The sequence below is a fragment of the Niastella sp. OAS944 genome, from assembly GCA_024809215.1.
Classification (GTDB): Bacteria; Bacteroidota; Bacteroidia; order Chitinophagales; family Chitinophagaceae; genus Niastella.
Genome location: JANUBW010000001.1, coordinates 2,630,929 through 2,688,599, shown reverse-complemented (window position 1 = coordinate 2,688,599; position 57,671 = coordinate 2,630,929). Strand labels below are relative to the sequence as shown.

Sequence of the window (57,671 nt, the reverse complement as noted above, 5' to 3'; positions counted from 1 at the left end):
AGAACGCTTTTGCTTTTCTATTGAATTCTTTTTTGGTAACTGCTTTGGCCGATTGCAAAATTTCGCTCAGGCCTTTCTGTATGTTGCGGCTAACAATGATAGCTAATGTTAACCCGGTTACTTCAACACTAAGGGCAATAATAAACAATAATTTAAGTACCAGGTTTTCGAGCCAGCGCGATCCTTCGCCCAGGGTGTAAGAAAAATCATCTTCCAGTTTGGTGAGGCGTACATTCAGCGGATCGATGGCTGCAATAATAGTGTTTATTTTTTCGGGTGAAGGGTTGGGTGAGTTTATCTCTGCATGCAATTGCTCGGCAATAGGGTTGAATTCCCTAACCAGCGGATCGGCTTCTGACCATATTTTAATGGCTTTATTAATGTATGAAACCCAGTTGAACCGGGTGAACAGGGTTATCATGCCTCCCACATCATCGGGGTGGTTACGCCCTTCTATAAAACCCTGCCGGGCAATTTCCATATTGGGGTTTGGTTTGCCAAGCTCTACCAGGCTTTTATGATCGCCGGCAGACACTTTCATAAATACTTTGAACTCCTGGTAATCGGCTTCATTATGCGTACGGCTGTACCGTAGTAACTGGTACATGGCATCCTTTTGTGCTTTTGACCAAAGGCCTTCGCCGCTTACATATGCCCGTACTGATGAAAGCGTATTTATGGAGAATACAAGAGCACCTAATTCAATAGCAATAAGGGTAGCCATAAGACCTACCGTTAAATACAGTTTTTTGGCAATGGACACATCCTTAAACCACCTGAAAAGCCTGAAACCTTTCATTATAAAAACTTGTTTTTGTTACCCGAAGGGGGCTTACCTGTTTTTTGATTGGTTGAACGTTAGCCTGGGAATACTGTTTTGCTACTAAACGGAGCCGGTGGCAGCGAAGCTGGCTGCCAATATGCGGAAGATAAGTAAAATTTTTAAGGTAAGCTAGCTGGGGTATTATAAAATAAGCCCCTACGGAATGAATCATGCGATAACTCATTCGTAGGGGCCCGAAATACTTCCCCTGATATTTAAATACCGTACTTGGTTACGCCTGGTGTGGGAACCGGGTAGTAACCATCGGGGTTGGGTAATATAGGCGGTGGAGCATTGAAGTCGTAAGCCTGGGGTTGCAGGTTCAGTTGTAAGTTCAATGCTTTATCCCATTCTACTACCTGCCCTGTATATGTAGCCAAACGGCCCAGTATAGAGGTCATGGTGCTTTTGGCGCCCCATTCGGCATCGGCAAACTTGTATTCACCTTTGGCAATAGCCGCAAACAATTCATCATGCTCAGTTTGGTAAGGGTTGTTTTCTGTCTTATTATCAAACTGGTATAATACTTTGCCTTTATGGTTGGTGATGGTGCCGGCCCCACAGGCAATTTTTCCTTTGGTGCCAACAAGCAGTTCATCAACTTTACTCATGGTGCCTGGTATATGGCGGCACTGGCTATTGAGTACAGAGCCGTCGGCATAAGTAAATTCAACGTAATGGTGATCGAATATTTCGCCATTGTCTTTGCCTTTGCGTATCTGGCGGCCGCCCATGCCCTGGGCTTTAACAGGCACCCCTTCTTTAAACCAGTTTACCACATCGATATTATGAATATGCTGTTCACAAATATGATCGCCGCATAACCATACAAAGTAATACCAGTTGCGCATTTGGTATTCCATTTCTGTTTGACCATTCTGGCGTTGGCGTACCCATACGCCATCGTTATTCCACCAGGCCTGGGCCGAGGTAATATCACCAATAAGTTTTTTACGTTTGAATAACTCGCGGTAGGAATTCTGATAGTGGCGTTGCAGTCCAACCACCACATTTAGTTTCTTTTGTTTGGCAATTTCGGCAGCTTCCAGTACCCGGCGAACGCCCGAAGGGTCGGTGGCTACCGGTTTTTCCATAAATACATGTTTGTTTTGCTTTACCGCCTCTTCAAAATGTATGGGTCTAAAGCCCGGAGGTGTTGCCAGTATCACTACATCGGCCAGTGGAATGGCTTTTTGATAGGCGTCGAAGCCTTCAAATTTCCTTTCTTCAGGGACGTCTATGCGATCTGCCAGGTTTATACCACTGCCTTTTGATGTTTCGGGTGCTGTTAACCGTTTATAAGCTCTATCCAGGTTATCGCGAAAGGCATCGGCCATGGCCACCAGCTTTACATTCTGCTTGCTTAGCAGTGCCTGCATAGCGGCGCCGGTACCGCGGCCACCACAGCCGATGAGCGCTACTTTTATAGTATCGTCGGCGCCGGAAAAATAATTAGCTTTTGAGAGTAAGGGGGCGGCAAGTAATCCTCCGGCCAGCCAGGTTGTTTGTTTTACAAACCGCCGGCGCGAAGTGGCAAGGTTGTTAGATTGTTCAGTGCTCATTGTGCATCAGTTTTAGTATAACATAATCAGGAACCTTATAATATAACGAGGTAACGAATGGGTGTTACTCGTGACAATACTTTTTATAAAAGGCATCTGCTTCTTCGGCAGTAGGAGCCTGTAAGGGACGAACGATACGGAAACCAACGGCCATTCCATCGGTGAGCCACCATTTGCTTTTGGGCATTTGGGGATCGCGTTTGTTCCATGACGCATCGGAAGGCTGTCGGGTTGCACAACGCAGCGCATCGGCTTTATCTAAATAACCGCCGCCACGGACTGCGCGGGGATAAGTTTCCGTTGGTGTTATCATGGGGTTGAGGGCATTATCACCAATGGTGGTAAAATAATCATCGCGGTATTGATCGAGTGTCCATTCGCCAACGTTGCCGAGCATATCGTACAAACCCCAGGCATTAGGTTTCTTTTGACCGGTTTTTTGGTACTTCTTATTGCTGTTGTCTGCAAACCAGGCATACTCTTTCAATTGTTTAGCATCGTTGCCAAAAAAGTAGGCAGTGGTGCTGCCGGCCCGGCAGGCATATTCCCACTCCGCTTCGGTTGGCAGCCGGTAAAAAATGCCGGTTTTTTTATACAACCAGCGACAATACATCATTGCAGTATATTGCGACATGCTGTTTACCGGAAAGCCACCCTGTTTGCCCATGCCCCAGCTAAGATCGATGTATTGTGGGGTAGGGCGGGTAACCGCATCTACTTCCGATTCGCGTGGTGTATTTTCATCGTTGAAGAACAACAAAAATTCATCATAGGTAACTTCTTTAGCACCCATCCAAAATGCATTCACCTGCACTTTTTTAGCAGGGCCCTCGGCAGGTTTGTGACCCGCTTCAGATTCCGGGCTGCCCATGCTAAAGTTGCCGGCCTGTATGGGCACCATACTAAATGATACCGGGCTACCGGGAATGGTTTGGGCGTAGGGGGCAAATTCACTAACATTATTGGTTTGCGCCATAGCACAGGCGCTACCAAGCAACAATGACATTACAAATTGTATTGATTTCACAAGGCAATCTTTTTTAATGAAGGAAATGGAAATTATGAAATTAAACCATTCCATTTACTGCATGGGCAGGGATTAGTTTTGGCAAACGTTTGCATGGGAAGTTGAAAAGTACCTTTTCAACTTTCACATACATGTCGTTTAAAAGCCATTCATCCCTAAACAGCATCCCCCTGTTTATTTTTGGTTTTTCTACGAACCGCGTAACCTGCTAAAACTTATTATCCATAATTTTAAGCAACTAAATGCTCTATATGAAAAGACGTTCCTTTCTGCAACAAGCCACCCTGGCTGGTGCTTCGCTAATAACTGCTAATGGCGTTAGCGCTGCTGCTACACCGATATATAAACAACCTGCTCCTGTTGCAGATAAGCCTTTCAATTTAAATTATGCTTTTCATGATGGCATGTTCAGGAATCATGCAGGTAATGATATTATTGACCAGATAAAATTTGGGTACGACCATGGTTTTCGGTCCATTGAAGATAATGGAATGATGGCCCGCACACCTGAAATGCAAAAGAAAATAGGCGATACCCTGCAAAAGCTGGGTATGACTATGGGCGTGTTTGTCATTACCTCTGATCAATGGCATTGGAAAACCTCCCTCACCACCGGTAAACAGGAATGGATAGATAAAATGATCACCGACTGCAAAACAGCGGTTGAAGTTGCCAAACGCTGCGGTGCCAAATGGATGACGGTGGTGCCAGGTAACTACGAGCGGTCGCTTTCGTTCGATTATCAAACCGCCAATGTAGTTACCGCCTTGCGCAAAGCGGCCGCTATTTTAGAGCCGCATGGACTGGTAATGGTGCTTGAAATGCTAAGCGATAATCCCGACCTGTTCCTGCGCCACTCAGACCAGGCCTATATGGTTTGTAAGGCAGTGAACAGCCCGGCCTGCAAAATGTTGTTCGATATGTATCATATGCAGCGCAATGAAGGAGACATCATTAACAACCTCAATAAGTCGTGGGATGAAATTGGTTATTTGCAAATAGGTGATAACCCGGGGCGTAAAGAACCTGGTACAGGCGAAATGAACTACCGTAATATTTTCAAGCACATTCATAGTAAAGGATTTAAGGGCATATTGGGTATGGAACATGGTAATTCCCAAAAGGAAAAAGAGGGCGAACTGGCAGTAATAAAAGCCTATCGCGATGCAGACAGTTTTCTGTAAGGCTTCGTTAAATTCATTTATGGCAGAAGGGCGTGCGTTAAATTTGCAGTATGAAATTATTGGGTATGAAATTATCTGTTACTGCATGTTTATTGTCGCTCTTTCTGTTGCCTGCTTTCGTAAGCCAGGCGCAGGATGCCAGTGAACTGATAAAAAAAGTGAAAGATAAACTGGCTATTGTTTCCGACTACCAGGCCGAAGGTGTTATGAAAACCGATGTTTCGTTTATGAAAGTGCCTGAGTCAAAAGTGACCATATATTATAAAAAGCCCGATAAATTCAAGATCAAAAAGCAGGATGGTATTTCCATAGTACCCAAGGGCGGTGGCAATATTAACCTGGCAGCGTTATTTGAAGGAAATAATTATACAGCAGTATCGGCAGGAAAAGGAACAGTAAACGATGCTGCGGTGGCTATAGTTAAGCTATTGCCCCTCGATGAAAAAAGTGATGTAGTGGTTTCAACCCTGTATATCGATGAAAAAGATGCGCTGGTAAAAAAGGCCATTATTACAACCCGTGAAAATGGTACCTATGAAATGGAAATGCAGTATGGCAAGTATGCCAACAGAGGCCTGCCAGATGTAATTACTTTCTTATTTGCAACTAAAGATTATAAATTACCCAAAGGCCTTGCCTTTGATTACGATGCAGGCGGTCAACAATCCAAAACCACTACAGGGGCAGCCAATCAAAAAGGAAAGATACAGATCACCTACAATAGCTATAGTATCAATAAAGGACTGGCAAATGATCTCTTCAAGTAGTCTTCAATAATGTACTGCAACATGGATGTTTATAAATCTTATTGATTTATATCAAATAGTTTTTAGTTAAGAAAATTCATGCAGGTGATTATCAATCACTTGATGTTTAAGTACTTTCTTTATTATTTTTTAAGAGAAATAATATATTCAACACGTGCGTTATATATGCGCAAAATCAAATGTGAAAAGTACACCTGAAAACTGTCATGTCTTTGTGCTCCCGGCCAGGTAATGTACCAATCAATTTTACGAGACCTTTCTTTCTATAAACCACTATAACGTGGGTGATACCTTATTTGCTTGCCATAATTGCTTTGATGTGTGTAATCTTATTTTTTAAACCTTAGCTTATGCTTTTGCATGGATAGGCGCCAATTGCAATGGCTAACTTATTCGCGAACCTTTTCCTATACTTTTCACTTGAAATAGTTGCAATGACTGGCATCTTATTTCGTAAACCTTAGCTTATGTCATGATCAAGTTGCGTTAACAAGCCAACTTATTATTTAAACCTTAGCCTACTTGTCCTATCAAAATAAAACCCCTTCCAACTGCCGTTGGAAAGGGGTAATTTATTTATGCGTTGTTGTAATTATTCGTTGTTAGTATCCTCTTCTATTTTCTCATCTTCAACATTCGCAAGAATGGCCGGTGTAACTTTCTTCACCGGGTTGCGATGGCTTTCAACATAACCCTGGCGGCGATTGATGATATCGATACATTCGAATATGGCGGTGAGGAACGAAGTATGATCGGCTTTGTTTTTACCGGCAATATCAAAAGCGGTACCGTGATCGGGTGATGTGCGTACTACAGGTAAACCGGCGGTATAGTTCACGCCTTCGCCAATAGCCAGTGATTTAAATGGTATCAGTCCCTGATCGTGGTACATGGCCAGCACTGCATCGAATTTTTCGTAATGCTTGCGGGCAAAGAAACCATCGGCGCTATAGGGTCCCATGGCCAGCATAAAGTGACGTGCGTCTTTAATAGCGGGTTTAATGATCTCTTCTTCTTCGCGGCCAATTAAACCTTCATCGCCCGCGTGGGGGTTAAGTCCCAGTACAGCCACTTTAGGTTTATCGATGCCGAAATCCTTTATAAGCGAATTATTAATGATGCTCAGCTTCGACAGAATGTTATCGCGGGTAACATATTTAGCGGCTTCGCTTACGGGTACGTGCTCGCTCAGTAAGCCTACTCTGAAATTGCCGGCCACCATTAGCATAGCCACATCCTGTGCACCGAAAATATGTTTCAGGTAAGGGGTATGGCCTGTATAATTGAATTCGTTGCTATGGGTATTTTTTTTATGAATGGGTGCGGTAACCAGTCCGTGGATCTTGCCTTCCTTCAATGCCTGAACGGCCTGGGTCAATGATTTAATAGCGTACTTGCCACCAATATCGCTCAACTGGCCGGGTGTAATACCTACTTCTTCTTCCCAGCAGTTAAAAATGTTGATCTGTTTGAAGTTTACGCGGTTCAGTTCCTTAATGCTTTGATAGCTGAAATTGATATCGGGTACCGATTTGCGGTAAAAATTGATCACTTTATTGGAGGCGAAAATAACCGGGGTGCAAAGTTCCAGCAGGCGGTGATCGTTAAGGGTTTTAATCACCAATTCAGCTCCTATACCGTTCAAATCGCCTATCGAAATGCCTATTATGGGTTTTTGTTGTTGTGCGTTCATTGTGAGTTTACTATTGAAGCGGCTAATTTACGATATAATGTTCAAGGAAAGGCGTATGTGGCATGCTTCCCGCTACAAAAACAGCTTTCGGGCTGGCTGGCAGGGATATTTTTATAAATTGTGGCCTATTTGATTGTAATGCAGTGAGTTATGCGCGGGTTTGTCAATGGCGGGTATCAAGGGGCTTTCTTTTGCCTGCCGACTTTTAACAGGTAAACCCTATTCCCCTGTTGACAACAGGAGCAACTTGTATGTAGTGTAGGAATTACAAAGTTCGTTTATGTATTATCGTAAAGAAATAACTGCACGTAATTTCGCTGTTGAACAAAAAGGTATAAGCATAGTAAAAGTGTAGACTGATTAGGTGTTTATTCGTAACGTGCTTCAGGTAAAATAACTAAGTCATTAATGCTGAAAGGATTCAGTATAGATAAGTGTTTATTTTAGGGCATATTTTACCAATAAAATTTTAAACGGTGCGTTTATAGATTCCGAGATCCGTATTTTATGAAGAACACCCTATTGGCTGTGTTGCTCATAGTTGTTTGCTATGAATGTACGCAGGCACAAGTTAACCCACAACGCCCATCGGGCTACATTAAATACCAGGGAACACATCCAACAAAACCTGTTGGTAAGGGAGCTTCAACTAAAAATACTACTACTGATGGCGCAGTTACAATTGATAAACTCGCCAACGATATTCTTGTATCAAACATAATGGCCGATGGTACGGTAACAACCGATAAACTGGCCAATGATATTCTCAATACAATGCGTGCAGGTAATAAAGCCCTTAATGCAAATGCATCGGCTGGTGAAGATGAGCAGGCTGAGGTTCCATTATATACTACTGCAAAAAACAACCGGCAATTGTATGCGCGGTTTATACAACAGTCGATGCTGCAAAGGCAGCATACTTCAAATTATAAAAGAACAGGATGGTTACAATATAAGGTTGACTAAGGTTTAAGTTTCATGCGGATCAAAGAAGAGGTACGGTTGTCTTTCATTCCTGGAAGATATAAACCCTACCTCTTTATTTTTTACTTCGCCCCTGCAAATTCCCGAGGCATCGGATAATAGGAGCCTTGCACATTGGGAATACTTGTCAACCCGTTAACTCGTCAACTTATTAACGTACTTTTGCAACGTGTATACACTAAAGAAATCATTAGGACAGCATTTTCTGGTAGATGAAAATGTATGCCGCAAAATAGTGCAGGCCCTGCAACAGCATCCGTTTCAACGGTTACTGGAGGTAGGCCCCGGTGGTGGCGCTTTAACAAAATACTTACTTACACTGCCCGATATCGACCTTAAATGCGTTGAGTTGGATGAGGAGAAAGTAAACTGGTTACATAAAACCTACCCGGCCTTACAATCAAAGATCATTCACCAGGATTTTCTTACCATCGATCAGCCCTTTGCTGAACCATTTACGCTGGTTGGAAATTTCCCTTACAATATTTCTTCCCAAATATTATTTAAAGTACTGGAGTGGAAGGAGAGTGTACAGGTAGTGATAGGCATGTTCCAAAAAGAAGTGGCACAACGGGTGGTTGCCAGCGAGGGCAATAAGGTGTATGGCATATTGAGTGTGCTGGTTCAGGCATTTTACGATGTTGAGTATTTGTTTGAAGTACCTGAGAATGCGTTTAACCCACCGCCCAAAGTTAAAAGCGCTGTTATTAGATTAACGCCAAGGCAAACCCTTCCTGAAATGTTTAGTGAAAGGAGGTTTTTTGTATTGGTAAAAACGGCTTTCAATCAACGACGCAAGACCTTACGCAATGCTGTAAAAAGCTTATATACTCCCGAAGAATTAAAAGACCCCATATTCGATAAAAGGGCCGAGCAGTTGACCGTGAATGATTTTGCACGGCTTACGTTTACTATGAAATAGCGGGCTTACCCCTTTAACGTTGAACAATTAGTAAGATGAAGAAAGTTATTATTACAGCCAAAGTACACGAGTGGCTTACAGAACAATTACAAAAGAAAGGATTCACTATAGAATATGTACCCGCTGTTACTTACGAAGAGTTATTAAATACTATTCAGGAAGCAGAAGGGCTGATAGTTACTACCCGCATTAAGATCGACAAATCCATGCTCGACCGGGCAACGCAGTTGAAATGGATCGGCCGCCTGGGCAGTGGCATGGAGCTTATAGATGTAGCTTATGCCGAAAACAAGGGCATAAAATGCGCAAGCAGTCCTGAGGGTAATCGTAATGCGGTTGCCGAGCATTCATTGGGCATGTTGTTAAGCCTTATGAACAAAATGAACAGCAGCATGCAGGAAATACGGGAAGGCAAATGGATACGCGATGCCAACCGCGGTATTGAGCTAACGGGTAAAACCGTTGGTATTATAGGTTATGGAAATACCGGCGGGGCTTTTGCCCGTTTACTGGCGCCCTTCGATGTTACGGTTTTGGCATGTGATAAGTATAAATATGACTTTGCCAAAGCTTATGTGCGCGAAGCTAACGTGGAGCAAGTAGCCCGTTATGCCGATGTGATAAGTTTACATTTGCCATTAACTGATGAAACGTTCCATTACGCCAACGACGCCTTTTTTAATGCCCTTGAACGTAAGCCATTTTTTTTGAATGCGTCGCGTGGTAAGGTGCAGGACACAGGTGCTATTATAAGGGCCTTGCAAAACGGTAAAATTGCCGGCGCCGGGCTCGATGTGTTGGAGAACGAAAAGATAGATACCTGGTCTGAGGCTGAAAAAAAGGAGCTGGACTGGCTTTTGCATCAACCCAATGTGTTAATTACGCCCCATATTGCCGGGTATAGCCACGAAGCGTTTTATAAGATGGCCAGTGTAGTGTTGGAGAAGTTGGGAATATAGGGCTGGTAAGCCCGAAAGGCAGTTTTCGGCGCCAGGTATTACTGGTAAAAGAGTTGCCGTTCTAATGGGTTTTTAACCTGGGGAACCTTTTTTAACGGTTTACCGGTTAAAAAATAAACCCCGGGACCTTATTCATTCTGAAAAAAACTTTATTTTTGTTTTATACAGTAGTGCAACGCTTCAGCCCAGAGGCGTTGTTCTTTTTTTCTGTTTATAGCTGAACACCAAATTATATCTGGTTTAAAATAAGGAGGTTTTTATGAGTACTGTTTTATACGTTACAAAAGAAACGCTTGAGCAAATGAAAGAGGAGTTGTTGCGTATGCGTACGGTCGATCGTCCGGCTGCTGCCAGGGCAATTGCTGAAGCACGTGAAAAAGGTGACTTAAAAGAGAATGCAGAGTATGATGCAGCCAAGGAAGCCCAGGGTATATTGGAAGCTAAATTAAAGAAGCTGGAGAGCGATATTGCCAGCGTTCGTATATTGGATACCGAAAATGTTGATACAAGTAAGGTCTCTATCCTTACCAAAGTTACTATTACCAATCTTGCTAATAAGAAGAAGATTACCTACACGCTTGTTTCTGAAAAAGAAGCCGATCTGAAGTTGGGTAAGATCTCTATTACTTCACCAATTGGCCAGGGCCTGCTTGGCAAAGTTGTTGGCGACGTGGCAGAAGTTCAGGTGCCTGCCGGTTTGCTGAAGTTCAAGATTGAAGACATCACTGTTTAAGACAGGCGTTCGTTCTACCTATTTCCCAACTTTTCTGAATTATAAATTACCAGGCGTATGACTATTTTTTCAAAGATCATTGCCGGTGAAATTCCGTCATATAAAATTGCTGAGGACGATCAGTTCTTCGCATTTCTCGATATATTTCCTTTGGTTGAAGGGCATGTATTGGTGATACCGAAACTGGAGGTAGATAAGTTTTTTGATGTGCCCGATGAATACCTGAGCCGTATGCTGGTGTTTGCAAAACCTATAGCAAAGGCAATAGAGAAGTCGTTTCCCTGTAACCGGGTGGGTTTATCGGTTGTAGGGCTCGAAGTGCCGCATGCGCACTTACACCTGGTGCCTATTAATGGTATCGATGATCTGAATTTTACCCGTGGAAAGTTGAAACTGTCGCCCGAACAATTGAAAGCGGCGCAGGAGAAGATTGTGGGGGAGTTGACGAGTTAACGCGTTTACGAGTTGACTGGGAGTTGATAGGAGGCTGGTTGAAAGGTTGATATGGTTGATCAAGGTGATAAAGGAAAAGGCAGTTCTCAGTTTTTAGTTCTTAGTTCTGCTGTATTTATTTCACGTTTGCCGTTTCACGTTTTACGACTTCGTGAGGCCTGAAGTTTCGGAAGCTATTGCCGATTCACGATTGCCGATTGCCGAGATGCGCGAGCCTCGAAATTCGGCCACCCCTTTCACGTTTCACGTTTGCCGTTTTACGATAGCGTAGCCTTAAGTTTCGGAAATCATCACCGATTCACGATTGCCGTTTAATTTGAACCCTTCCAGGGTTCTTCGCAATAAAATCTTCCCAGCCTTTTAGCTTTTTGCCGGCGGTTTTAAGCAGCGCGTTATCCTGAAAATGATGACAAACCGCTACAGCCAGGGCATCAGAAGCATCCAGATATTTTATATCGGTATTATGCTGAATAGATAAAATACGTTGCAGCATTTGCCATACCTGCTCTTTATCTGCATTACCATTACCGGTTATGCTTTGTTTTACTTTTTTGGGCGAATATTCACATACTTCCAACCCGGCAGTCATGGCGGCTGCAATAGCCACGCCCTGAGCCCTGCCCAATTTAAGCATACTTTGTACGTTCTTACCAAAGAATGGGGCTTCAATGGCAAAGCTCACTGGTTTATATTGTTTAATAAGATCGCTAACCTTTTGATGAATGAGTTGCAGACGCTCGTAATTGTCTTTACGGGCATTTAGTTTCAGGGTGCTCATCTCAAGCAGTTTTATTTTTTGAGAGGAGACCACAATAAGACTATATCCCATGAACAGGGTTCCGGGATCTATACCAAGAATTATTTTAGAAGGTGTTTGCAAGGAGCGTGGGGATTGGATTACTTTGTGAACTTATTTTAGTGCTGATCAAGAACAAAAATATTAAAATTCTGCTCAACTATGTGATAGGCCCGCTGGTGTTTTGCCTGCTGGCCTGGTCAATTTACAGGCAGTTGATAAAGCAGAACAACTGGCAGGCTTCTTTACAGCATGCCTGGCAGGCCATACGTGGTGCCGAAGGCTGGAAACTGGGCCTTACTGTAGCATTGATGTTTGCTAATTGGGGATTAGAAAGCCGCAAATGGCAAATAGTTATAAAGCGTGTTCAGAAATTATCGTTTATTCAATCATGTAAAGCCGTGTTTACCGGAACTACACTGGCATTTTTTACTCCTAACCGTATAGGGGAGTACATGGGACGAATATTATATCTTGATGAAGGCACGCGGGTAAAAGCAATTTCTCTTACTATTGTGTGCAGTATGGGGCAGCTGCTGGTAACCTGGTGGGCAGGAATTGGCGGAATTTTATATTTACAGGCATTTGGGAATACAAAATTGCTTCATACGTTTGCAGGGCTTTGGTTAAATATGGTGTTATATTTCGCCATTGCCGGAGCAGTGGTTTTAACATTATTTTATTTTCGTTTGGCAGGCCTGGTAAGATGGATTGAAAGGATACCAAGACTACAAAAACCAGTTTCCTATATACGAGTTTTAGATAGTCTTAACGCAACTATCTTATTTCGAATATTGTCTTTATCAGTACTGCGTTATAGCGTGTTTATAGGACAATATTATTTGTTGTTCGATGTGTTTGATGTGCATGTAACGGCTGCGCAGGTTGCGGGAACTGTAAGTGTTATATTTCTTGTTTTATCGATAGTGCCAACTATAGCTGTGATCACTGAATTAGGGATGCGTTGGAAGATCGGCATTGAAGTGGTACAACTTTTTGATAGCAATATTACCGGTATACTGGCAACTTCCCTGGCCATCTGGATCATTAACCTGGTTATACCAGCATTGATAGGGAGCTTGCTCATTTTAGGCATAAAAGTGTTTAAGAATAAAAAATAATACACCGGCCCGGACGTCAACCTTATTAACTGGATTAATGAAGCGTTACATGAAAGTAAACCGACCACTCGTTTTTCTCCTGTTTGTGATCATAAGTTTTCCGTTGAGAGCTGGTGACGGCTTTTGCGAAATACGTAATTCAGCTTTTTCAAACGGTGAGCAAATAACCCTGAAGGTATTTTATACAGTAGTAGGGGCTTATTTTGGAGCTGGAGAAGCCACTTTTAATACTACGCTCGAAAAATTGGCCGGTAAACCGGTATACCATATTGTTGGGGATGGAAAAACTTATTCTTTTTACGACAACTTCTTTAAGGTTCGCGATAAGTATGAAACGTATGTAGATACGGCCACCCTGCAGCCATACCGGTTTATTCGTAATGTGTACGAGGGTGGGTATAAGAAGTATGAGAATGTAACGTTTAACAAAACCACTAATTCGGCGGTAACCAACCAGGGCGTATATAAAGTGCCCGAATGTGTGCAGGATGTGCTGAGCGCCGTTTATTACTCACGAAATATCGATTTCAATAAATATAAAGTAAACGACAGGATCTCCTTCTCCATGTTCCTTGATAATGAGGTGTATGAGATGTACATCCGCTATTTGGGTAAAGAAACCATCAAAACCAAATACGGCAAATTCAAAGCCATTAAATTTAAACCCCTGCTAATTAAAGGGACCATTTTTGAAGGCGGTGAAAAAATGACCGTATGGGTGAGCGACGATAAGAACCATGTTCCGGTGCGTATTGAAAGCCCTATTTCGGTAGGAAGTGTGAAAATAGATATGATCAGCTATCGCAATTTGCGCTATCCGCTTACCTCGCTGGTTAGCTTATAATGTGCGTTTTGAGAGAATAAATAAATTGATTTTCAATAGTTTAAATCCCGGCGGTTAACGTCGGGATTTTATTTTTAGGGCTGGGGTAGAAATTTAGAAGCCCTGATTTTTGAATCTCCTTAGAACGATTCCGGACGCTACCTGGGCCCGGTTCAATGCAGTATTTGTCATTCGCTTCCAGTTTCTATTGTCGGTTAATATTAAACCAACAAAAGGCAGGGAGTCTTGTAAATGCCTGAATTTGCGGTTTGTCAAAAAATGAATTAGTAACGCCTCACGCTGCGCTTTGCGTCAGCGCTATAGCTCTGGCGACACGCTTTCGTACACGAAAAACAAATGCAGCCCAATGGCGCCTCCCCAAATGTGAAAAATGCTCCATTTTCTGAAACGGGAGAAGCACTCGGTTGGAAATTCAAAAAACGTTGATTTTGCGTTTTTAGAGAGAAAACTGAATTCGTAGCTCCGCGGCGCTTGAAAAGCATCTTCTGCTGTCATAAACTCACCGAAGACAAGCAAAATTTGAAATTTATCATAATCTGCGAAATGCTGAATTTTCCTCAGCTGACCTCTATTTTTAATCGCCGTGCTAATTTGAGAAACGCGGGGTTAGAAATTTAAAAAGCGCTGAATATGCACTTTTGTGAGAGATCGAATTATATAGCGCATAACAGCATCTGCAACCTGCCTCAAATTCTTTCAACGATTCTTCAATGACCTTGGAAATTTGAAATGTCCAATTTTACGAAATACTGAATTTTCATAAATCGGCTGCTGCGCTAATTTGAATCACGAGGCCAGAAATTTAAAAATCCATGAATTTGGGTTTTCGCCAAAAATTGAAATAGTAATTTTCGCAAAATCGCTATTTGCGGTTTTTGTGATGCTCGCCATCGCCGGACGACGAATTTTAAAGCCGCCGCCAAATTCTACGTGACGATCAAAATTCTAAAAATGCCTGAATTTTTGCCGGAACCCCAAAATTGAAAAAAATGCAATTTTGAGCAACTAACGAAATTTAATCGCTGCGGCCGATCGCCATCGCCATCGGCGAATCAACCGGCTGGTCAAATTTTAAAAATCGACGAATTTCTGTTCGGAAGCAAAAAAACTAAAAATCGCTCAATTTGCATTCTTCATCACTTCACAGCTAATTTTTGAAACGAGATCAAAAATTAACACGAGCGTCGAAATCTTCAAAACCCTCAAATTAATAAAAATCGCAAAAAATTGATTTTCGTCGCTTGCCCGTCACTTCGTCAATTAAATTCATCGATTTAAATAAACGCGTGAGTAGAAATTTAAAAAATGGCAAAATCGGCGATTGAGAAAGTAGAAATCTGCGAGAAGCAAAAAATCAGATTTTCATCAAAAAATGCAAAATCTGCAAACGAATCGTGGAAAAACAATATGTCAAAATAACGTAATGTCGTTTTGAGCTATGAGATCTGCTGATTTTTAGAAACGACAAAAACGTCTAAAACGCAAAAAACGACAACTGGTGTTTTTACTATTTGACTGAAGAAATACTATATTATGGTCTCTTGTACACTAACGCTAACCGATATGGACAAGCTATTATTATAGGCTCAGTTTAGAGGAGCTTAATGAATGGAAGTCTGCCTGTATTTAAGTAAAATGACCATAAACGAAGTTGTCGTTTATACCGCTTTTTACCTTTTCAGTATTATTATTAATTGAACACCGTTGGATTAATATACGTTTTCAATCTTTACATCTTTATGTTTCAGGGTGTTGAACAAAGGTAAGGAATAATTATTTATAAATCAATAAAATATAGTCTGGGAGCGGGTTTCAGGAAATAAATATTTTTTAGATAAAAACAGTAGACGGTTGCTTTTAATTTAAGTTGATGAAGTTGCAGGTTTGATAACTATCGAAAATTTTATTTTTTATTTTTAGCAGCTGCATAAAAAATTAAAAAACTGAAAAACGTTTTAACGTTATAGTGATGTTTGCTTTTTCATTAAAATTTATTCACAGTGAAAAAGAAAATCAATAAAAATATTTTTTCCAATTTTGAGATCGTTGTTGAAAAATAAATATTGTGAACGAATAAAAAGAAAGAAAAAACTTTAAACAAACGCAATAAATAAGTGAGTTCAATTTTTTAGAAATAGACAGTTGTTGCTGCACAAAAAATGGTAGAAATCTGCCGTTAAATGATGTAAGATCTCAAAAAAGCCACCAGGCAGCCGGAAGGCAAACAATTTTGCTATCTTATTGTGTTTTAACTACATGAATCGGGGCCGTAAAATAAGCGCGCAGCTTGAAAATAGCCGCTTTAATCTCATTGAAACCTCTATGGGACCACATTTCGACCTCCGTGGCCGAGGACCCAAAGAGGACCCAATGAGGACCCAAAGAGGAGGTTTCGAGGTAGCAAAGAGGCCAAATCGTGAAAAAATGTCGAACGTCACCTGTTTTGGCCGGTTCATCTCGCCAAATGGAGGAGTTCGTCACACCAGCACATGCATTTCCGAGGTGAAATGCATGTTCGTCACACCAATTTGAGGAACTCATCACACCACTTTCCGAAGACCATCACATATTTGAATACCTATGTTGTTTGTTGCTGTACATTTGTGACGTAAGCATATGTGAAAGTTCTTTGACATTCGAAGTCTGGTTAGCGTTATTAACTTCTTTTGCTGTAATTTATTGACAGCAGTCAGTAGCGAAAGCGGCGCCAGATTGGAGTTTCACGGAGTATAAATAATGACACGAATACCGGAGAAATTGAATATTAAATTTGCCAGCTGTATAACCGAAAATAAGAAGCCTCAAGCTATTAAACTTGAGGCTTCTTTTAAAACTTGTATTTTATTTGGTTCTTGTATTTTGTGATTTGGATTTTTTTCTTACAATTCTTCTAACTTAAACACATCCTTGTGTCTTACACCTCTCTCCGTCATTTGCAGTGAACAACATTCATTAACAGGATCGTGTTCAAAAAACAAGATGTAATTGTTTTCTACTGCTTCGGTAAGGAATTGTTTCTTCTCTAACAGCGTAGTAAGCGGAAACATATCATAAGCCATTACATAGGGAATAGGCAGATGGGCCACTGCAGGCAGCAAATCGGCTGCATAAACAACCGTATGGCCTTTATAGCTTATCTGCGGTAACATCATAGCTTCTGTATGCCCGTAAGCAAAGCGAACCTTCATAGTATCGCTGAATTCAACACCATCGGTTGGTTCAACAAACTTTAACTGACCGCTTTCCTGTATAGGTAAAATGTTTTCTTTTAAGAACGATGCCTTCTCGCGATCGTTAGGTACGGTTGCAGCTTCCCAATGCCGTAAGTTGCTCCAGTAGGTTGCGTTTTTAAATGCCGGAATCAATTTACCATTTGAACGAATAATACTACCACCGCAGTGGTCAAAATGCAGGTGCGTAAGAAAAACATCCGTGATATCATCGGGCGTAAAGCCATATTTTGCCAGCGATTTGTTCAATGAATCGTCACCATTCAAATAGTAATGGCCCATAAATTTTTCATCCTGCTTATCGCCCATACCATTATCGATCAATATCAGTCGATTGGCTTCCTGAATAAGCATGCTGCGCATGGCCCAGTTACACAGGTTATTTTCATCGGCAGGGTTTAGCTTATTCCAGATTGATTTAGGTACTACACCAAACATAGCGCCGCCATCTAATTTGAAATAACCGGTATTTATAGAGTATAATTGCATTGTGTTTAGTTTGTTAGTTGTTCTGCAAAAACGTTACCATTTTTCTCTATGCTTTTAGGGCCTGTAGCTTTTGCGATTTGTTGTAAGCCCGCATGGTTAAACCCAGCCAAACAAAGCCCAGCATAAAGAATACGATCAATGCCAGTACCGAGTTACGCATACCGCCAAAATGAATGGTTTGTTCTTCAATATATGCAAAGGAGAACATGCCTATTACAAGTGCTATTTTTTCAGTAACATCATAAAAGCTAAAGAACGAAGCGGTATCTTTTGTTTCGGGCATCAGGTTACTATAGGTTGAGCGGCTCAACGATTGTATGCCACCCATTACCAAACCTACAATGCTACCCAATATATAAAATTGCACATCGGTATATGTATTGTATGCGCCTATGCAGGCGCCTATCCAAATTAATACAACCACCATCAGCGTTTTTATATTGCCAAACCGTTCAGATGCGCGTGATATAAGAATGGCGCCCGGAATAGCTACCAGCTGAATGATCATGATGGTGATAATAAGTTTGTCTGTTTTCAGGTGCAATTCCTTGGCTCCAAATTGTGTAGCAGCAAGAAACACAGTTTGTATACCTGCACTATACCAAAAGAACGATACCAGAAACAATTTAAGCACCCGCATATGTTTCAGCTGTGACCATACTTTCTTTAATTCAAGAAATCCATTACTGAATACGTTCTTGCGTTCGTGCCGTTCTTTAACGGTGCTAATAGGCAGGTTGCGGAAAGGAATTTGTGCAAAACCCAACCACCACAAACCTACCAGTACAAACGAAACCCGCGCGGGCATAAAGTCCTTTTCATAGGTAGTATGAAAGCCAAACGATTCTGGAAGAAATACAATAACAAAACATAAGATCTGCAGTATAACGCTGCCTATGTAGCCCCAGGTATAACCACGCGCACTTATACGGTCGCGCAGGCGATGTGGCACCAGGTCGGGCAGAAAGGAGTTATAAAATACCAGGCTGGCCCAGAACCCAATGCAGGAGATCACCATGCAAAAGATACCAATGTTGAGGCTGGTGTTTGATAGCGTGAACTTATCGCCGGGTAACGGACTGGGTGCAAAAAAGTACAGCAGGCTACAAAAAAGCGCGCCCATGGTACAAAAAAAGCGCATGAAGTTGCGCTTGTTGCCACGGTAATCGGCTATTGAAGTAAGTATGGGCGAAATAAAAGCCACTACAATAAATGCGGCGCCCAATGCATAATTATATAACGCCGTGTTTACGAATTTTCTGCCAAGGAATTCTACTTCGTTATCGGGCGTTTTTCCTTTGGTAATGGCCTCGTAATAAGCCGGGAATATGGTTGATGTAATAACCAGGTTGTATGCCGAGTTGGCCCAGTCGTACATACACCAGGAGTTGATTACTTTACGGGGGGCTATCTGCATGATAGAAAGCTTTGTAAGGTTAGGGGGAGTCGTAAAAACGTGAAACGTGAAACGGCAAACGTGAAATTGCTCGCGAATTATGAGGCTAATATTCGTAATCAGCCGCTCGAAATTTATACCGGGGCAAAAAGAAGTGAACCTCCAATTTCGGCAACCTTTTCACGTTTCACGTTTGCCGTTTCACGATCTATCCAATAATTTTAAAATAGAACAATATCAACAATGCCAATCCAACAACAATTCTATACCAGCCAAATAATTTAAACCCATATTTCTGCAAAAAGCCAATAAAGAATTTAATTGCCAGCAGCGCCACAACAAAGGCAATACCACAACCTAACAGCAAGGTGCTAAGGTTATCGGTGTTCAACACCTGCGGTTGTTCTTTATACATATCGTACAGGCTCTTAACAGTGGCGGCCAGCATAGTAGGCACAGCTAAAAAGAAAGAGAATTCAGCTGCCAGGCGGCGGCTTAATTTCTGCTGCATTCCTCCGATAATAGTAGCGGCGCTTCTGCTTAACCCAGGGAAAATAATTGACAGCACCTGGTAGCAACCAACAATAAATGCTTTTTTATTGGTGATCTCTTCTTCTTTATCAATAGCCGGTTTTTGAAACCATTTATCAACAAACAGCAGTACAACACCACCCAGTAACATAATAAGCGCAATGATCATTGGCTTTTCGAGCATAGCATCGATGTGCTTTTTGAATAATGCGCCAAAGGCCAGGGCCGGTATAATAGCTATGAAAAGCTTTATGTAAAAAGAGATCTTTTTAAAGTCGAAAAATTTGCGCCAGTACAATACGACAACCGATAAAATGGCGCCAAACTGTATCACTATCTCGAACAACCTGGCAAAATCGCCATTCTCGTGCATGATGGCTGAGGCAATGGCCATATGGCCGGTTGAAGAAATTGGTAAGAATTCTGTTAACCCTTCAATGATGGCAATGATGATGGCGTGAAGCGTGCTCATTTTGTTATGTGTTGTTATTCAATTGAAAAGATGATCGGTCGGCGGGTTTATAACAATACGTATATAAAAGAAAGAAGCGATACTTTCTAGGCATCGCTTTTAATAAGGTTATATTAATTAATTGTAAACGAGTTACACTTAGCTCACTTTCGGTTTTTTGAAAATGGCGTACACTTCAATACCCAGGCCCAACAGAATTAAAATGGGGGCAATGGTAATACGGCGTGTGCTGTACACCTCAGTATTCTTAAACACATTTGGATCGTTGCTTTTACCACCAGCCATTAAAATAATGCCAATAGCCATCACTATAATACCTGCAATCATCCACATGTAATTATCTTTTGTGAACAGGCTGGCGGCTGGAGCGGTTGTTTTTTTAGTTTCCTTCATTTGGGCCAAGTATTAGGTGCGCAATATAGGTAATCTGGTGAATTAATAAAGCTCGTCGAGTTTCATTTTCAGGTATTTTACCACGCTGCGGTAGGTACTGAAAAGGGTAATGCTGATTCCCAGTACGATCAGGAAACCAAACAAAATGAACACTTTGCCATTATCCCGCAGGTCGCGCAGGTAGGGCAGAAAATATTCTGAAAGCAACATTAATCCGTAAATAAGACTAATGGCCACCAATGCGGCAATGGCGCCATTCAATACCGCGCGCATATTCAGCGGTTTGGCAATAAACCCGCGGGTAGCGCCTACCATTTGCATGGTCTTTATTAAGAACCGGTTGCTGTACATGGCCAGGCGAATGGTATTATCAATAAGTATAATAGAAAGAACGCAGAAAAGGGCGGCCAGGGAGGCGAAAACGATTAGCCCAACCCGAACCGATGAGCCCATTTTTTCCACCACAAAGGCGGGGTATTTTACACTTTCAACCACCAGTTGCCGTTGTTCCATATCGGCCTTTATGGCTGCGATGGTATCTTTCTGTACAAATGCGTTTTTCAGGTTGAAATCAATGGAGGCGGGCAGGGGATTCTCATCGAGCAATTCAGTAAAATCGGTTTCCCCGTTTTTCATCCATTGCTGTTTGGCAGCTTCTTTGTCAATAAATTCAACGGTTTGCGTGTACGGACGGGATTTAATGTATTGCATCAGGCTGTCCACATCGGCCTGGGAGGCACTGCGGCGCAGGTATACCTGAATTTTTATGTCTTCTTTCAACTCATCGGTATATCGGCTGGCGTTTAATAACAGCCATCCGAAAACGCCTACAAAAAAAAGTACAATGGTAACCCCTAATATGGCCATGAAGTAGGAGGGTTTGGAACGCTTGGCCGATGCTTTTCCGAATTGCGCCATGTAATTTTAGTTTTTGACGAGATGATAATTGCCTCTAAAAGAGCGGCAAAAATAACGGTTTTATCCCGGTAAAATGGTTATTATCCGTATTTTTGACATCCTTCTTAACGATAGAATTGATATAAAAATTTCAGGTGTGAATGACTTTTTAACGTTTCCTCAACGTTTGATTGTCAGTTCAGTGTGAGTTATAGCAAATTAAATGCCGTCCTAAATTCGAATGCCGGTGAAAAGGGACCGCCGGGTAAGAAGGTGACAAAAAGTACCAAAAACACAATCGGAATTATAACTAAGAACTAACCAGAACCAAGCATAAGATATGGAATACAACTTCAGGGATATTGAAAAAAAATGGCAGGCACAGTGGAAAGCTTCAGGCGCCTACAATGTGAGCAATGATTCCCCGAAACCCAAGTTTTACGTACTTGACATGTTTCCCTACCCAAGTGGGGCCGGCCTGCATGTGGGCCATCCGCTGGGTTATATTGCCAGTGATATTTACAGTCGCTTTAAACGGTTAAAAGGGTTTAACGTGCTGCACCCCATGGGGTACGATGCGTTTGGACTGCCCGCCGAACAGTATGCCATCGACCATGGCGTACACCCGGCTATAAGTACCGACCAAAATATCAAAACTTTTCGCCGCCAGCTCGATAATATCGGTTTTTGCTACGACTGGAACCGGGAAATTCGCACCAGCGATCCGTCCTACTACAAATGGACCCAGTGGATCTTTTTACAATTGTTCCATAGCTTTTACAATCGCAAAACCAAAAAGGCCGAGCACATCGATGGTCTGATTAAAGCCTTCGAACAGGAGGGAAATGCCAGCCATGAAATTCCGCACGACAAATACCATATTGCCAAAACCGGCAAACGGGTATTTACCGCCGCCGAATGGGCTGCATTTACCGAAAAAGAGCAACAGGATATTTTAATGGAATACCGCCTGGCCTTTTGTGGCTATGGCGAAGTAAACTGGTGCGAAGCGTTGGGTACCGTATTGGCCAACGATGAAGTGATAAATGGGGTAAGCGAAAGAGGCGGTTACCCGGTGGTGAAGAAAAAATTACGTCAGTGGTACTTGCGTATTACTGAGTATGCCGACCGCTTACTGGAAGGCCTCGATCGCGTTGAGTTCAGCGACTCCATGAAGGAAATGCAAACCAACTGGATTGGTAAAAGCTATGGCGCTGAAATTACTTTTAATCTTAAGGGATCAAGCGAAACCCTTACTGTATATACCACGCGCCCCGATACCATCTTTGGCGTAGACTTTATGGTAATTGCGCCCGAGCATGATCTTATTAACGCTATCACCACGCCCGAGCACAAACAGCAGGTAGAGGAATACATTGCCTATGTAAAAAGTCGCAGCGAGCGTGAACGGATGGCCGAGAAGAAGATCACGGGCATATTTACCGGGGCTTATGCATTGAACCCATTCAATGGAAAGGAAATTCCGGTTTGGATCAGTGAATACGTGTTGGCTGGTTATGGAACCGGCGCCATTATGGCCGTGCCTTGCGGCGATGAACGCGATCATAAGTTTGCGCAACATTTCAATATTCCCATTACCAATATCATTGGCAGTCATTACGATGGTAAAGAAGCCAACGCTACCAAAGATGCCAAGCTCGAGAACTCTGATTTCCTCAATGGTATGGTAATGCGCAATGCCATGGAAGTAGTGATAAAGAAGATTGAAGAAATGGGCATTGGGCTACGTAAGGTGAATTTCAAAATGCGCGATGCGGCCTTTAGCCGTCAACGTTATTGGGGCGAACCATTCCCAATTGTTTGGAAGAATGGTATTGCTTATCCATTGTCGGAAAACGAACTGCCGTTGGAGTTGCCGCATGTAGATAGTTATAAACCGGGCCCTGAAGGCGAGGGGCCGCTGGCCAATATTCCCGAGTGGACAAACCGCCACCTCGAAACGAATACCATGCCTGGTTATGCCGGCAGCAGCTGGTACTTCCTGCGCTATATGGACCCCCACAATGGCGCCGAGTTCTGCAGCCGCAAGGCCAGCGATTACTGGGGCCAGGTAGATCTGTATATTGGAGGAACCGAACATGCGGTGGGGCATTTGTTGTACAGCCGTATGTGGACGAAAGCCCTGTTCGACCTGGGGCATATTGGTCATGACGAGCCTTATAAAAAACTCGTTAACCAGGGAATGATACAGGGCAGCAGCCGCTTTGTGTATCGTATTCATGGCGATCATAAGTTTGTATCGTTCGGGTTGAAAGATCAATATTCAACCGATGCCATACATGTTGATGTAAATATTGTAGATGGGGTAGAGCTGGATATTGAGGCGTTCAGAAAATTGCGCGCTGAATATGAAACGGCCGAATTTATACTGGAAGATGGCAAATATATTTGCGGAACCGAGGTCGAGAAAATGAGTAAGCGTTTGTATAATACAGTGAACCCCGATGATGTGGTGAACAAATACGGCGCCGATACCTTCCGCATGTATGAAATGTTCCTGGGGCCGGTTGAGCAAAGCAAACCATGGGAAACAAAAGGTATTGAAGGGGTGCATCGCTTTTTGAAAAAGCTGTGGCGTTTGTTCTATGATGAAACAAAGGGCAGGGTGTGGACGGAAGAAAAAGCCAATGCCGCTGAATTAAAAGCATTGCACAAGACCATTAAGAAAATTGAAGATGATACCGAAAGGTTCTCATTCAATACCGGGGTGAGCGCCTTCATGGTGTGCGTAAATGATTTGATAGAACTGAAATGTCATAAAAAAGAGATCCTTGAGAACCTGCTGATACTGCTTACGCCGTATGCGCCGCATGTGAGTGAAGAATTATGGCATTTGTTGGGCAATACCACCAGTATTCTGGATGCTGAATTTCCAAAGCTGAATGAAAGCTATTTGGTGGAGAGCAGCAAGGAGTATCCTATTTCTGTAAACGGAAAGTTGCGTACGACTATTGAAATAGCGCTCGATGCGCCGCAGGAAGAAGTAGAAAAGATTGTATTGGGCAACGACGTTATTCAAAAATGGATGGAAGGCAAACCGCACAAAAGGGTAATTTTTGTGAAGGGGAAGATGGTGAATGTGGTGGTGTAGCCAATAGGCAATTGACAATTGGCAAGAAATACAATAAATCTTAAAATTAAGAAGCCGCATCAAATGGACGATGCGGCTTCTTTTTTCTTATTGCTAATTGCCTATTGTCTATTGTTGTTCTTCTTCTGCTTAATAAACCTTATCAACGCACTACTGTTCTCGGTGCTTTCGAGGCGGGCTTCAAAGCGTTTACCATCAACAATGGCTACCATTAGCGAGGTATTGGGTGGAATGGTTCCCAGGTTCTCGGCCACCATCACCATTTCATTGTCTTCGGGCAGGTCATCAACTGATAGCTTAAGCGTATATGGTTTGTTGTTAAGCCGCACATGTTCAAATACCATTTTATCGTTCATGAAAACAGCAATGGAATCGCCATCAACAACGGCATTATCATAAAAGCGAAGCTCAATGCTATCGCCCGTAATAGGTATAACTGTAGCCAGCTTCTTTTCACGTGTACTAAACTTTTGCTGGGCTGTACCGGCGGGCACTGGCGTTGCTTTTTTCTTCTCAACAATGGGCGGCGCTTTAACTGCAATAGAAGGATCATTCTTTGGAACAGACTTCACCGTGGTGCTGGCCAGTTCGGTTTCCCTTTCTTCTGTTACCTCATTAGGCACACCATGCATTCGTGCAACGCTATCGATGATCTCAGGATCATTGGCGCCATAAATATAATTCTCCAACACAAAATCCCATTCATCATGAAAGCCCGATGAAGTGATCTTTTGCAGCGCTACAGTGCCCCTGGGTTTGTCCTTATCATCGCGATCGGTACTTTCGCCATCGAGCCGCATTGTTTTTTCGCCGGGGCAATTAAAATCAGCTACCGATAAAAGCGCTTCTTTACCATCGGCGCCAAAGATCTTGCCCGAGAGGCGGTCTTCGAGCATGGCGTCATCCCACCAAACAACACTATTGCTGTTGGGATCGAAATAACCTTTTACGGCATACCGTACATAATTGTTACGTGAAGTATAGTAGTAAGAGGTACCTAACAGGCTGTCGCCCTTTTTAATGAGTTTTAATTCCGTATGGGCCGAACCGATCCTGCCTTTCCAGGCGCCCGTAATAGTTTGAGATTGTAATACATTTGACAAGAAGCCACAAAACAGTAAAAGCAGTAAAATATATGTTTTCAAGGCGATTGATTTTGGTGGTAATAGTTTTAAACGCCCTAAATAAGGGTATATTTTGCTTTGATTTTCATTTAACAATTCGATGAAAAATTCCAAATCTCAAATTACAAGCTCCAAATGAAATCTCAATGCTCAAATCTCAAGCTCCAAAATGAAATCACAAAACTCAAATCTCAAGCCGTATCAACGATTAAATATTAAGATCCAATAACTTTCCCAAACGGAAATTCTTAACTTACAAAGGGTTTATGCTTTTGGGTTTTTTGTATTTATTTGGTTCTTGGAACCTGAGATTTGGGATTTAAATTTATGTTATGGCACATCCAAATACAGCGTTGATAGAGGGACTACGAAAAGCCGCTGCCGGCCTGGTTAATGGCAATTATTATGCCTGGGGACATCATGGCGCCTGTAATTGCGGACATTTATTGCAAGCCACCACTGAATTAAGTAAAGAAGAGATTCTTACATATGCACATACGGGTATTGGTGAATGGACGGAACTGGCGCAGGAAAGCTGCCCCGTTACCAATGCACCTGTTAATTTACTATTGAAGAAGCTGGAAGAGATGGGACTAACGCCTACGGACATTCATAACATTGAATACCTCGAAGACAGGGAAGTGTTGAACCGGTTACCCGAAGGCTTTAGATGGTTGAAAAGAAACGTGCGTGAGCATGTGGTCATGTATTTTGAGACCATGGCAAATATGCTGGAAGACAAATTGATCAGCCAAGTCGAAGTGAATTACAGCGAATTGTTGCCCACTGAGGAAGTAGTAGTCGCCAACGGAACGGAGTAAAAACTTATGGTCTTTTTGCTTCGTCCTGGTCTGTTGATTTCATATACTCATTCCGGTCTTTTTTATAATTCATCAGAATGGTATACGATACAATCGTTGCGGCTAGTATCAAATAAAATATAATCGTCCACGTATCCATACCCTACAATTTTATATGATACGTAGTCAGAAATTATGCCATTTTATAATTTGATAGCCCGTAAAGGATCAAATTTGATCTTTTGTTGAAAAGTAAGTGTTTTTTAGCCCTTGGGCTAGGGTTACTACTAATTGATTATTAAGGAGATGATTGTATATTAGCAAACCGGCTTTGCAGATTAAAATATTCGTTTTGCAAGGTGCCTGATTATTAGCGTATTATAATTCTATTAGCTTTGGAGCCACTATCATTTGATAATATCATTCGCAAATACCAGTTTACATTTCATCGTGTAGTGGATTTTGACCCTGCAACCGATCGTTTATGTGCGCTTGATTTTACCCGGAACAATACAGAGCTTACACCCGATAAAATGCGTTATGCTTTAACTGATTACGTTCAACGGAAGGTACATGCAAGCAACTCCCGGTATGGCATAGGTGGTTATAATGAACATCGAACTATTTACAGCATAAGTAATGTATTTGATGGGAAACAACCCAATGAAGAGCCACGCCGCTTACATTTAGGCGTTGATATTTGGGGGCCGGTAGGCACACCGGTGTATGCTTTTATGGGTGGCATGGTGCATAGCTTTGCATTCAATGATCAGCCTGGCGATTATGGTGCAACGTTAATATTACTTCACCAGCTTGATGGCGTCGCATTTTATACGCTCTATGGTCATTTAAGTTTACGCGATATACAAAATGTTTCAGCCGGGCAGTACGTTAGTATTGGTCAAACCATTGCCCATTTTGGCGATCAACGTGAAAATGGGCATTGGCCGCCGCATCTTCATTTTCAGATCATACTTGATATGCAATTAAAAGAAGGCGATTATCCCGGCGTATGTAAATTTTCGGAAAGAGATAAATACCTCGCTAATTGTCCCGATCCCGATCTTATTTTACAATTGAACCGGTACATAAAGCAATAAACGGGTTGATGTTTACTATTCGTAAGTGCAATTTTGTGTTATAAAATTGCATATGATGAAGAAGTTTAAAATTGTTCCTTTATCAAAAGACTACGCTGCTAAAATAAGGGCAACCGGTAAAGATGAATTTGGTCATTCCGTTATTGAACAATTGGCAGCAGGCTTAGGGCCCTGCAGAGTGTCTTTAAAACCATTTGAAAAAGGAGTTGACACGCGGCTTTTAATAAGTCATACCCCATTCGACATTGATAACGCTTATAACCAACCCGGACCAGTTTTTATAAATAAGGAAGAAGTAGAAGCGTATTCAGATGTTTATCGGTTTCCGCCCGAAATAAAAGCCAATAAGAAAAGTTTTCCATTATCACTGGTAGGGTATAGTAAAGAACAACTGATGGTATTTACCCGTCTTGTTGGTGATGATGATGTAGATGAATTAATACCTCAAATATTTGAACAGCATACTGAGATTGAATACCTGCATGCCCGTAATGCACAAGCCTGCTGTTACATTTGTAAAATTGAGCGGGTTTAATGCTGCTCCAGCTGCCGGCGGTGTTCGCTGCTGATGTATTGTTTCGCAATCCTGTTCTCGGGGTTCTTGTCAAATGTATACAATACCAGTAGGAAGAACCATTCGGCCGGTTTCATAATAACATATACAACATCGCTCACCCATTTAATATTGAATACATTGTAATAACGATGAATGACCTTACCAACATGGTTATAATTGCTGCGAATGATGTTATGTAAGAATGGTAATTTCTGTTGAAGCAGATCTTCAAATGCATTGGAAACAAGCAACTGCCGGTTACAAAGAATAAGCCGTTCGTTCCTGATGCCAAGCCGGGTGGGTTTTACAAGATCTTTATGTCCCTTAGCTGCAACCGAACATAAAAAATGACCGCCACAAGCTACATTATCGCATTGGTAATCGAGGGCCGATAATCCATGCTTATACGTGTCGGTAAATGCCCTGATCATAGAATCGGGTTTTTGACCCACCAGCAAAAGGATGGCAGCAATAAGCGTAAGCAAAGGAACACTAAGCAGGAACAGCAACGGAAATTTTGCAATGGGTTTCAGTAATAATATTTTCAGCGCTATCCTTTCCAGGCCATTCCTGGGTTGCATATCACTTTTCTGAATATGGTTTATTAACCGTTGTTGGTTTACACCCAGCGTCATAGTAAACAACAGTATAATGGGAATGTTGCCAATAACAGCGGCCCACCTGAATTCTTTCATATGAATAAGAATAAAAATGTTCAGTACAATACCGGTTATCAATAATAGATTGATCACTATTTCAAGTACCGGCGTTGAGACGGTTTTTCTGTACCCTGAATAAAAATAGGCAACAAGGCAGGCGACTATAAGTAAATAAATTGTGGGCCGGTGTTGGGGAGAAAATAAAGCGCTATCGCCGCAACAATTGTTGTGGTTGGGTATATCCATAACAAGCAGATACAGCAAAGGGGCTACAACTACCGATATGATCTCAACAGTAGAAAATAAAGCGCCGCTTATGGGTGTACGGTTTGCGTAATAATTCAGAAAATAAAATAGCGCAAACAGGCCGCTGAGCGCAATAAAAATAATGGGTAGGCCCAGTATGATCATGGATTGGGGTTATAGGATAAAAATACTCATTGGTATTAGTATTACCAATGGCTGCCGGTGAAGCATTTAAATTATAACATGCCTTTCACCAGTTCTTCCCATTCCTGTTCAAGTGAATACCCGGGCATACGTTTGCCGGCTTTTGTATACCAGTAGTTGGCGTTAAAAACATCTCCCTCGCGGCGATGCAGATAAGCGTGTATCCAGGCTGCGGTTTTATCGGTAAGGTCCTGAATAAGCGTATGGGCTTCATCCCAATTGCCTTTACCATCTTGCCACAGTGATTGCAAATATATATTGCTGTTGGCCGGCGGTGTACCGGTTGTAAGGCTTTGTTTAAAGGTATCGAAATTCATAGGGTAAAGTTATAGGGAATAATCTATATTTTTTTTCACTTTGCCACCGTATTAGTTTATTTAATGATGGGGAAATGCTTTTGGGCATCAGAAAAAAAGCAACAGGGCCTCAAGACTTTTTAGATGAGTCAGAAAATTTAGAACAGGGCCTCAAAAACTTTTTAGGCGCTACGTTTAAAAAGTTTTCGATACCGGAATTTTTTTTCTTACACCTTCAACAATTTAAACGCATGGTCCCACTGGTTATGTAAGAACCCCGGAATACACCAAAGTATACACAATGGCTCAATGGCACGGGCTGCGGTGGCATTGCCCATATCGGCGGTTTCCCAACCAAAGGCGGTTAAGATATCTGTCACCGCTTTTTTGGCTTTATCGTCATTACCGCAAATGAACATGGTTGGCGGGCCTCCTTTTACTGTTGGTTTATACATTTGCAAATTGCCTACGCTGTTAAATGCTTTTACCAGCCTGGCTTGTGGAATTTGTTTTTGCAGCCGCTCCAACAGCGATTCGTTCAAATCGGTAAAGAACGATAACACGCCATCTGTTGGCGGGCCACCTATTGGGTTGGTGGCGTCTATAACAACTTTGTTTGTAAAGTGGGAAACGCCGGCTTGCTTTATGGCCGATTCGGCTACCGAGCCGCCAACTGCCAATACCAATATATCGCCAAACTGGGCGGTTACGCCAAAGGTGCCGCACTGGCCTTTGGGATTGTCTTTCTTCCAGTTCTTTACTTCTTCTTTGCCGGGTTGCGGGTGCCCAGCATTACTTCGTGCCCTTCGGCTAAAAAGGCAGAACCCAATTTCTGGCCTACTGCGCCAGAGCCAATGATACCTATTTTCATAAATGAAAAGTATTGTGAATCATGAATGGTCGCAGTTCCTCAGGGCTACAATTGCACTCTATTAAGTTACTAAATTCGCCCCATAAATTCATCGCTTTACAAGCTTACATTTGCGTAGTTTTACAAAGGAGCCCAAACAAAACATGTCCAATCCCAACTTAAATAACAATAAAGAAACGCTCAGTGCGGCAGAAAAGGAGTTTGAGAATAATATCCGTCCCCGGGAAATAAATGATTTTTCGGGACAGGGGCAGATCATCGAAAACCTTACTGTTTTTATAAAGGCAGCCAAAATGCGCGGAGAGGCCCTGGACCATATCCTGTTCCACGGCCCGCCGGGATTAGGTAAAACCACCCTGAGCCGCATTGTGGCCAATGAGCTGGGCGTGAATATTAAAGAAACCAGCGGCCCTGTTATAGAAAAACCTGGCGATCTGGCCGGATTGCTCACCAATCTGGAGCCTCGTGACGTGCTGTTTATTGACGAAATTCACCGGTTGAGCACGGTGGTGGAAGAATACCTGTATGCGGCAATGGAAGACTATCGCATAGATATTATGATCGATAGCGGCCCCAATGCCCGCAGCATACAATTATCGCTTAACCCTTTTACACTGGTGGGCGCCACCACCCGCAGTGGATTGCTTACTGCGCCATTATTGTCGCGTTTTGCCATAAAACAAAGGCTGGAATATTATACTGCCGAAACATTGAGAAAGATCGTGCAGCGTTCTGCCGATATTCTTGGATCGAAAATAACCTCAGATGCGGCTGGTGAAATTGCCCGGCGCAGCCGGGGCACGCCGCGTATTGCCAATGGGCTGTTACGCCGCATGCGCGATTTTGCCATGGTATTAGGCAACGGAGTTATTGACCTGGATATTACCCAACATGGATTAAAGGCATTGAATGTTGATGAGCATGGGCTCGATGAAATGGATAACCGCATTCTGCTTACTATAGTTGATAAATTTAAAGGAGGGCCGGTTGGTATTACCACTATTGCTACGGCGGTTGGTGAAGAAACCGGTACGTTAGAAGAAGTTTATGAGCCGTTCCTGATACAGGAAGGCTTTATAAAACGCACCCCTCGCGGCCGTGAAGCCACTTTGAAAGCCTATACCCATTTGGGTAGGGTAGCGCCGGGTGGAGGGGGGAATTTGTTGTTTGAATAAAAAAGCCACGTATTGAAATACGCAGCTCTTTATAAAAAACGGTATAATAAAATAAATCTGTAAACTGTATTAGGCAACCGGAACAACCAGGCGGAAACCATTTCCGTGGATGTTCACGATCTCGATGCTGTCGTCGTCTTTCAGGTATTTGCGCAATTTGGCAATATACACATCCATACTACGGCCATTGAAGTAGGTATCGCTGCCCCATATTTTTTTGAGCGCCTGCTCGCGAGGCAACAGGTCGTTCATATGCTCGCACAACATTTTCAACAGCTCATTTTCCTTTGGCGATAAAGTTTGGGTTTTACCGCTATGGCTCAGTTCGCGTAATTTAGGATTGAAGTGGTATTCACCCAGGTCGTATTCTTTGTTCTCCTGTTCTTTATTAGTTTCTTCATTCCTTTTCAAAATGGCCTTTATTTTTAGCAACAATACTTCGCTGTCGAAAGGCTTGGTAATGTAATCATCGGCGCCGAGCTTATAGCCCTGAATAATGTCTTCCTTCATAGTCTTTGCGCTCAGGAAGAATAATGGAATGTCGGGGTCCACATCGCGGATCTCTTCAGCCAGGGTAAAGCCATCCATGTGAGGCATCATTATATCAAGTAAGCAAAGATCAAATCTTTCGCGTTGAAAAGCGGCAAGTCCAAGGCGACCGTCACGTTCCAGCGTCACATCAAAATCATTCAGCTCCAGATAATTCTTCAACACCATTCCAAGGTTCTGGTCGTCCTCGCATAATAAAATTTTAGGTTTCTTTCCTTCCATTGTGATGTAGATTTAGTTCGATAGTGTAAATAAAGTTAAATCATTTGCCATTTCCGGCAATAGCCGCGTAATTATTTGTTAATAATACCTAATGGCCGGTTAAGTGGCAAATATGGAGTATAAACAGTTAATTGGTTAATTTTACAGCTTTAATAAAGGTCATATGCGTTTGACAACTGATAACAAATTCAAGAAACTTATAGTAATTGGCGACAGGGTATTGATCCGTCCCGCAAAGGCCAATGAACGTACAGAAACCGGTTTATACCTGCCGCCCGGGGTAGGGGAGCGTGAAAAAGTTCAGCAAGGTTATGTAATAAAAACCGGACCAGGCTATGCCATTCCTTTGCCCGTTGAGGACGAAAGCTGGAAAAGCAGCGAAGAACAGGTTAAATATGTACCCCTGCAGGCAAAAGAGGGCGACCTGGCCATCTTTTTATTAAGCGGCGCTACCGAAGTGTTGTATGAAAATGATAAGTATTACATCGTTCCGCAAAGTGCTATATTGATGCTGGAAAGAGAAGAGGATATCTAATGTGATAATTAGCTAATGTGCTAATGTGATAATGCTTCCCCCGCCGGCAGTCCGATTTTCTGCGGCCTCAAAATTGAACAGCAATTAAAGAAGTTACCCGCAAGCCGTGCTTAGGCACGGCTTTTTTGTTGTTCTGGTAACACGGACCGGGGTAACTGGTAACTGTGCTTACTATCAATATATTAAGAAGCCACTTCCAGCCTGCAACACTTCCATAAAAATTATAATCTGACCGTTGCCAGGGGCTTGCCAGTTCGGGGTAAACATGTATCTTTCTGCCATAAAATTTTAATATGCCTAATAAAGATGCATTTGTTCGGTTAGTAAAGGATAACTATACATTCAAAGGAGAATCTTTTCGCATAGGTACGGCTGTATTAGATGGCGAGGTGCTGCCGGGAGCAGATGCATGCATTCCATTAAAGACCATGAACCGGCATGGACTAATTGCCGGGGCTACCGGTACCGGTAAAACAAAGACCTTGCAGCTGATAGCCGAAGCGTTGAGTGATGCCAGTGTACCAGTGCTGCTGATGGATATAAAAGGCGACCTGAGTGGTATTGCTGCCGCAGGTACCGAAAACAACAATATAAAAGAACGTCTTGCAAAGATCGGCGGTGAATATAAACCCGGGGCTTTTCCGGTTGAACTGATGTCGCTCAGCAATGAAAAGGGCGTACGGCTTCGTGCTACCGTAAGTGAGTTTGGCCCTATCTTATTATCAAAGATCCTCGACCTCAATAATACCCAGGAAGGCATTGTTTCTATCATCTTCAAATATTGCGATGATAACAAAATGCCCCTGCTCGACCTGAAGGATTTTATAAAAGTAATACAGTATATCAGCGATGAAGGCAAGAGTGAGATTGAAAAGGCATATGGTAAAATTGCTACTACCAGCACCGGTACCATATTGCGTAAAGTTATTGAACTGCAACAACAGGGCGCCGATCATTTCTTTGGCGAACCTTCTTTTGAGATCGACGATCTGATGCGCATTTCAGATGATGGTCGTGGTATGATAAGTGTGCTGCGTGTAACCGATATGCAAAACCGGCCTAAGCTGTTCTCTACATTTATGCTGCAAATGCTGGCCGAACTGTATGCTACTTTACCCGAGGCCGGTGATATTGACAAACCCAAGCTGGTTATGTTCATCGATGAGGCGCACCTGGTATTTCAGGAGGCAACCGATGCATTGTTGCAACAAATTGAAACCGTAATAAAACTTATTCGTTCAAAAGGCGTAGGCATTTTCTTTTGTACACAAAACCCGCAGGATATTCCTGCCGCAATTTTAAGTCAGCTGGGTTTGAAAGTACAGCATGCGTTGCGCGCATTTACTGCTGCTGATAGAAAGACCATAAAACAGGCCGCAGAAAACTATCCCGAAACTGAATACTATCAAACAGCCGAGTTGCTTACCCAGCTGGGTATTGGTGAGGCCCTGGTAACCGCATTAAACGAAAAAGGTATTCCCACGCCTTTGCTGCATACCATGTTGGTGCCGCCCCGTTCGCGTATGGATGTGCTTACTGATGCAGAAATGGATTCACTGGTAAATAAATCGAAGCTGGTAAAGAAATATGCCAACGATGAAGACCGCGAAAGCGCCTGTGAGATCTTAACCGCAAAGCTTGAAGAAGCTGCACAAAAGACGGAAGAAGAAAAAGCCGCAAAAGAAGCTGAAAAGCCTTCAAAGGCTTCTAAAAAAGAAGAAAAATCAACACTTGAAAAAGTGCTTGACAGCTCTGTTACCAAACAAATAGGCCGCACAGCTGCCAATATAATTACGCGCAGTTTACTGGGCGCATTGGGTTTGGGCGGAAAGAGTTCTTCACGTAAAAAATCGAGCAGCTGGTTTTAATAAGCCCTTATTTGTAGCAATCGAACCCTATCTTCTATTGTTAATTTTTTAGTGTTCCCAACCATTCGGCCCGAATGTGTAGCATTTATTAACCTAAAATAACAAGTATGAAGAAAACGATTGTATTGCTTGCTGTTGCTACAGCGCTTATTACCTCATGCGGTACCAATACCAACAAAACGGAAGGTGCCGAAACGGGGGAGCATAAGATGGGCGACTCTGCAATGGCCGAAAGCAAAACAGAGCGCAACAAAAAAGTGATCATGGCCAGTTTTGCGGCTATGGAATCGAAAAATGTAGCGGAAATGCTGAAGGATTGTTCACCCGATTGTGTTGATTATGGCGATGGAAGCATGCCGCCCATAAAAGGGAGAGACAGCATCATGAAAATGATTCAAACCTGGATGACCGCTTTTCCCGATAACAAAGGCAGCGATTTGAAATATGTGGCCGATGGCGATTGGGTAATGGTTTGGGGCGAATGGAGTGGTACCATGAAAGGTGATTTTATGGGTATGAAGGCCACCAACAAATCATACAAAATGAAAGATGTTGATATCTTCAAAATGAACGATGCCGGTCAGGTAGTGGAACACCATAATGTGCAATCGCCCAATACCATGATGATGCAGGTAGGCATGCAAATGCCAAAGAAGAAATAAATATAACCAGGCGGGTTTCCCTTTAGGGGAAGCTCGCCTTTTACTTTGCAGCCCTTACATACCCTTCTTTATCTACAAACAGTTTATTCTCCGATTGCAGAAAGTCGAGTACTTTAAAAAGTTTCTCCTGTTTTATGCCGGGTAATTGCTGTGGTAAAATTTCGCTTTGCACAGGACGTTGCCTGATGATGGTAAAAATAGATTGTGAAATAGTTTCAAACTCCGTAGCAGTAAGATCGTGGTTTTTTTGTTGCAGGCAATTGTCGCAAATACCGCATGGTTTTGATTTGCTATCGCCAAAGTAATCGGCAATATATTGACTGCGGCATTGTTGTGGCAGGTGAACGTATTCTATCATTTTTTTAATACGCTCAATGAATTGCTTTTTTCTTTTCTCATAACCGGTCATGTCAATGCGAAGGTATTCCGTTCTTATACGGTTCAGCATTACATATATCTGTGGTGTTTCCTTACGGGGAATGTATTCAATGATGGCATTGGCATCCAGTCTTTTCAGGTCATGTATAACATGAGCTTCTTCTTTTTTTAATAAGAAGGCGATGCTTTTTTCATGAATGTTCACCGGTATATCAAAAATGCCCTCATAGGTACGTAACAAAGTTTTAATTAATGGCTCCAGCTGCGGGTTATCTTTCTCGAACTGGTATAGCCAGCTTTTGCCGGTTATAAATTGAATACGTGCCGGTAAAAATATTTGTTCGTGGTATGATATACGGCCTTCCTGTTCCAGGGCTTTTATAGAATAGATGGCCTGGTGAAGGTCGAGCCGGAACTTTTTTATAAAGTCGGTAAAATCAAAATTGTAATAGTTGCCTTCGCCTAACCCTGATGGTATTTGCAGATAGTTCATCAACGATTCATATACCTGTCTTATATCATCGAGCGTAGGGAAGCGAATTTCGGGAAGCTGTTGTAATTCATTCAGCTCTTTATCGTCGTACAACAATACGGCGTAAGATTTCTTTTCATCACGGCCGGCGCGGCCTGCTTCCTGGTAATAGTTTTCGAGGCAGTCAGGCACATCGGCATGGACCACAACACGCACATCGGGTTTGTCTATACCCATACCAAAGGCATTGGTACAAACAATTGTGCGAACGCTGTTATTGATCCAGGCAGCCTGCTTTTTCATCCGCACTTCCTGTTGCAGTCCGGCGTGATAGAAGTCGGCAGTAATGCCATGCATGTTAAGCAGATCGCTGATCTCCCTGGTGCGTTTACGGCTTTTGCAATACACTATGCTGCTGCCCTGTACCTTTTTTAATATTTCGGTGATCTTGTTGATCTTTGATTCAACCGTAAAAACGCTGTATGATAAATTGGGCCGTTCAAACGAGCGGCTGAAGACCTTATGGTTTTTGAATTGCAGTTTGTCGCAGATGTCGTTTTGCACAGCTGGCGTAGCCGAGGCGGTAAGGGCCAGTATAGGTACGCCTGGTAATTCTTCGCGCAGGGCTGCAATACGTAAATAGGGTGGTCTGAAATCATAACCCCATTGCGAAATACAGTGTGCTTCATCCACCGCAATAAGATTGACCTCAAGCGCCGGCAGGTATTCCTGAAATAAGTTGGTCTCTAACCGTTCTGGCGAAACGTATAAGAACTTACAATTACTGTGTGTAGCCAGTTTAAGAATGTTGATCACTTCCTTACGGTTCATGCCCGAGTAAATGGCAAATGCTGTAATACCTTTTCTCTTCAGGTTGTCAACCTGGTCTTTCATCAAAGCGATCAACGGGCTTATCACCAGACACAATCCTTCCTGCGCCATTGCGGGCACCTGAAAGCATAGCGATTTACCCCCGCCGGTAGGCATCAGGGCAAGGGTATCTTTTCCCGACATTACAGAAGCAATGATATCTTCCTGTAGTGGGCGGAAGGAGCGATATCCCCAGTAGTTTTCTAGTATTGAGTGAATGTTGTGCATTGTTAGTTGTGGATCGTGAAACGGCAAACGTGAAACGTGAAAATCCTATACTTGAGCCTCATAATTATTTTCGGACTCGCTAATTGCATCACAAATTGCCAGGTCCCTTATTTCCACCGGTCATGTTGCAAAGCATGCTAAAACAGCGATTTAATAATACACCTAATTTTTGTAATTTCTCTAAAGTCACATATTTAAGATCAACAACAGCCTCCATAGCTGAGTCTATTTCAACAACAGAACTTCTTGCTACTTCATAAAAACGTTTTCTTTCAGATGGTGATTTTCTTGAAGATCCTTCTGCAATGTTTAATTTAACAGATAAAGACGCTCTTCTTATTTGTGATACCAGAACATATTTTTCTTCCTGGGGTAATAAACTGGTGATCTTATAACATTCCAAAAGCATTTCATGAGCTGCTTTATACACATCGAGGGTTTTGTGGTTTAATGGTATGAACATTTTTATTCAAATGTATCATAATGATTGAAATGAATATGAATGCTAACCAGGATCATATTTTCGCTTATGGGCGAGGTTAAGTTAAGTCGGAAGTTTGCAATAGCGGAGACCTGTATTCCGTTTCACGTTTCACGTTTGCCGTTTCACGTTTGCCGTTTCACGTCAAGCCACCTTCTTAACAAACAGCCTCCCCGAATTAATAGCAAGCACTACATCACTCAACCCCATAACCAGCGCCCCAAATGTAGGCGTAAGCAAACCAAAAGCGGCTACAGGTATGGCAATGATATTGTAAATAAATGCCCAGAAGAGATTTTGTTTAATGGTCATAAACGTATGACGGCCTAAACCCAGCGCTAATGGCAGGTTCTTGATGCCACTGTTCATCAATACCACATCGGCCGTTTGTACGGCTATATGTGATGCTTCGCTTAATGAAATACCAATAGTGGCTTTTGCCAGTGCGGGCGCGTCATTGATGCCATCGCCCACCATGGCCGTTGGGCCTTGCAGGGTGAGGTCTTCAATAACATGCAGCTTTTCTTCCGGCTTCTTTTCTGCAATCACCTCATCAATGCCCAGCAGATTGGCCAGCTGGCGGCATTTGTTCAACCGGTCGCCGCTTAATAAAATAGTTCGAATACCTTTATGTCGCAGGTACTGTACAATTGAAATGGCTTCAGGACGCACTTCATCTTTTACATCTATCCAGCCAATAAGTTCGCCATTGCGAATGATATATACATTATGCGAATCTTCGGTAGTAAGCGCCATAGCCGTTTCAAACGAACCGGCTATATAATGATCGCCAGAGGCCGTAGTGGCGGTCATACCAATGCCTTTTTTCTCTTCTATCTTAGCCCATCTGATGTCGTCTTTTCGTTTCCAGCTAAGCGTTATGCATTGGGCTATTGGGTGGTTGCTGTATTTCTCCAATGAAAAAGCAATTTGCTTAAATTCATCGGGTGAAATATTATCGGCAATTACATGGTAATTGGCCAGTTCGAACCGGCCGGTAGTTAGTGTACCAGTTTTATCAAACACCACCTGTTTGATGGTCCTGAACAATTCAAGGCTTTTGGCATTACGGAACAGCACGCCGTTACGGGCGGCCCGGCCTAAGCCAACGGCAATGGCGGCAGGGGTGGCCAGTCCCATGGCACAGGGGCAGGCAATTACAAGAATGGCTATGCTACGCATCAACGCCATGGTAAAATCGTGCAGGATAATGTAGTTCACTATAAAGGCTATTACGGCAATGGCCAGTACCGTGGGAACAAAGATGGCGCTGATCTTATCGGCCATTTGTTGTACCGGCGGCTTTTCGCTTTGCGCCTGTTTTACCAGGTTTATAATGTTTGAAAGAACAGAATCTTTTGCTTCGGCTGTTACCTGTGCTTTTATAATGCCATCAACGACAAGGCTGCCACCAATAAGGTTATCCTTTGCTTTTTTGGTAATGGGTAAACTTTCACCGGTGATGATCGATTCGTTCACGGTGGCATCGCCCGTTAAGATCTTACAATCGGCAGGTACCTGTTCGCCGCTTTTGATAAGAATAAGATCGCCACTACGCAGTTGGGTATTCTCTATAGGAAATATGATCTCCTGGTGGTTTTCGTCGAAGGCGATCATATTGGCCATCACCTTTTGCGATTTGGCCAGGCTGTTCAATGCCCGCTGGGTCGATTGTATGGAGGCATCTTCCAAATAATTGCCCAGGAATACCAGGGTAATGATGGAAGCGGTAGTTTCAAAGAAAAGGTAGCCTTCGCCAAGATTCAACAGCGCGCCGGTAAGGCTGTAGATGAACGCTGCTGTAGCGCCAAGGGCCACCAGCACATTCATATTGGGCATGCGGTTGCGAATGCTTTTAATGGCACTGCGTCCAAAAAAATCCATACCCACTATGTAAACAGGTAAACAAAGGCCCAGTTGTACCCAGGGGTTCATAAGCCAGTGAATATGTATCCACCGGTCGAACATATGCAACATCAGCGGTAAGGTAAATACCAGGCAGAAAAGGAACCGTTGCTTATGGTTGCGAAGCAGTTTTTTACTCTTTTTAGGACCGGGTAATTCCTCGCCATGAACTGAATAGCCAAGCGATTCAATGCCTTTGAGTATTTGTTGCTCATTTTTGCCATCGATATCAAAGCTCACTTCGCCCCCAATCAGGTTCACCTTCACATTACCCAGCCCTTCATTGGTGAGGTATTGCTGAACGGTCAGCGCGCAATTTGAGCAGGTCATGCCATCTACTTTCCAATTCACTTTTTTCATGTTCATCCAATGGGGTTGAGTGTATTTGCAAATTTACCGCTCAATCCCGGCATTGAGGCGATAATATGTTCACACTGTTGCAATTTTAACTTAAATCTGTCGTTCCGCCGCAGGTATTATCTTTGCGCCTTTATGCAGCTTGAATCTACATTAGAAAATATCCGGCAAACAGCACGCCGGTTTTGGGAACTTGTTGATGGTCGTAAGGTCATCGCCTTTTATGGCAATATGGGGGCGGGTAAAACAACGCTCATTCATGCCTTATGCGATGAAAAGGGCGTAACAAGTACAGTGGGCAGCCCCACTTTTTCCATAATAAACGAGTATTCATATCCCGGTGGTCGAATTTTCCATATAGACCTGTACCGGTTAAAGGATGAGGAGGAAGCCGTACGGGCAGGGGTAGAGGATTGTCTTTACTCGGGTGATATTTGCCTGGTTGAATGGCCGGGCCGGGCCGAGGGTATTTTGCCTGAAGATACGGCCAGGATAGAAGTTCAGGTAATTGACCAGGCTACCCGTACCATTTCTATCGTATAAACTTTTCTATTTGTGATAATTCCGGCCAACTTGTCTGCTTTAAGGGCTAAAACGACCCAAGCAGGCCGGGCCGGTATGTATAATTGACTTTCACCACAATAGGTAAAAGTTGTAACTTGTGGCCCCGATTATGGGGGTAAAATCATTTACTGCTACATGTCCCAGCAAAAGCCGATCATCAGCACTTCTTTTAGTTACGAAACATTGCAGGAAACCCTGGATATAAAACCCAAAGGGGCACAATTGCATATTGGCATACCTAAGGAAACTGCTTTCCAGGAAAACCGCATTGCACTTACCCCTGAAGCGGTGGGTGTGTTGGTGAGCAATGGACATAATGTAGTTATTGAGAATAATGCGGGCGAAGCTGCGCATTTTCGCAATCGCGATTATAGCGAGGCGGGCGCTCAAATAGTATATGATAAAGCGGCGGTGTATAAGGCGCCAATTCTGGTAAAAAGCGCCCCGGTGGTTGAAGAAGATATGGCCCATCTGCAGTTCAACCAGGTGATCATATCGCCCATTCATCTTTCGGCCATGAAGGCTGAGTTCCTGCAAAAGATGATGGAAAAGCGCATTACCGCCATCTCCTTCGAGAACCTTAAAGACGATAGCGACAGCTTACCCATCGTTCGCAGTATGAGTGAAATTGCCGGTAGTGCAGTAATGCTTATTGCGGCGCAATACCTGGGTTCGGCCAACCATGGTAAGGGTGTTTTGCTGGGTGGTATCTCTGGTATTCCCCCAACCAAGGTTATTATTTTAGGCGCCGGTATTGTAGGAGAGTTTGCCGCCCGGGCTGCATTGGCATTGGGCGCATCGGTTAAAGTATTCGACAATAGTGTATACCGGTTAAAACGGTTACAAAACAATATCGGTCAACGTATGTGGACCTCAGTAATGGAGCCACGCATTTTGGCCAAGCAATTAAAGACCTGTGAGGTGGCCGTTGGCGCCCTGGGTTCGCAAAGCGGCCGTACGCCGGTTGTTGTAACCGAAGAAATGATCAGCAATATGCGTCCCGGCAGTGTGATCATTGATGTTAGTATCGACCGTGGTGGTTGTTTTGAAACTTCAGAGATCACCAGTCATGAACAACCGATATTTATGAAATACGGTGTTATTCACTATTGCGTTCCCAACATTCCATCGGGTTTTGCCCGCACTGCTTCTCAGGCTATCAGTAATGTACTGATGCCATTGCTGCTTGAAGCAGGTGAAGAAGGCGGTTTTGAAAACCTGGTATGGCATAAAGTACATCTGCGTAGTGGAATATATCTTTTTAAAGGAGCTCTCACCAACTTCCATTTAAGTCAACGCTTCGATTTAAAATATACCGATCTGAACCTGTTAATTGCAAGCCAGCGTTAACAAAAGGTTGCATTAGGAATAAAAAATATTTTTAATCTTGATGGAACAATAATATTGGTATAGTAAGCGATAGCTATCAGCTGAATATGTTAAGTGTACGCTTAACACTAAATACATTAAAATTCCGTTATAGAACGGTAGACATTTGACTTTAAAAAGTTTCCTATTATTTTTGTGTATCCCTCCAATTAACAATTGCCAGCCTTTTTATTTAATAAGAAAACGTGTTTTTTCGTAATAAAAGAACCTTTTATACGTTTTCTATGGCCTAAAAGTTGCTAATTGGATTCAAATACCTGTTATGAAGACAAGGCCCTATTTGTTGATAGTACTCAGTATCTTGGTTAGTAAATCTACCTCTTTTGCCCAGGGAACAGTGCCCCCCATTTCTGGTTGGGATATGGATGAAAAAAGCGGCACGTATGTTTTTAAGCCGTTAGGTGCAAAACCGGCTCCCGGTACTGAACCCAAAGAATTCTTATATGAGATATTACCATTTGAAAAAGTGGATGGCCAGTCAATAGAAGAATGGTTCAGCAATGCTATTGATAAAGATGTTAAGGAATCGGGTTTTACAGTGCCTTTGGCTAATGCTAATAAAAAGAACATTACCACGAACCAAACCATCATTTCATTTTCAACCGAGATCACCGATAAAAAAGGTAGAACGTTGTATGCATCGTATATCGGTTATCAGGCCGGTAATGGTGAATATCGTTTGGCGCGCGTAACAAGCACCGCCGATGTAAAATATTATTCTAACTATATGCGCCCTGTTGCCGATCATATTGGTAACCTGGCAAAAGCAGATGCGTATTATACCGGTAATTCAAAAAATGGTAAAACGCATAATGCACATAACAGAACAGAAACAAAGGCTGGTAATACTACGAATGCGCAGTCTGAAATTATACCAGAAAAAGCGTTGAAATCAACGGAGATCAACGGTATTTTGGTTCACCTGGAGTATAATACCACTCCCGATGGAAAAATGCAGCGTATTTACAAGCCATTCCTGGTATTGAACGATGGTTCTATTTACAGCGAACCGTATTTAAGCCCATATAGTTTAGATGTTGCTGCTTCAAAACAAAAGGAACCTAAAAAATGGGGTACCTGGAAAATGAAGAACAATACCTTCTATGTTGAGTGGACTGCCACCGGTGAAACCGAAAAATGGTTTAAGAACTGGTTCTGGGCAACGCCTTCTCAAAAAGAAGAAAAACTGGAAGGAACTTTCATGACTGTAAGTGGCCTCGACAATGGTAACGTAAAGTCTACTGATAACGGATATACTTCAAAATATATCGCGTTCAACAATACCGGTCAGTTTACCTTAACAACCGGCAACAGTAATAACCCTAACGCGGCTATCCCTGCTTCTGAATTCAATAAAAGAACTGAAGCCGGTACTTATACGCTTAACGAGTATTCTGTTGAACTGCATTTTAATAACGGAACCGTTATTCGCCGTTTATTCTACTTCTACCTGCCTGGTAAAACCCATTTTGGCGTAGGTACTTCGGCCTATGTGCCTAAGCAATTTGGTGAAAGTGGTACAACCGCCAGCGGTAACTAACATATTTCTTCCCCAGCACAGCGGGGAAAAGTTTCAAGAACGTTTGACCTACCAGGTTATCAAGTATACCTGGTAGGTTAATTATTTACAGGGGTATACACATGTTTAAATCTTTTCTACAGAAAAGTTGTAAACATGTGAGAAAGTTTTAGGCCGCGTGAACCGTCTTTCTTTTCTGTGGCCCGAAAATTGACCAAAGCCTGTAAATAGCCTACTATGAAAAATGCGCTCCTGGTTATAGTCCTGTTCATGGGTTTGGGTATTCCCACGGTTCTGGCACAATCTGTTCAGCCTATGCTGGGTTGGAAAATGGAAGAAAACAGAGGACGCTTTATATTCAAACCAACTGCCGTTTTTAGCGATGAGAATAAGGAATTCTCCTATGAGATAATGCCGCTTGAAAAAAGCGAAGGAAAAACCTTTGATGAATGGTTCACGGGTACTATCGATAAAAATCTTCGTGGCTCAGGCTTCTCTCTTCCCAAACACAAAGAAAAAAATAATATCAGCTACAGCACGCTGTCGTCTTATTCGGGTAAGGTGAACGACAGGAATGGCAAAGTATGGTATGTTGCCTATATGGCCTACCGCACCAATAGCCAGCAATACCGGCTGGCAAAGCTGTTCAGCTCGCCCGATATTACCTACTATACCAATTGCATGAAAACGGCGGCTATGCACTTTGGAAAGCTGGCCAAACAGGATGGCGCATTTGAAACAAACGGCCTTAGTGATGTAGCAAAAAGCAATCCGCCCGCAACAGCCACTACTCCACCCACGGTAATTGAAAGAGTTCCTGCCCCCCGTAACGCTATTGTAAGCAATGATAATGTTTCCACACCTGTAAAAGGCTTAAAGGCTACCGAAATAAAAGGAGTAGTTATAAACCTGGAACACAGCTATGGGGTAGGGGGAAACGTTATTAGTGAATATATGCCCTATCTTTTACTCAACGACGGTACCATATACAGCAACCCGGTGGTTAGTCCGTATGAGTTTAATGTGGCTTTATCAAAGCAACGGGAGCCAAAGAAATGGGGTACCTGGAAGATAAGCGGCGGTTCCATTTCGGTAAACTGGCCCGGACGGAATAAATCGGAGAAATGGGAAAAGAACTGGTTCTGGGCACGCCCTGCTGCCGGCAATGAGAAAATTGAAGGCGCCTTTACCAGTATGATAGGAGCAGGTAATGGCGCTATGGGCGGTAATGTAATGACGGTTTCTTCGAAGAATATTCTTTTTAATACATTGGGCCGTTTTGCGCTTACTGGTGTAGGTGTGGGCACTAACTATACTGATTATAATATTGCTACTTCGGCCTATTCAAAAAAGGATGAGGCCGGGTCGTATACATTAAATGGCTATTCTATAGAGCTGCGGTTCAATAATGGCACAACTATGCGCCGGGCATTTTATTTCTATCCTAAAGACAAGGCGCATTTTGGAATTGGTAGCCACGTTTACATTCAGAAGAGATAGCTGAAAAGTTGATATTGTTGATCAAGTTGATAAGGGAAGGCAATAAGAATTAAGAGAATGAAGTAGGAGGTAGGAAGTAAGAAGTTGACAAGTTAACGAGTTAACAAGTTTGCGAGCTTCGCGGGCATTTGCCTGTATTATTTCACGTTTCACGTTTGCCGTTTCACGATGAGCGAGGCCATAAGTTTCGGCCACCATTGCCGATTCACGATTGCCGATTGCCGACTTTCTTATAATCCAGAATACTGATCTTCTCAGTACAAAAAGAGTACTCCTGCTCATCATTTGAGCTTACAATAATAAGCCGGTTATTACAATATTTATTAATGAGTTGGTGATAGAGGGCAAATCCTGCTGCATCGAGGTTGGTACAGGGCTCATCGAGTAAAATACAGCGCACATTGCTGAATATAGCCTGCGCCAGCTTTACCCGTTGTTTCATTCCACTTGAGTAAAACCTGATCTGTTTATGGGTTGCTGCCTGTAAGCCAATTTCGGCAATGATGTCTTTAATTTGAAAGCCGGGTAAAAATGGTTTGAACTGGCTATGAAACTGCAGAAACTCCTGCACGGTCATTTCTTCAATAAGTTCCAGGTAAGGCGCTGCAATAGAAATAAGTTGAAATGCCTTGTCAACGTGTATTTCCTTGTCTATTGCCTGTTGCCCATTGCCTATTGTGTATTTGGCACTTCCTTCACTCATCATCATGGCGCCGCCAATCACTTGTAGCAAAGTAGATTTACCCGACCCATTAGGACCGGTAATGGCATATGCTATGCCTGAAGTAAACTCCTGAGTGAAATTTCGGAATATCCAGTCGCGGTTAAAGCGTTTGCCGGCATTAGTCAGCGATATCTTCATCCACACTACCTTTTGAATAGCGTTTAATGATACCACGGCCGCTTTCGCGAATAAAGGTTACAATTTCATCGCGCTCATCGGTTGCAGGGAACTCTTCTTCCAGGTATTCAAGCGCCTGGCTGGTATTGAAACCTTTATTATAAATAACCCGGTAAATATCAAGAATGTGATTGATCTTATCTACCGTAAACCCGCGACGTTTTAAGCCAACTGAATTCACACCGGCATAGCTCAATGGCTGACGGCCGGCTTTCATATATGGGGGAATATCTTTACCTACTAACGATCCACCGCTAATAAATGCGTGCTGACCAACCTTAGTGAACTGGTGAACGGCACACATGCCACCTAAAATGGCCCAATCGCCCACAATTACGTGACCCGCCAACTGTGAGTTATTGCTCAACACCACATAATCACCAATGATACAGTCATGGGCAACGTGGCTGTAAGCCATGATCATACAGTTTTTTCCAACCTTGGTCTTCCACCTGTCCTTGGTACCCCGGTGAATGGTAACAAACTCACGAATGGTGGTATTATCACCAATTTCGGTAAGTGTGTCTTCGCCTTCAAATTTGAGGTCTTGCGGCATGGCAGAAATAACGGCTCCCGGGAAAATTCGGCAGTTTTTACCGATGCGGGCGCCTTCCATAATAGTTACGTTACTTCCTACCCAGGTTCCTTCACCAATTTCAACGTTTTGGTGAATTACCGTAAAGGGATCAATCTTTACATTGGTGGCAATCTTGGCGTTAGGATGTATATATGTATGCGGATGGATCATTTTGTTAACATTCTTAAGGGTTGAACCTGGATATTCATTCATAGGCGTAACAGACATCCCATCCCCGGTGGGATTTTGCTGGCGATCATCACCTAAATTCTGTTTATGGATGGATTGACGTTTGATATTAATTAATCTGCTAAAATAGACAAAACTAAATCATTATACCCCTATGGCCTGATATATTTTATTGTTCACTACCCGTTTCGGGGGTAAGAACCAGCTGTTTACCTTTTTACCAGCTGTGCCATCAGGTCGGCCTCTGTGCAAATTTTATTGCCTACATACACCGTTCCCCGCATTTCGCAAATACCGCGCCGTATAGGAGCCATTAACTCCATTTTAAGGATCATAGTATCTCCGGGAACAACTTTTTGCTTGAATTTACAATTATCGATCTTCAAAAAGTAAGTATCGTACTCTCCGGGCGGCATGGCGTTGATACAAAGGATACCGCCGGTTTGTGCCAGCGCCTCAACCTGCAATACACCAGGCATTACCGGGTTGCCGGGAAAATGACCCTGAAAGAACTGTTCGTTGTAGGTAACGTTCTTGATTCCAACAATATGTTTATCACTTAGTTCAATGATCTTATCAACTAATAAGAACGGATAACGGTGCGGCAGTGTTTTTTCGATCTTCTGCAGTGAATATACCGGTGGTAAATTAGGATCATACACCGGAACATCCTTTACATGTTTGTTCTTTTTAATATACTGCTTGATCTTACGCGCAAAATCAACGTTTGTGCTATGACCGGGACGGTTAGCAATGATATGGGCCTTGATAGGATAACCGATCAGCGCCAGATCACCAACTATATCCAGCGTTTTATGCCGGGCCGGTTCATTTGGAAAACGTAATTCCAGGTTATTGAGGTACCCTTCATTTTTTACTTCAATCTTTTTGCGGCCAAACACCTTGGCCAGGCGTTCCATTTCCTGCTCAGTAACAGGTTTGTCAACCACCACAATGGCGTTGTTGATGTCGCCACCTTTTATGAGGTTGTGCTGTAACAACATTTCCAGCTCGTGCAAAAAGCAGAAGGTACGGCAGGGGGCAATTTCTTCCTTAAAATCACGCATGGTTTTCAAACCTGCGTGCTGGGTGCCCAATACCGGACTATTAAAATCAATAAGCGTAGTTATTTTATAATCAGTAGCAGGGAGCGCCGTCATTTCAACCCTTTTCTGCTCATCGTACAGGGTAATGTTGGTATCAATGCTGTACCAGATCTTGGCAGCATCCTGCTCAAGCACACCGGCTTCTTCAATGATCTCAACAAAAGGCGCAGAGCTACCATCGGCGATTGGAATTTCAGGACCGTTCAGCTCAATAAGGCAATTATCCACGCCCATACCTACCAGTGCCGCCAGTATGTGCTCAACTGTAGACACCCTGGTTTCGCCTTCCTGCAGGGTTGTACCACGGGAAGTATCGGTAACCAAATCGCAATCAGCCTTTATCACAGGTTGTCCGGGCAGGTCAATGCGTTGAAACTGAAAACCAAAACCAGGGTTGGCAGGTTTCAGCGTCATATCCACATTAATTCCTGTATGTAAACCGGTACCGGAGATACTTACAGCCGACTGCAGGGTATGTTGTTTATCGGGATTAAAATTGTTATTCATTCCTGGTTTTTATAAAAGAATGCGCAAAGATAGGGATTCCGTTAAGACGAAAAGGCGCTGATTTACCAGCGTTTAGTATAAACGTAGAATAAGTGTATTTATTCAACTCATATAAGGGTTTTCTCAGTTCATATCAGCTTCGTTATTCATACTCCCCGGTGCCATTTAGTTTTGTGCCCAGCCTGAAAAACAAATAACATGATACGTAAGATCTTAAAATGGACCGGCATCACCCTGTTAACGGTGATCCTGGTTTTAGTTCTGCTGGTAGCGGTGCGTCAGAACCTGACTTTCGAAGCCCCTTACCCCAATATAAAAGCATCGACCGATAGTGCGGTAATAGCCCGCGGTAAAGAAATTGCCTTTGGCCCTGCGCATTGCGCCGATTGCCATTATAATGGCAATGCCGATTCGGTGTTTAAACTGGGACAAGAGCCGGCATTAAGTGGTGGTTTTGTATTTGCCCTTCCGCTGGGTAATTTTTATACCCGCAATTTAACGTCCGATAAAACTACCGGCATTGGAAGGTATACTGATGGCGAAATTGCCCGCACATTGCGATATGGTGTTAGACCCAATGGTACGGCAGCCCTCGATTTTATGCCTTTTCATAATATGACCGATGAAGATCTTACGGCAGTTATTTCATTTTTACGCAGCACTAAACCTGTGCATAACGAAGTACCTGAACATACGGTGACCATGCTTGGCCGGGTAATAAATGCATTTTTGATAAAGCCTGTTGGGCCCAGTGAAGAAGTACCTAAAAAGGTAAAAAGAGATACTACCGCTTCTTATGGAAAATACATTGCCTGTAGTGTAGCCAATTGCGTTGGGTGCCATACCAATCGCGATATGATGACGGGGGCTGCCATTGGTGAACCGTTTGCCGGCGGGTTAAAGTTTGAAGAGCCAGGCATTCCTGTATTAACCTCACCAAATATTAATCCCAACACACCGGGCAGCCGCATGTATGGCTGGAGTGAACAGGATTTCATAAAACGTATTCGTATGGGTAAGCTTATTTCTTACTCGCATATGCCCTGGAATTCGTTTAAGCGAATGAGTGATAATGATCTTAAAGCAGTATATAATTTCCTGAAAACTTTGCCGCCTTCTAAAACAAGCAGTAGTAGTAAATAAAAGGGGTATTTGGGTTACGCAAAAAGGGTTGGTGGTGTAATACCATCAACCCTTTGTTATAATTTGAACAGTAAGATGTGAAAAATAGTTGTTGTATACTAAGTTGCTGTTACCGGTTTCCAGAGTTCCGGTTACCGGGTCCGAAATTCACAACCTCGAACTATTTGCAGCAACCCAAGTCGGCAGTCTCGAATATAAACACCGGTAACTGGTAACCGGCAACCGGTTACTGATACTTTTACTCCGAAACTTTCTCAGTCAGCAACTGCTTTACCAACTGCTCCAGTTCCTTAATTCTCTTCTCAAGCTCTGGCAGTTTTCGGCTAACAGCCTGGCTGCGAAGGGCGCTTGTATATTCAAATGCAGGGCTGCCGGTAACAGCTGCGTTTGGTGTTTTTATTGATTTACTTACGCCGCTTTGTGCATTGATCTTGCTGCCGTCGGCAATTTGAATATGACCAACAATGCCGGCTTGTCCGCCGATCATTACATTATTACCTATCTTGGTGCTACCACTTACTCCCGCCTGTGCAGCAATAACTGTATTGTTCCCTACTTCAACATTATGGGCAACCTGTATGAGGTTATCGAGCTTGGCGCCCGATTTAATTATGGTAGAACCAATAGTAGCGCGGTCGATGGTGGCGTTGGCGCCAATTTCTACAAAGTCTTCAACAACTACATTACCAATTTGCGGAACCTTTTTAAAGCTGCCATCGGCCTGGGGTGCAAAACCAAAACCATCGCTGCCTACAACAGTGCCGGCATGAATGGTTACATTCTTACCAATTACACAACCGTGGTAAATTTTTACCCCAGGGTGTACAATGGTATTATCGCTGATCTTTACATTATCGCCTATGAAAACATTTGGGAATATTTTTACATTATTTCCCAGTACCACGTTTTCGCCTAGATAAGCAAAGGCGCCAATAAACACTTGTTGACCCAGTTTGGCCGATTTGCTTATGTATGATGGTTCCTGGATACCCGTTAACTGTTGGGTAGCCATTTCCTGATATTTTGTAAGCAGTGCTGCAAATGCTGAATAAGCGTCGGGCACCCTTATCAAGGTAGCCTCAACAGGTTCTTTCAATTCCTGAGCGGCATTAATGATAACCAGGGTTGCTTTTGTACGATACAGATACTCTTCGTATTTAGGATTGGCCAAAAAAGAAAGCTGACCGGCCTGTGCCTCTTCAATTTTTCCAAAGGAATGCACAGCAGCCTCGGGATTACCTTCTACTGTGCCATTAATGATCATAGCTATTTGTGCGGCGGTAAATTGCATAGAATAGTCGTTAGGTCAAGTATGTCAATTATATCAAACGGTTTATATAAGCCAAAATTATAAAGTTTGTCAAAGCTACTGCATATTGAAAAAAGTGTAATATGTTTTATGCGCTATGATCAAAGGTCTTAACAGCTAACTCATATAACAGTTCAACAGTTGTAATAACAAATGTAATATTTTTTCACAGGGCTTGCTAATGCCTGATGTATCAATGCATTATCAACTTTTGATATATCAGTGACGGTACCGTTCTTGAACAAAATATTAATACGTTCTTCGGCGGGGTTATAGGTTGTATTTTCTATTTCCCCGGCAAACATTAAATATTCACAATCGACCTCATTTAACTTTAAATGATGGCAAATGTTATTCCGTTGTGTTTTAATCCAGTCCTGATCGAAAGGTTCGGCCTGCAATTTAACTTTTAGTAAACGGCGCTCGATAAGGCAACGGCATAAAGTGCTCAATACAGTGTCGGAATGAAAGATCCAGTTTTTAATAGTAGCCAAAACGTCAAAATCGTCGAGCAGGCAAAATTTATCGAGATGTTGCTCAATAAACACGGTACTGGTGGTGCTTTTTAAAAAGAAATCAAAAATGGGCGAGGCCGCCTGCAGGTCCTTTCCCTGCCTCGTTAACTCCTGAGCACGTTGAATGATCTTTACCAGTGTTTTTTCGGCGCCCAGTACGGTCTTGTGCAAATACACCTGCCAGTACATCAATCGCCTGGCCACCAGAAATTTTTCAATGCTGTAAATGCCTTTTTCTTCCACCATCAGGTCGCCGTTTTTAACGGTAAGCATTTTTAAAATGCGGTCGTACCCAATAACGCCTTCTGAAACACCCGTGTAAAAACTATCGCGGGTAAGGTAGTCCATGCGGTCAACATCGAGCTGGCCGCTAATGAGTTGGTGAAGAAAGGGCTTGGTATAATTATTGGTAAAAATATCTATAGCTTTAGACAGCTGTCCCTTCAATTGTTCGTTAAGCACACGCATTATGAGAATACTGATCGTTTCGTGATGGGTATGGTTGATCAGTACATTTTCAAGGGCATGTGAAAAAGGCCCGTGACCAATATCGTGTAAGAGAATCGCAATTTTAGCAGCCGTTTCTTCTTCGGGAGTAATTTCTACTCCTTTACTTTTCAGTTCGGTTAACGCACTGCACATAAGATGATATGCGCCCAGTGAGTGATGAAGGCGGGTATGCACCGCGCCCGGATATACCAAATGAGCAAAGGCCATTTGATGTACACGTCGCAAACGCTGGTACCAGGGATGTGAAATAACCTGAAAAACGAGCGGATCATCGATGGTGATAAATCCATATACGGGGTCATTGATGATCTTTCTTATGCGGTTTGTCATTCGCTGCCTGCTTATTTGTTAAAATTGCTGCCAAAAGCAGCGGGCAAAAGTACAAAGCCTGGGGGGATAAATTAAATTTGGTTAGATTGGGGCCAGTTAAATAGTTGACGAGTTGACAAGTTGACGAGTTGACAAGGGAAAAGCCAGAAGTAGTGAACTAAAAACTTAAAACCAAGAACTCTATAAACAACTTTACATGCCACTAGGTAAAATACTTTGGGTTGACGATGAAATTGAAAGTTTACAATCTCAAATACTTTTTTTACAGAATAAGGGGTACGAAGTAACGGCGCTCACCAATGGATTTGATGCAGTGGATTATGTAAAGGAAAACATCCTCGACGTAGTACTGCTCGATGAAACCATGCCCGGTATCACCGGACTGGAAACCCTTTCCAAAATAAAAGAGATCAATTCGCAGATACCGGTGGTAATGATCACCAAGAATGAAACGGAAAATCTGATGGACGATGCCATTGGCAGCCAGATCACCGATTACCTTATAAAACCGGTGAACCCCAACCAGGTACTGTTAAGCTTGAAAAAGATCATCGATAACAAACGTCTGGTGGGCGAAAAAACCACCATGGCCTATCAGCAGCAGTTCCGCAATTTGTTTATGGCGCTTAACAGCAATCCCGATTACAACGAATGGATGGACATTTACAAAAAACTGGTGTACTGGGAACTTGAAATGGAGAAAAGTGACAGTCCCGAAATGCAGGAAGTGTTTCAAACCCAGAAGAACGAAGCCAATACCGAGTTCTTTAAATTCGTTTCAAAGAACTATGCCCGTTGGGTAAATCCCAAAAGTGACGACGGGCCGGTAATGTCGCACAACCTGATCAAGTTTAAAGTACTTCCGCATGTTGAAAAGGGAACGCCTACCTTTTTTGTATTGATAGATAACCTGCGATTTGACCAGTGGCGTGCTATTTCACCCATCTTTGCCGAAAGTTTTCGCATACTGGAAGAAGACAGTTTTTACAGCATACTGCCTACTGCCACACAATACGCGCGCAATGCCATTTTCAGCGGATTGCTCCCTGTAGATATTGAAAAACAATTTCCGCAGCAATGGAAGAACGATGATGAAGAAGGCGGAAAGAATTTGAATGAGGAAGAGTTCTTCCGTGCTTTTTTAAAACGCCAGCGACGCGATGATCTAAAGGTTTCTTATACCAAGATACTTAACAATCAGGCGGGGCAGGACCTGGTGAACAATATTCATAACCTGATGGGCAATGATCTTAATATCATCGTTTACAACTTTGTTGATATGCTAAGCCATGCCCGCACCGAAATGGAAGTGCTGAAAGAACTGGCCGGTGATGAAACCAGCTATAGAAGTGTTACCCGCAGCTGGTTCGAGCATTCGCCATTGCACCAGGCATTGAAAAAAGTAGCCGATAAAAAACTCAATCTTATACTGGCCACCGATCATGGAACGGTACGGGTTAAAACCCCGGCCAAAGTGATTGGCGACAAACAAACCACCACCAATCTGCGTTATAAACATGGACGTAACCTCAACTATGAGCCAAAAGATGTACTGGCCTTTCGCGATCCAAAAGAGGCCGGATTGCCTGTGCCAACAGTGAATTCATCGTACATCTTTGCACGCGAAGACATGTACCTGTGTTACCCCAATAATTACAATTATTATGTAAATTATTATCGCAACACTTTTCAGCATGGCGGCGTTAGTTTAGAGGAGATGATTGTACCGGTTATCAAAATGACCAATAAATAAAGTCGTTTAGTAGTAAGGTAATCGAAGTGTGAGCCCGGAAACGGCGCTTGAAATTGATAGAAAAACATGATTTTATAGCCTGAAACGGCATTTTTACCGCTTTTTTGGCTATAAGGCATCGTTCTCAACGTTTTGTGTGGAAAAGTTGAGGTTATCTATTTCGAGCACCAAAATTGTGAATATTAACTTTGCCATACTATGAAATTTACGCAGGCAACATTAGATAAAATTGAAGCGATCCTTGACGAGGCGGAATATGTGCTACGCTATGAACGAGGTAATTTTCAAAGTGGATATTGCATTTTGGAACAAAAGAAGGTAGTAGTATTAAATAAATTCCTCCAACTTGAGGGCCGCATAAGTACGTTGATCGATCTTATTCCGCAATTGAAAGTAGATCCGGAGATCTTTTCGCCCGAAGTACGCAGAACGTACAATGATGTGCTTGAAAGGCATGCATTAGTACAGGCTGAAAACCAGAAGTAAGAATCATTCTTCTTACGTACATTTACCGCGTGAGCTATCCTTCATTAACCATTACTTTTTTAGGCACGGGTACCAGCGCCGGTGTACCCATGATAGCCTGTGATTGTCCTGTTTGTACATCAACCGATAAAAAAGATAACCGGCTTCGTTCCAGCATTATGGTGCAATCGGAAAATACAACCCTTGTGGTTGATTCCGGTCCCGACTTTAGGTACCAGATGTTGCGGGCGCATGTAAAACACCTCGACGCTATTATTTTTACCCATTCGCATAAAGATCATGTTGCCGGGCTTGATGATGTTCGGGCCTTTAACTTCTTTCAGCAGCAGGCCATGCAGGTGTATGCCAGCGATATGACGCAGGAAGTGATCATTCGTGAGTTTCCCTATGCATTTTATGAATCTAAATACCCCGGTGTTCCCGATATACAATTGAACACTATTGCGCTGGAACCATTTATGGCCGGCGATATTCCTGTTACCCCCGTTATGGTATGGCATTTAAAAATGCCCGTGCTTGGGTTTAGGTTTGGTAAGTTCACTTATATAACAGATGCCAATCGCATTGAAGAAAGCGAGTTGGAAAAAATAAAAGGCACCGAAGTGTTGGTGCTGAATGCGCTTCGTAAAGAACAACACATTTCGCATTACTCCCTTGGCGAAAGCATTGAAGTGGCCAAGAGCCTGAAAGTACCACAAACATATCTTACCCACATCAGCCATCAAATGGGGCTGCATGCCGAAGTGGATGCTGAGTTGCCTAATGGCATTAACCTGGCTTATGATGGGCTTGTTATTAAAGTTTGAGGAGGCGTGAAACGGAAAACGTGAAAGCAAAATGCCAGTTATTAAGTTGTTCAGTTATTGAGTTGTTCAGTTTTCGCAGCATTCCTTACGCTACGCCAGCTTTTACGTAAAGCTATAATAAATGAGAAGGCCTTCCAATACCAGCAAGGCTTGTCTGTATTCTCTTGTCAACTCGTCAACCTGTTAACTCGTCAACTGCCGGTACGGCGACTATACTTCGAGATCATTTCATATAACTCCCCCGGCTTAAAAGGCTTGGCCAAATAATCCGTCATCCCAAACTCGCGGGTGCGTTGCAGAATATCGGCTGAGGCTGAGGCGGTAAGCGCAATGATGGGAATATCGTCGTTGAAGTTCCTTATATGTTGTGTGGCGTTGTAGCCGTCCATTACAGGCATTTGAAGGTCCATCAACACAATGTCGTATGCCGACTGACGCACCTTATTAAGCGCTATGGCGCCATTTTCAGCAACATCAACAGCGCCGTTCCAGTTGGTGATCATTTTCTTGGCCACCATAATATTGAACTCAACATCTTCAACCAGCAATACTTTTATTCCCGAAAGATCATTCTTGCCATTGGAGGTTTGTTGCTGCGGCGCTTCCTGTTTACCGGTTTTGAAATTTATTGTAAAGAAGAATGTAGAACCGCGACCGGGTTCGCTGTTCAAATAAATATCACTATTATGTAAAGCTGCCAGTTGTTTTACAATGGCCAGTCCAAGGCCCGAACCGCCAAACTCCCTGGCAATATCAACGCTGGCCTGGGTAAAGCGATCGAAGATAAGCACCTGTTTCTCTTTTTCAATACCTACGCCGGTATCGGTTACAGAAAAATAAACCGTGGCTTCTTCGCCCTGTATTTTTTCAAGTGAGATGGTAAGGGTGATGGAACCGTTGCGGGTAAATTTAACGGCGTTCGACATCAGGTTGTGCAGAATTTGTCCAAGCCTTACTTCATCGCCCAGTATTATTTGTGGTAACTTTTCATCAATGATCATATTGATGGTATTACCTCTTTCCGCGGCCCGAATATGATGTGCGGTCTTTATATTTTCGGCGAGTTGCTGTAAGCAGATATTCTTTTCTGCCAGTACAATTTTCCCTTCTTCAATTTTACCAAAATCGAGAATATCGTTAATGAGCCGAAGCAGGTTCTCCGCAGAAATATTCAGCGCTTTCAGGTTCTCCAACTGGTTGGGCAAAAGCTGGTCCTGCGATAGTAAATGGGCAATACCAATGATGGCATTGAGGGGCGTGCGAATTTCATGGCTCATCACCGACAAAAAATCGCTTTTGGCACGGGCTCCATCTTCTGCTTGTTCTTTGGCCCTGATGAGTTCTGCTTCGGTTTCTTTTCGCTTTTGTATTTGTTTTTCGAGCCAGCTCATGATATTGATCAGCGCGTTTTCTTCACGCTCTATAATAGCGGCCGCCTTGGGATCGTGCCCAACAACGGCATCTTTCAATTTCTTTACCGACTGGCGGATTATTTTGAAGTTGCAGGTTGTGCAATATGTTCTGGTATTCTTTTTCACATTCCTGAAAAGCACGTTCGGTAAGTTTTTGTTCGGTGTCGAAGTTCCTGTATGCCTGATCAACCAGTTTTAATAACTGTTGAACGGCGGGGTCATACTTCTGTGCGCCGGACAGGGTATTGGCTATTTGCTTTTCAAGTAATTGGTGATAGGGCTGCTGCATATAAGGGTTGGGCTTAAAATTCTGTAAATGTAGTAATGGTCATGGTTTGATGGTGGGGCGAACTGTTATCGGTATTAAAGGGAGAAATATCGCCATACGAATAAAAACCGGTGGTGCAGGTGGCTGTACCAAAGATATCGTTTACGGCGCGTACTTCTTCTTCGGTACGATTGCGTAACCCGGGATTATTACCAATACAACTTACCAGTATAGCCAGATCGGGGTTGTTCGATTGCGAACCGCCTGTTTCTATACACTGTTTGTTGAGATTAAATAACCCATGACCTACCTGTATTTGTTTACCATAAAAACCAACGGCAGCAATCACTCCTTCGGCAGGTAAATGGTTTAATCCTACCAGGGTTTTGGTACAACCGCAACCATCGCCGGCAATGCCGCCGGTAATAGGTATTCGGTTTGTGTTATTGGCGTTGAAACCGGCTTTCAGTTCACTGCCTTCAATATGTGTTTTATCAGAGATAATAAAGGCGGCGCTCAAATCGCTTTGCTGCAATTGCTGCATCAGGTATTGGCCGGCATCGTAGCTTGTTTTATGCCTGTATATATTTGTTTCGAAACAATGAACAACAGTATTCTCAAATTGAATGGCCGTAACAACAACACTGCTATCAAAAACATCGGTATGAATGATCTCGCCCGAGGTGGATGAAAAAATGATATGTGCTTCGGGATAACCTCTTTCGAGGTAATTGAAAACGGCGGCGTCGGTAATAAGCGACGATTCGCCAAACACCAATACCAGCTGGCATTGCATGCGATCAAAGTCCTCAGCGTGCATATGAATTTTCCAGCTTTTATCGATGTACTGGAGTTGTTGAATTTTCATGCGGTTAGTTTTTGGGGAAGGACTAAGGCCATATGTGTAACGTTTATTGAATCAAATACTTATATTTATCATA

The 57,671-nt window shown here is 42.9% G+C and carries 52 protein-coding genes (1 of these 52 running past the window's edge); 25 read left to right on the top strand and 27 right to left on the bottom strand.

Annotation, left to right across the window (positions count from 1 at the left end; genetic code table 11):
• The 3 genes from GGD38_RS10385 to GGD38_RS10375 all read right to left on the bottom strand — a co-directional run.
• Nucleotides 1-799, bottom strand: the start of a protein-coding gene (locus GGD38_RS10385; protein WP_375298060.1) for a PAS domain S-box protein. Its footprint begins 1,208 nt before the window's first position; only the first 799 of its 2,007 coding nucleotides appear in the window; it begins with the start codon at nucleotides 797-799; its stop codon lies beyond the left edge, outside the window.
• 239 nt (nucleotides 800-1,038) lie between these two features.
• Complete coding sequence (locus GGD38_RS10380) at nucleotides 1,039-2,385, bottom strand: Gfo/Idh/MocA family protein (protein ID WP_375298061.1); 1,347 nt, start codon at nucleotides 2,383-2,385, stop codon at nucleotides 1,039-1,041.
• 64 nt (nucleotides 2,386-2,449) lie between these two features.
• Complete coding sequence (locus GGD38_RS10375; protein WP_375298062.1) at nucleotides 2,450-3,412, bottom strand: formylglycine-generating enzyme family protein; 963 nt, start codon at nucleotides 3,410-3,412, stop codon at nucleotides 2,450-2,452.
• Between the two features lie 251 nt (nucleotides 3,413-3,663).
• Here GGD38_RS10375 and GGD38_RS10370 point away from each other — a divergent pair, with 251 nt between their 5' ends.
• Complete coding sequence (locus GGD38_RS10370; protein WP_375298063.1) at nucleotides 3,664-4,596, top strand: hydroxypyruvate isomerase family protein; 933 nt, start codon at nucleotides 3,664-3,666, stop codon at nucleotides 4,594-4,596.
• Nucleotides 4,597-4,661: 65 nt separating this feature from the next.
• Nucleotides 4,662-5,363: a hypothetical protein gene (locus GGD38_RS10365; RefSeq protein WP_375298064.1), complete on the top strand. Its 702-nt coding sequence runs from the start codon at nucleotides 4,662-4,664 to the stop codon at nucleotides 5,361-5,363.
• Nucleotides 5,364-5,955: 592 nt separating this feature from the next.
• Here GGD38_RS10365 and pdxA read toward each other — a convergent pair.
• Nucleotides 5,956-7,056: a 4-hydroxythreonine-4-phosphate dehydrogenase PdxA gene (pdxA, locus tag GGD38_RS10360; RefSeq protein WP_375298065.1), complete on the bottom strand. Its 1,101-nt coding sequence runs from the start codon at nucleotides 7,054-7,056 to the stop codon at nucleotides 5,956-5,958.
• Nucleotides 7,057-7,563: 507 nt separating this feature from the next.
• Here pdxA and GGD38_RS10355 point away from each other — a divergent pair.
• The 5 genes from GGD38_RS10355 to GGD38_RS10335 all read left to right on the top strand — a co-directional run bounded on the left by GGD38_RS10355 (nucleotide 7,564) and on the right by GGD38_RS10335 (nucleotide 11,107).
• Nucleotides 7,564-8,022: a hypothetical protein gene (locus GGD38_RS10355; protein WP_375303801.1), complete on the top strand. Its 459-nt coding sequence runs from the start codon at nucleotides 7,564-7,566 to the stop codon at nucleotides 8,020-8,022.
• Nucleotides 8,023-8,209: 187 nt separating this feature from the next.
• Nucleotides 8,210-8,962, top strand: coding sequence for a 16S rRNA (adenine(1518)-N(6)/adenine(1519)-N(6))-dimethyltransferase RsmA (rsmA, locus tag GGD38_RS10350; RefSeq protein WP_375298067.1), 753 nt, complete (start codon nucleotides 8,210-8,212; stop codon nucleotides 8,960-8,962).
• Nucleotides 8,963-8,997: 35 nt separating this feature from the next.
• Complete coding sequence (locus GGD38_RS10345) at nucleotides 8,998-9,921, top strand: NAD(P)-dependent oxidoreductase (RefSeq protein WP_375298068.1); 924 nt, start codon at nucleotides 8,998-9,000, stop codon at nucleotides 9,919-9,921.
• Between the two features lie 259 nt (nucleotides 9,922-10,180).
• A complete protein-coding gene (greA, locus tag GGD38_RS10340) occupies nucleotides 10,181-10,654 on the top strand; it encodes a transcription elongation factor GreA (protein WP_375298069.1) in 474 nt (157 codons plus the stop codon).
• A gap of 57 nt (nucleotides 10,655-10,711) precedes the next feature.
• On the top strand, nucleotides 10,712-11,107 hold the full coding sequence (locus GGD38_RS10335) for an HIT family protein (RefSeq protein ID WP_375298070.1): 396 nt from the start codon (nucleotides 10,712-10,714) through the stop codon (nucleotides 11,105-11,107).
• Between the two features lie 298 nt (nucleotides 11,108-11,405).
• Here the strand turns inward: GGD38_RS10335 and ruvC are convergent, their stop codons facing one another.
• The gene (ruvC, locus tag GGD38_RS10330) at nucleotides 11,406-11,987 is read right to left on the bottom strand and encodes a crossover junction endodeoxyribonuclease RuvC (RefSeq protein ID WP_375298071.1); all 582 of its coding nucleotides are present in this window, start codon (nucleotides 11,985-11,987) and stop codon (nucleotides 11,406-11,408) included.
• A gap of 38 nt (nucleotides 11,988-12,025) precedes the next feature.
• On the opposite strand from ruvC, the gene GGD38_RS10325 reads away from it, so the two are divergent.
• Nucleotides 12,026-13,024 (top strand): lysylphosphatidylglycerol synthase domain-containing protein, encoded by a 999-nt coding sequence (locus tag GGD38_RS10325; RefSeq protein ID WP_375298072.1) that lies wholly within the window; start codon nucleotides 12,026-12,028, stop codon nucleotides 13,022-13,024.
• 49 nt (nucleotides 13,025-13,073) lie between these two features.
• Entirely contained in the window at nucleotides 13,074-13,868 is a 795-nt protein-coding gene (locus tag GGD38_RS10320; protein ID WP_375298073.1) for a DUF3108 domain-containing protein, read from the top strand.
• Between the two features lie 2,879 nt (nucleotides 13,869-16,747).
• Here GGD38_RS10320 and GGD38_RS10315 read toward each other — a convergent pair.
• The 5 genes from GGD38_RS10315 to GGD38_RS10295 all read right to left on the bottom strand — a co-directional run bounded on the left by GGD38_RS10315 (nucleotide 16,748) and on the right by GGD38_RS10295 (nucleotide 21,297).
• Nucleotides 16,748-17,587 (bottom strand): MBL fold metallo-hydrolase, encoded by an 840-nt coding sequence (locus GGD38_RS10315; protein WP_375298074.1) that lies wholly within the window; start codon nucleotides 17,585-17,587, stop codon nucleotides 16,748-16,750.
• A gap of 46 nt (nucleotides 17,588-17,633) precedes the next feature.
• Nucleotides 17,634-19,004: an MFS transporter gene (locus GGD38_RS10310; RefSeq protein WP_375298075.1), complete on the bottom strand. Its 1,371-nt coding sequence runs from the start codon at nucleotides 19,002-19,004 to the stop codon at nucleotides 17,634-17,636.
• A gap of 187 nt (nucleotides 19,005-19,191) precedes the next feature.
• Entirely contained in the window at nucleotides 19,192-19,986 is a 795-nt protein-coding gene (locus tag GGD38_RS10305) for an undecaprenyl-diphosphate phosphatase (protein ID WP_375298076.1), read from the bottom strand.
• A 138-nt stretch (nucleotides 19,987-20,124) separates the two neighbouring features.
• Nucleotides 20,125-20,379: a DUF3098 domain-containing protein gene (locus GGD38_RS10300; protein ID WP_375298077.1), complete on the bottom strand. Its 255-nt coding sequence runs from the start codon at nucleotides 20,377-20,379 to the stop codon at nucleotides 20,125-20,127.
• Nucleotides 20,380-20,421: 42 nt separating this feature from the next.
• Nucleotides 20,422-21,297, bottom strand: coding sequence for a cell division protein FtsX (locus GGD38_RS10295; RefSeq protein WP_375298078.1), 876 nt, complete (start codon nucleotides 21,295-21,297; stop codon nucleotides 20,422-20,424).
• A gap of 319 nt (nucleotides 21,298-21,616) precedes the next feature.
• Between GGD38_RS10295 and leuS the strand changes: the two genes are divergently transcribed.
• Nucleotides 21,617-24,388, top strand: coding sequence for a leucine--tRNA ligase (gene leuS / locus GGD38_RS10290; protein ID WP_375298079.1), 2,772 nt, complete (start codon nucleotides 21,617-21,619; stop codon nucleotides 24,386-24,388).
• A gap of 101 nt (nucleotides 24,389-24,489) precedes the next feature.
• On the opposite strand, the gene GGD38_RS10285 is transcribed toward leuS, so the two are convergent.
• Complete coding sequence (locus tag GGD38_RS10285; RefSeq protein WP_375298080.1) at nucleotides 24,490-25,533, bottom strand: hypothetical protein; 1,044 nt, start codon at nucleotides 25,531-25,533, stop codon at nucleotides 24,490-24,492.
• Between the two features lie 311 nt (nucleotides 25,534-25,844).
• Here GGD38_RS10285 and GGD38_RS10280 point away from each other — a divergent pair, with 311 nt between their 5' ends.
• The gene (locus tag GGD38_RS10280) at nucleotides 25,845-26,333 is read left to right on the top strand and encodes a hypothetical protein (protein ID WP_375298081.1); all 489 of its coding nucleotides are present in this window, start codon (nucleotides 25,845-25,847) and stop codon (nucleotides 26,331-26,333) included.
• A 4-nt stretch (nucleotides 26,334-26,337) separates the two neighbouring features.
• On the opposite strand, the gene GGD38_RS10275 is transcribed toward GGD38_RS10280, so the two are convergent.
• The gene (locus GGD38_RS10275; protein WP_375298082.1) at nucleotides 26,338-26,472 is read right to left on the bottom strand and encodes a hypothetical protein; all 135 of its coding nucleotides are present in this window, start codon (nucleotides 26,470-26,472) and stop codon (nucleotides 26,338-26,340) included.
• Between the two features lie 235 nt (nucleotides 26,473-26,707).
• Here GGD38_RS10275 and GGD38_RS10270 point away from each other — a divergent pair, with 235 nt between their 5' ends.
• Together GGD38_RS10270 and GGD38_RS10265 are read left to right on the top strand one after the other, a co-directional pair.
• Entirely contained in the window at nucleotides 26,708-27,412 is a 705-nt protein-coding gene (locus GGD38_RS10270; protein ID WP_375298083.1) for a peptidoglycan DD-metalloendopeptidase family protein, read from the top strand.
• A 52-nt stretch (nucleotides 27,413-27,464) separates the two neighbouring features.
• Nucleotides 27,465-27,947, top strand: a complete 483-nt coding sequence (locus GGD38_RS10265) for a DUF1203 domain-containing protein (RefSeq protein ID WP_375298084.1) — start codon at nucleotides 27,465-27,467, stop codon at nucleotides 27,945-27,947.
• Here GGD38_RS10265 and GGD38_RS10260 read toward each other — a convergent pair.
• The 4 genes from GGD38_RS10260 to GGD38_RS10245 all read right to left on the bottom strand — a co-directional run bounded on the left by GGD38_RS10260 (nucleotide 27,944) and on the right by GGD38_RS10245 (nucleotide 30,244).
• Nucleotides 27,944-29,038: a DUF6688 family protein gene (locus GGD38_RS10260; RefSeq protein ID WP_375298085.1), complete on the bottom strand. Its 1,095-nt coding sequence runs from the start codon at nucleotides 29,036-29,038 to the stop codon at nucleotides 27,944-27,946. The genes GGD38_RS10265 and GGD38_RS10260 overlap by 4 nt on opposite strands.
• A 71-nt stretch (nucleotides 29,039-29,109) precedes the next feature.
• A complete protein-coding gene (locus GGD38_RS10255; protein ID WP_375298086.1) occupies nucleotides 29,110-29,394 on the bottom strand; it encodes a hypothetical protein in 285 nt (94 codons plus the stop codon).
• A gap of 206 nt (nucleotides 29,395-29,600) precedes the next feature.
• Nucleotides 29,601-30,059: an NADPH-dependent F420 reductase gene (locus GGD38_RS10250; protein WP_375298087.1), complete on the bottom strand. Its 459-nt coding sequence runs from the start codon at nucleotides 30,057-30,059 to the stop codon at nucleotides 29,601-29,603.
• Between the two features lie 71 nt (nucleotides 30,060-30,130).
• Complete coding sequence (locus GGD38_RS10245) at nucleotides 30,131-30,244, bottom strand: NAD(P)-binding domain-containing protein (protein ID WP_375298088.1); 114 nt, start codon at nucleotides 30,242-30,244, stop codon at nucleotides 30,131-30,133.
• A gap of 143 nt (nucleotides 30,245-30,387) precedes the next feature.
• On the opposite strand from GGD38_RS10245, the gene ruvB reads away from it, so the two are divergent.
• Nucleotides 30,388-31,419, top strand: a complete 1,032-nt coding sequence (ruvB, locus tag GGD38_RS10240; protein ID WP_375298089.1) for a Holliday junction branch migration DNA helicase RuvB — start codon at nucleotides 30,388-30,390, stop codon at nucleotides 31,417-31,419.
• A gap of 69 nt (nucleotides 31,420-31,488) precedes the next feature.
• Here the strand turns inward: ruvB and GGD38_RS10235 are convergent, their stop codons facing one another.
• Nucleotides 31,489-32,190: a response regulator transcription factor gene (locus tag GGD38_RS10235; RefSeq protein WP_205508722.1), complete on the bottom strand. Its 702-nt coding sequence runs from the start codon at nucleotides 32,188-32,190 to the stop codon at nucleotides 31,489-31,491.
• 163 nt (nucleotides 32,191-32,353) lie between these two features.
• Between GGD38_RS10235 and GGD38_RS10230 the strand changes: the two genes are divergently transcribed.
• The 3 genes from GGD38_RS10230 to GGD38_RS10220 all read left to right on the top strand — a co-directional run bounded on the left by GGD38_RS10230 (nucleotide 32,354) and on the right by GGD38_RS10220 (nucleotide 35,255).
• Complete coding sequence (locus tag GGD38_RS10230) at nucleotides 32,354-32,725, top strand: co-chaperone GroES (RefSeq protein WP_375298090.1); 372 nt, start codon at nucleotides 32,354-32,356, stop codon at nucleotides 32,723-32,725.
• A 293-nt stretch (nucleotides 32,726-33,018) separates the two neighbouring features.
• Complete coding sequence (locus GGD38_RS10225) at nucleotides 33,019-34,593, top strand: helicase HerA-like domain-containing protein (protein WP_375298091.1); 1,575 nt, start codon at nucleotides 33,019-33,021, stop codon at nucleotides 34,591-34,593.
• Nucleotides 34,594-34,700: 107 nt separating this feature from the next.
• Entirely contained in the window at nucleotides 34,701-35,255 is a 555-nt protein-coding gene (locus GGD38_RS10220; RefSeq protein ID WP_375298092.1) for an ester cyclase, read from the top strand.
• A 40-nt stretch (nucleotides 35,256-35,295) separates the two neighbouring features.
• On the opposite strand, the gene GGD38_RS10215 is transcribed toward GGD38_RS10220, so the two are convergent.
• From GGD38_RS10215 to GGD38_RS10205, 3 genes are all read right to left on the bottom strand, one after another.
• On the bottom strand, nucleotides 35,296-37,203 hold the full coding sequence (locus tag GGD38_RS10215; protein WP_375298093.1) for an ATP-dependent DNA helicase RecQ: 1,908 nt from the start codon (nucleotides 37,201-37,203) through the stop codon (nucleotides 35,296-35,298).
• 88 nt (nucleotides 37,204-37,291) lie between these two features.
• The gene (locus GGD38_RS10210; RefSeq protein WP_375298094.1) at nucleotides 37,292-37,633 is read right to left on the bottom strand and encodes a four helix bundle protein; all 342 of its coding nucleotides are present in this window, start codon (nucleotides 37,631-37,633) and stop codon (nucleotides 37,292-37,294) included.
• Between the two features lie 195 nt (nucleotides 37,634-37,828).
• Entirely contained in the window at nucleotides 37,829-39,949 is a 2,121-nt protein-coding gene (locus GGD38_RS10205; protein WP_375298095.1) for a heavy metal translocating P-type ATPase, read from the bottom strand.
• 132 nt (nucleotides 39,950-40,081) lie between these two features.
• Between GGD38_RS10205 and tsaE the strand changes: the two genes are divergently transcribed.
• The 4 genes from tsaE to GGD38_RS10185 all read left to right on the top strand — a co-directional run bounded on the left by tsaE (nucleotide 40,082) and on the right by GGD38_RS10185 (nucleotide 44,918).
• Nucleotides 40,082-40,489, top strand: coding sequence for a tRNA (adenosine(37)-N6)-threonylcarbamoyltransferase complex ATPase subunit type 1 TsaE (gene tsaE, locus GGD38_RS10200; protein WP_375298096.1), 408 nt, complete (start codon nucleotides 40,082-40,084; stop codon nucleotides 40,487-40,489).
• A gap of 156 nt (nucleotides 40,490-40,645) precedes the next feature.
• Nucleotides 40,646-41,860: an alanine dehydrogenase gene (locus GGD38_RS10195; RefSeq protein WP_375298097.1), complete on the top strand. Its 1,215-nt coding sequence runs from the start codon at nucleotides 40,646-40,648 to the stop codon at nucleotides 41,858-41,860.
• Between the two features lie 301 nt (nucleotides 41,861-42,161).
• Nucleotides 42,162-43,439, top strand: coding sequence for a hypothetical protein (locus tag GGD38_RS10190; RefSeq protein WP_375298098.1), 1,278 nt, complete (start codon nucleotides 42,162-42,164; stop codon nucleotides 43,437-43,439).
• Between the two features lie 216 nt (nucleotides 43,440-43,655).
• Nucleotides 43,656-44,918 (top strand): hypothetical protein, encoded by a 1,263-nt coding sequence (locus GGD38_RS10185; RefSeq protein ID WP_375298099.1) that lies wholly within the window; start codon nucleotides 43,656-43,658, stop codon nucleotides 44,916-44,918.
• Between the two features lie 205 nt (nucleotides 44,919-45,123).
• On the opposite strand, the gene GGD38_RS10180 is transcribed toward GGD38_RS10185, so the two are convergent.
• From GGD38_RS10180 to GGD38_RS10170, 3 genes are all read right to left on the bottom strand, one after another.
• Nucleotides 45,124-45,780, bottom strand: coding sequence for an ATP-binding cassette domain-containing protein (locus GGD38_RS10180; RefSeq protein ID WP_375298100.1), 657 nt, complete (start codon nucleotides 45,778-45,780; stop codon nucleotides 45,124-45,126).
• Nucleotides 45,761-46,624, bottom strand: coding sequence for an acyl-ACP--UDP-N-acetylglucosamine O-acyltransferase (lpxA, locus tag GGD38_RS10175; RefSeq protein ID WP_375298101.1), 864 nt, complete (start codon nucleotides 46,622-46,624; stop codon nucleotides 45,761-45,763). Before lpxA ends, GGD38_RS10180 begins: the two co-directional genes overlap by 20 nt.
• A gap of 170 nt (nucleotides 46,625-46,794) precedes the next feature.
• Nucleotides 46,795-48,198 carry a bifunctional UDP-3-O-[3-hydroxymyristoyl] N-acetylglucosamine deacetylase/3-hydroxyacyl-ACP dehydratase gene (locus GGD38_RS10170; RefSeq protein ID WP_375298102.1) on the bottom strand — a complete coding sequence of 468 codons (1,404 nt, stop codon included), beginning with the start codon at nucleotides 48,196-48,198 and terminating at the stop codon, nucleotides 46,795-46,797.
• A gap of 198 nt (nucleotides 48,199-48,396) precedes the next feature.
• Here GGD38_RS10170 and GGD38_RS10165 point away from each other — a divergent pair, with 198 nt between their 5' ends.
• Nucleotides 48,397-49,341 (top strand): c-type cytochrome, encoded by a 945-nt coding sequence (locus GGD38_RS10165; protein WP_375298103.1) that lies wholly within the window; start codon nucleotides 48,397-48,399, stop codon nucleotides 49,339-49,341.
• A 238-nt stretch (nucleotides 49,342-49,579) separates the two neighbouring features.
• On the opposite strand, the gene lpxD is transcribed toward GGD38_RS10165, so the two are convergent.
• Nucleotides 49,580-50,632 carry a UDP-3-O-(3-hydroxymyristoyl)glucosamine N-acyltransferase gene (gene lpxD, locus GGD38_RS10160; protein WP_375298104.1) on the bottom strand — a complete coding sequence of 351 codons (1,053 nt, stop codon included), beginning with the start codon at nucleotides 50,630-50,632 and terminating at the stop codon, nucleotides 49,580-49,582.
• A gap of 152 nt (nucleotides 50,633-50,784) precedes the next feature.
• On the bottom strand, nucleotides 50,785-52,005 hold the full coding sequence (locus GGD38_RS10155; protein WP_375298105.1) for an HD domain-containing protein: 1,221 nt from the start codon (nucleotides 52,003-52,005) through the stop codon (nucleotides 50,785-50,787).
• Between the two features lie 196 nt (nucleotides 52,006-52,201).
• Here GGD38_RS10155 and GGD38_RS10150 point away from each other — a divergent pair, with 196 nt between their 5' ends.
• The 3 genes from GGD38_RS10150 to GGD38_RS10140 all read left to right on the top strand — a co-directional run bounded on the left by GGD38_RS10150 (nucleotide 52,202) and on the right by GGD38_RS10140 (nucleotide 55,050).
• The gene (locus GGD38_RS10150) at nucleotides 52,202-53,758 is read left to right on the top strand and encodes a response regulator (protein ID WP_375298106.1); all 1,557 of its coding nucleotides are present in this window, start codon (nucleotides 52,202-52,204) and stop codon (nucleotides 53,756-53,758) included.
• Between the two features lie 198 nt (nucleotides 53,759-53,956).
• The gene (locus GGD38_RS10145) at nucleotides 53,957-54,244 is read left to right on the top strand and encodes a hypothetical protein (protein ID WP_375298107.1); all 288 of its coding nucleotides are present in this window, start codon (nucleotides 53,957-53,959) and stop codon (nucleotides 54,242-54,244) included.
• Nucleotides 54,245-54,273: 29 nt separating this feature from the next.
• On the top strand, nucleotides 54,274-55,050 hold the full coding sequence (locus GGD38_RS10140) for an MBL fold metallo-hydrolase (RefSeq protein WP_375298108.1): 777 nt from the start codon (nucleotides 54,274-54,276) through the stop codon (nucleotides 55,048-55,050).
• A gap of 191 nt (nucleotides 55,051-55,241) precedes the next feature.
• Here GGD38_RS10140 and GGD38_RS10135 read toward each other — a convergent pair whose 3' ends face one another.
• Both GGD38_RS10135 and GGD38_RS10130 read right to left on the bottom strand, forming a co-directional pair.
• Nucleotides 55,242-56,603: an ATP-binding protein gene (locus GGD38_RS10135; protein ID WP_375298109.1), complete on the bottom strand. Its 1,362-nt coding sequence runs from the start codon at nucleotides 56,601-56,603 to the stop codon at nucleotides 55,242-55,244.
• Between the two features lie 161 nt (nucleotides 56,604-56,764).
• On the bottom strand, nucleotides 56,765-57,598 hold the full coding sequence (locus GGD38_RS10130) for an FIST N-terminal domain-containing protein (protein WP_375298110.1): 834 nt from the start codon (nucleotides 57,596-57,598) through the stop codon (nucleotides 56,765-56,767).
• Nucleotides 57,599-57,671: the final 73 nt, after the last annotated feature.

Bases quoted from the DNA above. Each gene is read 5' to 3' on its own strand.
- GGD38_RS10265 (WP_375298084.1), top strand. From the start codon at position 27,465: ATGATGAAGAAGTTTAAAATTGTTCCTTTATCAAAAGACTACGCTGCT.
- GGD38_RS10255 (WP_375298086.1), bottom strand. From the start codon at position 29,394: ATGAATTTCGATACCTTTAAACAAAGCCTTACAACCGGTACACCGCCG.
- GGD38_RS10380 (WP_375298061.1), bottom strand. From the start codon at position 2,385: ATGAGCACTGAACAATCTAACAACCTTGCCACTTCGCGCCGGCGGTTT.
- pdxA (WP_375298065.1), bottom strand. From the start codon at position 7,056: ATGAACGCACAACAACAAAAACCCATAATAGGCATTTCGATAGGCGAT.
- GGD38_RS10280 (WP_375298081.1), top strand. From the start codon at position 25,845: ATGGCACATCCAAATACAGCGTTGATAGAGGGACTACGAAAAGCCGCT.
- GGD38_RS10335 (WP_375298070.1), top strand. From the start codon at position 10,712: ATGACTATTTTTTCAAAGATCATTGCCGGTGAAATTCCGTCATATAAA.
- GGD38_RS10145 (WP_375298107.1), top strand. From the start codon at position 53,957: ATGAAATTTACGCAGGCAACATTAGATAAAATTGAAGCGATCCTTGAC.
- GGD38_RS10275 (WP_375298082.1), bottom strand. From the start codon at position 26,472: ATGGATACGTGGACGATTATATTTTATTTGATACTAGCCGCAACGATT.
- GGD38_RS10130 (WP_375298110.1), bottom strand. From the start codon at position 57,598: ATGAAAATTCAACAACTCCAGTACATCGATAAAAGCTGGAAAATTCAT.
- leuS (WP_375298079.1), top strand. From the start codon at position 21,617: ATGGAATACAACTTCAGGGATATTGAAAAAAAATGGCAGGCACAGTGG.
- GGD38_RS10300 (WP_375298077.1), bottom strand. From the start codon at position 20,379: ATGAAGGAAACTAAAAAAACAACCGCTCCAGCCGCCAGCCTGTTCACA.
- GGD38_RS10305 (WP_375298076.1), bottom strand. From the start codon at position 19,986: ATGAGCACGCTTCACGCCATCATCATTGCCATCATTGAAGGGTTAACA.
- GGD38_RS10185 (WP_375298099.1), top strand. From the start codon at position 43,656: ATGAAAAATGCGCTCCTGGTTATAGTCCTGTTCATGGGTTTGGGTATT.
- greA (WP_375298069.1), top strand. From the start codon at position 10,181: ATGAGTACTGTTTTATACGTTACAAAAGAAACGCTTGAGCAAATGAAA.
- GGD38_RS10365 (WP_375298064.1), top strand. From the start codon at position 4,662: ATGAAATTATCTGTTACTGCATGTTTATTGTCGCTCTTTCTGTTGCCT.
- GGD38_RS10195 (WP_375298097.1), top strand. From the start codon at position 40,646: ATGTCCCAGCAAAAGCCGATCATCAGCACTTCTTTTAGTTACGAAACA.
- GGD38_RS10260 (WP_375298085.1), bottom strand. From the start codon at position 29,038: ATGATCATACTGGGCCTACCCATTATTTTTATTGCGCTCAGCGGCCTG.
- lpxD (WP_375298104.1), bottom strand. From the start codon at position 50,632: ATGCAATTTACCGCCGCACAAATAGCTATGATCATTAATGGCACAGTA.
- GGD38_RS10150 (WP_375298106.1), top strand. From the start codon at position 52,202: ATGCCACTAGGTAAAATACTTTGGGTTGACGATGAAATTGAAAGTTTA.
- tsaE (WP_375298096.1), top strand. From the start codon at position 40,082: ATGCAGCTTGAATCTACATTAGAAAATATCCGGCAAACAGCACGCCGG.
- GGD38_RS10245 (WP_375298088.1), bottom strand. From the start codon at position 30,244: ATGAAAATAGGTATCATTGGCTCTGGCGCAGTAGGCCAGAAATTGGGT.
- GGD38_RS10190 (WP_375298098.1), top strand. From the start codon at position 42,162: ATGAAGACAAGGCCCTATTTGTTGATAGTACTCAGTATCTTGGTTAGT.
- GGD38_RS10170 (WP_375298102.1), bottom strand. From the start codon at position 48,198: ATGAATAACAATTTTAATCCCGATAAACAACATACCCTGCAGTCGGCT.
- GGD38_RS10345 (WP_375298068.1), top strand. From the start codon at position 8,998: ATGAAGAAAGTTATTATTACAGCCAAAGTACACGAGTGGCTTACAGAA.
- GGD38_RS10370 (WP_375298063.1), top strand. From the start codon at position 3,664: ATGAAAAGACGTTCCTTTCTGCAACAAGCCACCCTGGCTGGTGCTTCG.
- GGD38_RS10310 (WP_375298075.1), bottom strand. From the start codon at position 19,004: ATGCAGATAGCCCCCCGTAAAGTAATCAACTCCTGGTGTATGTACGAC.
- GGD38_RS10205 (WP_375298095.1), bottom strand. From the start codon at position 39,949: ATGAAAAAAGTGAATTGGAAAGTAGATGGCATGACCTGCTCAAATTGC.
- GGD38_RS10180 (WP_375298100.1), bottom strand. From the start codon at position 45,780: ATGAAGATATCGCTGACTAATGCCGGCAAACGCTTTAACCGCGACTGG.
- GGD38_RS10235 (WP_205508722.1), bottom strand. From the start codon at position 32,190: ATGGAAGGAAAGAAACCTAAAATTTTATTATGCGAGGACGACCAGAAC.
- GGD38_RS10165 (WP_375298103.1), top strand. From the start codon at position 48,397: ATGATACGTAAGATCTTAAAATGGACCGGCATCACCCTGTTAACGGTG.
- GGD38_RS10215 (WP_375298093.1), bottom strand. From the start codon at position 37,203: ATGCACAACATTCACTCAATACTAGAAAACTACTGGGGATATCGCTCC.
- GGD38_RS10155 (WP_375298105.1), bottom strand. From the start codon at position 52,005: ATGACAAACCGCATAAGAAAGATCATCAATGACCCCGTATATGGATTT.
- GGD38_RS10315 (WP_375298074.1), bottom strand. From the start codon at position 17,587: ATGCAATTATACTCTATAAATACCGGTTATTTCAAATTAGATGGCGGC.
- ruvB (WP_375298089.1), top strand. From the start codon at position 30,388: ATGTCCAATCCCAACTTAAATAACAATAAAGAAACGCTCAGTGCGGCA.
- GGD38_RS10295 (WP_375298078.1), bottom strand. From the start codon at position 21,297: ATGGCGCAATTCGGAAAAGCATCGGCCAAGCGTTCCAAACCCTCCTAC.
- GGD38_RS10220 (WP_375298092.1), top strand. From the start codon at position 34,701: ATGAAGAAAACGATTGTATTGCTTGCTGTTGCTACAGCGCTTATTACC.
- lpxA (WP_375298101.1), bottom strand. From the start codon at position 46,624: ATGTCTGTTACGCCTATGAATGAATATCCAGGTTCAACCCTTAAGAAT.
- GGD38_RS10225 (WP_375298091.1), top strand. From the start codon at position 33,019: ATGCCTAATAAAGATGCATTTGTTCGGTTAGTAAAGGATAACTATACA.
- GGD38_RS10355 (WP_375303801.1), top strand. From the start codon at position 7,564: ATGAAGAACACCCTATTGGCTGTGTTGCTCATAGTTGTTTGCTATGAA.
- GGD38_RS10320 (WP_375298073.1), top strand. From the start codon at position 13,074: ATGAAAGTAAACCGACCACTCGTTTTTCTCCTGTTTGTGATCATAAGT.
- GGD38_RS10230 (WP_375298090.1), top strand. From the start codon at position 32,354: ATGCGTTTGACAACTGATAACAAATTCAAGAAACTTATAGTAATTGGC.